General features: G+C 60.6%; 49 protein-coding genes, 1 pseudogene and 1 other annotated feature (1 of these 51 only partly in view). Of the genes and pseudogenes, 29 read left to right on the top strand and 21 right to left on the bottom strand.

Features of this window, described 5'->3' with window-relative positions:
- The 6 genes from AC3WQZ_RS05210 to AC3WQZ_RS05185 form a co-directional block, all read right to left on the bottom strand.
- A protein-coding gene (locus AC3WQZ_RS05210) for an ATP-binding protein (protein ID WP_492300130.1) crosses the window boundary here: on the bottom strand, positions 1-1,113 show its 5' portion. It extends 576 nt beyond the left edge of the window; only the first 1,113 of its 1,689 coding nucleotides appear in the window; its start codon is at positions 1,111-1,113; its stop codon lies off the left edge, out of view.
- A 370-nt stretch (positions 1,114-1,483) separates the two neighbouring features.
- Entirely contained in the window at positions 1,484-2,440 is a 957-nt protein-coding gene (locus AC3WQZ_RS05205) for a DEAD/DEAH box helicase (RefSeq protein WP_454749802.1), read from the bottom strand.
- Between the two features lie 8 nt (positions 2,441-2,448).
- Positions 2,449-3,855, bottom strand: coding sequence for a TOTE conflict system archaeo-eukaryotic primase domain-containing protein (locus AC3WQZ_RS05200; protein ID WP_454749791.1), 1,407 nt, complete (start codon positions 3,853-3,855; stop codon positions 2,449-2,451).
- Positions 3,848-4,411, bottom strand: a complete 564-nt coding sequence (locus AC3WQZ_RS05195; protein WP_454749792.1) for a hypothetical protein — start codon at positions 4,409-4,411, stop codon at positions 3,848-3,850. The genes AC3WQZ_RS05200 and AC3WQZ_RS05195 overlap by 8 nt, the downstream gene beginning before the upstream one ends.
- Positions 4,412-4,671: 260 nt before the next feature.
- Complete coding sequence (locus AC3WQZ_RS05190; protein ID WP_454749793.1) at positions 4,672-6,042, bottom strand: Fic family protein; 1,371 nt, start codon at positions 6,040-6,042, stop codon at positions 4,672-4,674.
- 239 nt (positions 6,043-6,281) lie between these two features.
- Positions 6,282-6,614, bottom strand: coding sequence for a hypothetical protein (locus AC3WQZ_RS05185; RefSeq protein ID WP_454749794.1), 333 nt, complete (start codon positions 6,612-6,614; stop codon positions 6,282-6,284).
- Between the two features lie 1,025 nt (positions 6,615-7,639).
- Here AC3WQZ_RS05185 and AC3WQZ_RS05180 point away from each other — a divergent pair.
- The 3 genes from AC3WQZ_RS05180 to AC3WQZ_RS05170 all read left to right on the top strand — a co-directional run bounded on the left by AC3WQZ_RS05180 (position 7,640) and on the right by AC3WQZ_RS05170 (position 9,534).
- Positions 7,640-8,563 (top strand): DNA-binding protein, encoded by a 924-nt coding sequence (locus AC3WQZ_RS05180; RefSeq protein WP_454749795.1) that lies wholly within the window; start codon positions 7,640-7,642, stop codon positions 8,561-8,563.
- A gap of 385 nt (positions 8,564-8,948) precedes the next feature.
- Positions 8,949-9,215 carry a toxin HicA gene (locus AC3WQZ_RS05175; RefSeq protein WP_454749796.1) on the top strand — a complete coding sequence of 89 codons (267 nt, stop codon included), beginning with the start codon at positions 8,949-8,951 and terminating at the stop codon, positions 9,213-9,215.
- On the top strand, positions 9,205-9,534 hold the full coding sequence (locus tag AC3WQZ_RS05170; RefSeq protein WP_340520194.1) for a type II toxin-antitoxin system HicB family antitoxin: 330 nt from the start codon (positions 9,205-9,207) through the stop codon (positions 9,532-9,534). Before AC3WQZ_RS05175 ends, AC3WQZ_RS05170 begins: the two co-directional genes overlap by 11 nt.
- A 276-nt stretch (positions 9,535-9,810) precedes the next feature.
- Here the strand turns inward: AC3WQZ_RS05170 and AC3WQZ_RS05165 are convergent, their stop codons facing one another.
- Entirely contained in the window at positions 9,811-11,211 is a 1,401-nt protein-coding gene (locus AC3WQZ_RS05165) for an ISNCY family transposase (RefSeq protein ID WP_454749797.1), read from the bottom strand.
- Positions 11,212-11,981: 770 nt separating this feature from the next.
- Here AC3WQZ_RS05165 and AC3WQZ_RS05160 point away from each other — a divergent pair.
- The 5 genes from AC3WQZ_RS05160 (at position 11,982) to AC3WQZ_RS05140 (ending at position 18,506) form a co-directional block, all read left to right on the top strand.
- The gene (locus tag AC3WQZ_RS05160; protein ID WP_158577658.1) at positions 11,982-12,131 is read left to right on the top strand and encodes a hypothetical protein; all 150 of its coding nucleotides are present in this window, start codon (positions 11,982-11,984) and stop codon (positions 12,129-12,131) included.
- A gap of 103 nt (positions 12,132-12,234) precedes the next feature.
- Positions 12,235-13,014, top strand: coding sequence for a DUF3800 domain-containing protein (locus AC3WQZ_RS05155; protein WP_058697666.1), 780 nt, complete (start codon positions 12,235-12,237; stop codon positions 13,012-13,014).
- Between the two features lie 242 nt (positions 13,015-13,256).
- A complete protein-coding gene (gene imuA / locus AC3WQZ_RS05150) occupies positions 13,257-13,961 on the top strand; it encodes a translesion DNA synthesis-associated protein ImuA (protein WP_058697665.1) in 705 nt (234 codons plus the stop codon).
- The gene (locus tag AC3WQZ_RS05145; RefSeq protein WP_058697664.1) at positions 13,888-15,351 is read left to right on the top strand and encodes a Y-family DNA polymerase; all 1,464 of its coding nucleotides are present in this window, start codon (positions 13,888-13,890) and stop codon (positions 15,349-15,351) included. Before imuA ends, AC3WQZ_RS05145 begins: the two co-directional genes overlap by 74 nt.
- A 5-nt stretch (positions 15,352-15,356) precedes the next feature.
- Positions 15,357-18,506, top strand: coding sequence for an error-prone DNA polymerase (locus AC3WQZ_RS05140; protein WP_058697663.1), 3,150 nt, complete (start codon positions 15,357-15,359; stop codon positions 18,504-18,506).
- Positions 18,507-18,526: 20 nt separating this feature from the next.
- On the opposite strand, the gene AC3WQZ_RS05135 is transcribed toward AC3WQZ_RS05140, so the two are convergent.
- Together AC3WQZ_RS05135 and AC3WQZ_RS05130 are read right to left on the bottom strand one after the other, a co-directional pair.
- Positions 18,527-18,979, bottom strand: a complete 453-nt coding sequence (locus AC3WQZ_RS05135; protein WP_058697662.1) for a zinc-finger-containing protein — start codon at positions 18,977-18,979, stop codon at positions 18,527-18,529.
- 63 nt (positions 18,980-19,042) lie between these two features.
- Positions 19,043-19,474: pseudogene (locus AC3WQZ_RS05130) on the bottom strand (SOS response-associated peptidase family protein); the annotation flags it as partial.
- A 385-nt stretch (positions 19,475-19,859) separates the two neighbouring features.
- Here AC3WQZ_RS05130 and AC3WQZ_RS05125 point away from each other — a divergent pair.
- Genes AC3WQZ_RS05125 through AC3WQZ_RS05110 form a run of 4 tightly spaced genes read left to right on the top strand, consistent with a single transcriptional unit; the run spans position 19,860 to position 24,970 of the window.
- A complete protein-coding gene (locus AC3WQZ_RS05125; RefSeq protein ID WP_058697660.1) occupies positions 19,860-21,023 on the top strand; it encodes a tyrosine-type recombinase/integrase in 1,164 nt (387 codons plus the stop codon).
- Positions 21,010-22,686 (top strand): hypothetical protein, encoded by a 1,677-nt coding sequence (locus tag AC3WQZ_RS05120; RefSeq protein WP_058697659.1) that lies wholly within the window; start codon positions 21,010-21,012, stop codon positions 22,684-22,686. Before AC3WQZ_RS05125 ends, AC3WQZ_RS05120 begins: the two co-directional genes overlap by 14 nt.
- Positions 22,683-24,560, top strand: coding sequence for a site-specific integrase (locus AC3WQZ_RS05115; RefSeq protein WP_143010704.1), 1,878 nt, complete (start codon positions 22,683-22,685; stop codon positions 24,558-24,560). The genes AC3WQZ_RS05120 and AC3WQZ_RS05115 overlap by 4 nt, the downstream gene beginning before the upstream one ends.
- Entirely contained in the window at positions 24,557-24,970 is a 414-nt protein-coding gene (locus tag AC3WQZ_RS05110) for a hypothetical protein (RefSeq protein WP_058697657.1), read from the top strand. Before AC3WQZ_RS05115 ends, AC3WQZ_RS05110 begins: the two co-directional genes overlap by 4 nt.
- Before the next feature lie 302 nt (positions 24,971-25,272).
- Here AC3WQZ_RS05110 and panP read toward each other — a convergent pair whose 3' ends face one another.
- Both panP and AC3WQZ_RS05100 read right to left on the bottom strand, forming a co-directional pair.
- On the bottom strand, positions 25,273-26,922 hold the full coding sequence (gene panP / locus AC3WQZ_RS05105; RefSeq protein WP_058697656.1) for a pyridoxal-dependent aspartate 1-decarboxylase PanP: 1,650 nt from the start codon (positions 26,920-26,922) through the stop codon (positions 25,273-25,275).
- A gap of 50 nt (positions 26,923-26,972) precedes the next feature.
- Entirely contained in the window at positions 26,973-27,902 is a 930-nt protein-coding gene (locus AC3WQZ_RS05100) for a LysR family transcriptional regulator (RefSeq protein ID WP_058697655.1), read from the bottom strand.
- A 190-nt stretch (positions 27,903-28,092) separates the two neighbouring features.
- Between AC3WQZ_RS05100 and AC3WQZ_RS05095 the strand changes: the two genes are divergently transcribed.
- The 7 genes from AC3WQZ_RS05095 (at position 28,093) to AC3WQZ_RS05065 (ending at position 35,114) form a co-directional block, all read left to right on the top strand.
- Positions 28,093-29,016, top strand: coding sequence for a dihydrodipicolinate synthase family protein (locus AC3WQZ_RS05095; protein ID WP_058697654.1), 924 nt, complete (start codon positions 28,093-28,095; stop codon positions 29,014-29,016).
- Between the two features lie 279 nt (positions 29,017-29,295).
- Entirely contained in the window at positions 29,296-30,714 is a 1,419-nt protein-coding gene (locus tag AC3WQZ_RS05090; protein WP_233528069.1) for an MFS transporter, read from the top strand.
- A 180-nt stretch (positions 30,715-30,894) separates the two neighbouring features.
- Positions 30,895-31,995 (top strand): porin, encoded by a 1,101-nt coding sequence (locus tag AC3WQZ_RS05085; RefSeq protein WP_058697652.1) that lies wholly within the window; start codon positions 30,895-30,897, stop codon positions 31,993-31,995.
- Positions 31,996-32,125: 130 nt separating this feature from the next.
- Positions 32,126-33,091, top strand: coding sequence for a Bug family tripartite tricarboxylate transporter substrate binding protein (locus AC3WQZ_RS05080; protein ID WP_058697651.1), 966 nt, complete (start codon positions 32,126-32,128; stop codon positions 33,089-33,091).
- Positions 33,092-33,111: 20 nt separating this feature from the next.
- Entirely contained in the window at positions 33,112-33,261 is a 150-nt protein-coding gene (locus AC3WQZ_RS05075; protein ID WP_327077297.1) for a hypothetical protein, read from the top strand.
- Positions 33,262-33,285: 24 nt separating this feature from the next.
- Positions 33,286-33,483, top strand: coding sequence for a hypothetical protein (locus AC3WQZ_RS05070; RefSeq protein ID WP_327077295.1), 198 nt, complete (start codon positions 33,286-33,288; stop codon positions 33,481-33,483).
- Positions 33,484-33,668: 185 nt separating this feature from the next.
- Entirely contained in the window at positions 33,669-35,114 is a 1,446-nt protein-coding gene (locus AC3WQZ_RS05065) for an IS1182 family transposase (protein WP_058697650.1), read from the top strand.
- Between the two features lie 335 nt (positions 35,115-35,449).
- Here AC3WQZ_RS05065 and AC3WQZ_RS05060 read toward each other — a convergent pair whose 3' ends face one another.
- Positions 35,450-35,917 carry a hypothetical protein gene (locus AC3WQZ_RS05060; protein ID WP_234788184.1) on the bottom strand — a complete coding sequence of 156 codons (468 nt, stop codon included), beginning with the start codon at positions 35,915-35,917 and terminating at the stop codon, positions 35,450-35,452.
- Between the two features lie 507 nt (positions 35,918-36,424).
- Between AC3WQZ_RS05060 and ligD the strand changes: the two genes are divergently transcribed.
- From ligD to AC3WQZ_RS05045, 3 genes are read left to right on the top strand one after another with little or no spacing between them, the layout of a single operon-like run.
- The gene (gene ligD / locus AC3WQZ_RS05055) at positions 36,425-38,947 is read left to right on the top strand and encodes a DNA ligase D (protein ID WP_058697649.1); all 2,523 of its coding nucleotides are present in this window, start codon (positions 36,425-36,427) and stop codon (positions 38,945-38,947) included.
- Between the two features lie 31 nt (positions 38,948-38,978).
- Positions 38,979-39,869, top strand: a complete 891-nt coding sequence (ku, locus tag AC3WQZ_RS05050; protein WP_058697648.1) for a non-homologous end joining protein Ku — start codon at positions 38,979-38,981, stop codon at positions 39,867-39,869.
- Entirely contained in the window at positions 39,866-40,681 is an 816-nt protein-coding gene (locus tag AC3WQZ_RS05045) for a tetratricopeptide repeat protein (protein ID WP_058697647.1), read from the top strand. The genes ku and AC3WQZ_RS05045 overlap by 4 nt, the downstream gene beginning before the upstream one ends.
- A gap of 526 nt (positions 40,682-41,207) precedes the next feature.
- Here AC3WQZ_RS05045 and AC3WQZ_RS05040 read toward each other — a convergent pair.
- From AC3WQZ_RS05040 to AC3WQZ_RS05030, 3 genes are all read right to left on the bottom strand, one after another.
- A complete protein-coding gene (locus tag AC3WQZ_RS05040; RefSeq protein ID WP_058697646.1) occupies positions 41,208-41,522 on the bottom strand; it encodes an H-NS histone family protein in 315 nt (104 codons plus the stop codon).
- Positions 41,523-42,051: 529 nt separating this feature from the next.
- A complete protein-coding gene (locus AC3WQZ_RS05035) occupies positions 42,052-42,522 on the bottom strand; it encodes a hypothetical protein (RefSeq protein ID WP_058697645.1) in 471 nt (156 codons plus the stop codon).
- A 299-nt stretch (positions 42,523-42,821) separates the two neighbouring features.
- Positions 42,822-42,992 (bottom strand): hypothetical protein, encoded by a 171-nt coding sequence (locus tag AC3WQZ_RS05030; RefSeq protein WP_158577657.1) that lies wholly within the window; start codon positions 42,990-42,992, stop codon positions 42,822-42,824.
- Positions 42,993-43,193: 201 nt separating this feature from the next.
- Between AC3WQZ_RS05030 and AC3WQZ_RS05025 the strand changes: the two genes are divergently transcribed.
- The 3 genes from AC3WQZ_RS05025 to rpoD all read left to right on the top strand — a co-directional run bounded on the left by AC3WQZ_RS05025 (position 43,194) and on the right by rpoD (position 46,806).
- Positions 43,194-43,394, top strand: coding sequence for a hypothetical protein (locus AC3WQZ_RS05025; protein WP_081050240.1), 201 nt, complete (start codon positions 43,194-43,196; stop codon positions 43,392-43,394).
- A 364-nt stretch (positions 43,395-43,758) separates the two neighbouring features.
- Positions 43,759-44,133, top strand: a complete 375-nt coding sequence (locus AC3WQZ_RS05020) for a hypothetical protein (protein ID WP_058697644.1) — start codon at positions 43,759-43,761, stop codon at positions 44,131-44,133.
- A gap of 642 nt (positions 44,134-44,775) precedes the next feature.
- Positions 44,776-46,806, top strand: coding sequence for an RNA polymerase sigma factor RpoD (rpoD, locus tag AC3WQZ_RS05015; RefSeq protein WP_171514463.1), 2,031 nt, complete (start codon positions 44,776-44,778; stop codon positions 46,804-46,806).
- A gap of 109 nt (positions 46,807-46,915) precedes the next feature.
- Here rpoD and AC3WQZ_RS05010 read toward each other — a convergent pair whose 3' ends face one another.
- The gene (locus AC3WQZ_RS05010; protein ID WP_013954359.1) at positions 46,916-47,119 is read right to left on the bottom strand and encodes a cold-shock protein; all 204 of its coding nucleotides are present in this window, start codon (positions 47,117-47,119) and stop codon (positions 46,916-46,918) included.
- A 73-nt stretch (positions 47,120-47,192) separates the two neighbouring features.
- On the bottom strand, positions 47,193-47,477 hold the full coding sequence (locus AC3WQZ_RS05005; RefSeq protein ID WP_143010703.1) for a hypothetical protein: 285 nt from the start codon (positions 47,475-47,477) through the stop codon (positions 47,193-47,195).
- A 715-nt stretch (positions 47,478-48,192) separates the two neighbouring features.
- Between AC3WQZ_RS05005 and yfcF the strand changes: the two genes are divergently transcribed.
- Entirely contained in the window at positions 48,193-48,825 is a 633-nt protein-coding gene (yfcF, locus tag AC3WQZ_RS05000) for a glutathione transferase (RefSeq protein ID WP_081050239.1), read from the top strand.
- 233 nt (positions 48,826-49,058) lie between these two features.
- On the opposite strand, the gene AC3WQZ_RS04995 is transcribed toward yfcF, so the two are convergent.
- From AC3WQZ_RS04995 to AC3WQZ_RS04985, 3 genes are all read right to left on the bottom strand, one after another.
- Complete coding sequence (locus AC3WQZ_RS04995) at positions 49,059-50,087, bottom strand: ComEC/Rec2 family competence protein (protein ID WP_058697642.1); 1,029 nt, start codon at positions 50,085-50,087, stop codon at positions 49,059-49,061.
- Positions 50,088-50,104: 17 nt separating this feature from the next.
- Positions 50,105-52,690, bottom strand: coding sequence for a hypothetical protein (locus tag AC3WQZ_RS04990; protein WP_058697641.1), 2,586 nt, complete (start codon positions 52,688-52,690; stop codon positions 50,105-50,107).
- Between the two features lie 248 nt (positions 52,691-52,938).
- Entirely contained in the window at positions 52,939-53,304 is a 366-nt protein-coding gene (locus tag AC3WQZ_RS04985) for a hypothetical protein (protein ID WP_058697640.1), read from the bottom strand.
- A 392-nt stretch (positions 53,305-53,696) separates the two neighbouring features.
- Here AC3WQZ_RS04985 and AC3WQZ_RS04980 point away from each other — a divergent pair, with 392 nt between their 5' ends.
- Together AC3WQZ_RS04980 and AC3WQZ_RS04975 are read left to right on the top strand one after the other, a co-directional pair.
- Positions 53,697-53,846, top strand: coding sequence for a hypothetical protein (locus AC3WQZ_RS04980; protein ID WP_158577656.1), 150 nt, complete (start codon positions 53,697-53,699; stop codon positions 53,844-53,846).
- A 253-nt stretch (positions 53,847-54,099) separates the two neighbouring features.
- A protein-coding gene (locus tag AC3WQZ_RS04975) for an IS3 family transposase (protein WP_412459403.1) occupies positions 54,100-55,283 on the top strand; the annotation gives its coding sequence in 2 pieces (ribosomal slippage) (positions 54,100-54,340 and positions 54,340-55,283; 1,185 coding nt in all).
- Positions 54,327-54,443 (top strand) — a sequence feature (AL1L pseudoknot). It overlaps the preceding gene by 117 nt.
- Before the next feature lie 319 nt (positions 55,284-55,602).
- Here AC3WQZ_RS04975 and AC3WQZ_RS04970 read toward each other — a convergent pair.
- Positions 55,603-55,743, bottom strand: a complete 141-nt coding sequence (locus tag AC3WQZ_RS04970) for a hypothetical protein (protein ID WP_158577655.1) — start codon at positions 55,741-55,743, stop codon at positions 55,603-55,605.
- A gap of 142 nt (positions 55,744-55,885) precedes the next feature.
- Between AC3WQZ_RS04970 and AC3WQZ_RS04965 the strand changes: the two genes are divergently transcribed.
- Positions 55,886-57,037, top strand: a complete 1,152-nt coding sequence (locus tag AC3WQZ_RS04965) for a PIN domain-containing protein (RefSeq protein WP_058697637.1) — start codon at positions 55,886-55,888, stop codon at positions 57,035-57,037.
- Positions 57,038-57,671 lie beyond the last annotated feature (634 nt).

Raw genomic sequence — 57,671 nt, 5'->3', positions numbered from 1 at the left:
GTTGTCGGTGATGTAATAGCGGGCGTTGCGGCTCTTGCTCTCCGAGAACACCGGGTGGCGTTTGTCGACCATATGGTAATTCTCGACCAAGCGCTTGACTGTGACCTTCAATGACGCTTCGTCTTCATCCCGGAGCAGTGTGCCGACCAGTTGCCCGTGGCTCGAGCCCGGATGTTCCGAGAGGAAATTTAGGACCGAGAGCAGTCTGCCCTTCACCTCACGGAGGAAGGATGTGTCTGCTTCTTCGGCCAGAGGGCTGCCTTCACGAAGGAACATCCGCTCGAGCAAGGCTTCCTGAAACTGGGCGCCCACCTGAAACAGGCCTTGGTCGTACGCGTCCCGGTAGAACTTGGGAACGCCCTCGAAGAAGCCCCAGAGCGTGAGCCAATGGTGCGGTTCGCGGATATCGTGGGCGCGGTACACCTCGATCAAGTCCTGGAAATCCCAGTGCTGCAGATCGATAGTCGCGGTGAGCCGCCCAAAGAGCGGCGCACCCTTGTCGTCGAGGAGCGCGCTCATTTCCGACTGCAGGGAGCCAAGGACAAACAGCCCGCCCCCTTGCGTATCGCGCAGCCGGTCCACTTGCTCCTGCAGGAATGAGTTGAAGGCGTAGAGCCTCGTCGCCGTGAAATACTGGAATTCGTCCAACACGACGATCAGGCCGCGGCGGCATAGATCGCCAATCACGCGAGCCATCGAGGCGAAGTCAGTGACTTGCGGGGCCAGGGCATTTGCGATCTCGGATTCGCAGTCTTCCAGCGCCCGACGGAACCCAGCCGCCACATCTCGCTCGTCTGAGTCTGGTATCTGCATGTAGACCATCCGGGCAATTAGCGACGGTTCGCTCTTGGATAGCTCGCGCAGCAGGGTTGTCTTGCCAATGCGTCGTCGGCCTTGGATGCGGCAGAAGAACCAGTTTGGACCATGAATGATCCGGTCCAGCGTCTCCAGCGTTGCCATCCGTCCGTAGAATTCCCAGGAGGCCATGCTTTCTACTTTAGTTACATCAATGTATCTTAAATGTTTGTCGCCAGAAAAGCTAGGCAGCAGAAGGCCTGCGGCGGAAAAACTAGCCTCCTTTGTGAACGGGATGGGCTCGTTGATGAGCTCCAAAATCGCGGGTTTTCGTATAAGTTACAAAAAGGTTTCTTATTCTGAAAGATACTCCTTCTGCTCTCCGCTGCCTCCTACGAACCCCAAGTTAGCTGGACTCGCGCAATTCCCCCGAATGACTCCCCGTGCCAGCATACCTGGCCGGAAGAGTAGGGCCTCGATCAGGATGGGCGTTATTCTCGGATGCGGTCCTCGATCGGTGCGGAAATGTCCCCTTCGCTTGGCGTGCGGACGTGCCTTATGCCTTGCTGGACCATCCGATGCGGTGCCGCCTTCTGCAGGCGGCTTTTCCTCGGCCGCGGCGTGGGCGGCAACCTAGGCGTTGCGGGGGGAAATCGGCGCTCGTAGGTACCCAGCTGCAGGGAGACAATCACTCCGTCCCAGCCTCTCCCAGCATCCGATACCCCATTGCCCGGTACCCTCGTTGGCGCTTGTCCCACATCCGCAGTAGTGCCGCGTGGCCAATGTCGACAAAATCGATGATCCGTACGTCAGTCTTATCGGCATGTTCCCGGTGCAGCCGGCCCGCGTACTGTTGCAGGGTTCCCCGCCACGACACAGGCATCGCCAGCACCAGGGTGTCGAGTGGCGGGTGGTCGAACCCTTCGCCAACCAGCTTGCCAATCGCCAGCAAGACGCGAGGCGCGTCGGCTGGCAGGGCGTCGAGCGCCGCGATCAATGCGGCGCGTCGCGGCTTCGACATCCGCCCGTGCAGCACGAATAGGGAGGAAACTTGCCCGTCCAGTGCAGCCTGGATGGCCTCGAGATGTTCGGTGCGCTCTGTCAGCAGCAAAATCTTGCGGCCTTTCTTGAAGGCCTCGAGCACTTCCGCAGCGATGGCGTCGGTGCGGACCTGGTCGTGGACCAGATGCCGGAATACCTCCTGAATGCCAGACTCTGACGGCAGCTCGATTCGCGAAAGGCATGTGTGCGGTACGACCTCCAGCGCGTGAGGTGCGCTGGCCGGCTTCGCCGCCGTGTACCGGATCGGCCCGCACTGCATGAAGATGATCGGCTGCTGGCCATCCCGTCGAATCGGGGTGGCGGTCAGGCCGAGCACGTACTTTGCCTTGGCCCGTTTCAAGATCGCATCGAACGACACTGCGCCGATGTGGTGACATTCATCGACGATGACATGAGCGTAGTGCTCGACCAGTGGGTTGACTTCGCCCTGCCGCGACAGAGATTGCATCACTGCGATGTCAATCTTGCCGGAAGGCTTGAACTTGCCGCCGCCGATGGTGCCCACCACGCCTTTGCCGACGCCCAGAAAGGCTTGCAGGCGCTCTTGCCATTGCTTGAGCAGTTCCGTGCGATGCACCAGCACCAAGGTGTTTACACGTTTACACCGCGACGAGCGATCATGGCGGCCGCGGTCACCGTCTTGCCGAAGGCGGTCGGTGCGCATAGCACGCCAGCATCATGTGGCAACATCCCGGCAATAGCGGCCTCTTGGTCCAGGCGCAGCGTGCCGACAAAGCCAACATCGATGGGCTCACCCGAGTAGCGCTCGTCGCGTAGATCACAGTGGATGTCGTTGTCGCGCAGCAGTTCCAGCGCGGCATTGAGACAGCCGCGCGGCAGGGCGATGTGCTGCGGGTAGTTTTCTGCATTGCCGATCACGCGTGGCTTGTCCCACACTGACATCCGCATCGCTTGCGCCTTGTAGAACTCGGGGTTCTGGAATGCCGCCAGACGAATCAGGCGGTTGGCCAGCGGCTGCGGCAGTTGCGCCTTCTCAAAATAGATCAAATTGGCCAGGGTGACGGTCAGCGACTCCGGCATCTTGCCTGTGAGCTTCTTTGCCCTCGACGCTTCGTGCTTCCATGGCGTGGCTAAGTCCTCATCGCCGATGAAGGTGACATCCAACGGGTGGACGCTACCGGTGGCACGAAAGATGGTTGGCTCGATGTCGTGCGGTACCATTGGCTGGATTGACGCTAGGAACGCCCACTGGTCGGGATAGGGATGGAGATTGGCGTCGACGAACACGCTACAGCCCTGCTCACGCGGTCGCTTCTGCAGTGGCAGCGCGATCAGATTGCCAAAGCCGCCCTTTGGCATCGTGTCCTGGTTGGGAAACAGACGGTCATAGGACGCCAGCTTGAGCTGCCGGCTGCGCGAGCAGGTGTGGCTGATGATGGCTGTGCCCAGGCGACGCGCATCGCGCGCCGGCACCTTGCCCGCGAAGAAGACCCAGGCATGCGCGCCCTGGCCGGATCGGGAAATCTCCAGCGCGACCGGCACTCCCAGTGCCCCGCAGGACTGCACGAAGGCACGGGCATCGTCGCGCCACTCGGCCTCATCGAAATCGGCGGCGAGAAAGTAGCAGGCGTCGTCTTCCAGCAGCGGATAGACGCCCACCGTGTGTTCACCGGCCAAATGGTCGTAGATGACCTGGTCCGAGAGCGGGATCAGCAAGCGGTTGCCGCAGTCGCCGCACTTGATGCGCGGCTTCTCGCAAACGCCGGCGCGCCATTCGTTGGCGCAAGCTGGCGCGTAGCCAGACTTGCCTGTGGACTTGCTCTCCCAACGGATCGGGTAGGCATCCGTGCGGCCGCGAAACAACCGGCGGAACAGCGCCACCTTGTCGACCGTGGAAAAGCGCGACCGTTCCGCATCCTGAACGCCAGGCGCGGCCTCCTTCGGCCGCAAGCGCCATTCGATGCCATGCGCTTCCAGTAACGCGATCAGGCGGGCGTTCTCGGCTCGCAGCGCGGCGAACGCATCACGATCAGCCATCGACGCCATACTCGGCCAGCAATTCGTCCATGTCATCGCCCACCCCGTAGCCGAAATTGTCACTGGTACGACGTACTTGGGCAAGACGGGCCCAGAGTGCCGGCCGCTGTGTATCAGACAAGGTAGCGATCATTTGCAGCGACTGGTCGAACATCCGCACCAAGGCGTCGAAATAGCCATCGTCCTGGTAGCCAACATCAGCGCTGAAGCCGGACGCCCGTTCGCAATAGAACACCATCAGTTCGGCCATCCCTTCCGGCTGGCCATTGGCCTTCTTGTACTCCGAGATCGCCTTTTTCGCCTTGGCTACCGAGGTGTCCTGATTCTTGAACAGATCCGGCCACAGCCAGCGGTCGATGGTCACTTTGTATGGCTTGAGCACATCCTGGCCCAGGGTAAACCGGGCGTGCAGGAAGGCCTGGTTGTCCTTACTCGCCACGTACAGGGCCTGTACCAGCCCGATCAGGCCGGCACGGTCGAAGTCGGCCAGCTTGGTTTTGACATCGCTCCAGGAGGGCGAGGATTTGTGGGCGGCCTTAGGCTTTACGTCCGGCATTGACATGCTCCTTCTGTGGAAGATCCGCGCCCGTGTCGTAGGTAGCAGCGCGGGCGCTTTGGAGTGGCACGTCCGACAATGCAGCTCCAGGCCGCGACTCGCCGCTCCCTGCGTTGTTTGGCTACCGACCAGCCGCAGCGCGGGACTTCGGTTTCGTAGAATCCGCGCGGGCGTCCCTTCTTTTCGGGACAGGCTTCCCCGCTGCGCCCCCTACCGGGAGCGTGCAGAGTGGAGAGCTTGTTCACGTGGCGGCAATGTAATCAGTTGGGAGGCCCAGCCACCTGGGGTGCCTTCCAAGCTGCGAGTTCCGAGGGGCGCAATCCGTAGCGGGCCAGTACGCCCTCGTGTAGCCGTCGGAGCTCTTCTACAATCAGCGCTTGCACGTTGTCACGATCAACCTCTGGCACTTTTGCCATGACGACTTGCCGAATCACGGATAGCGCATCCTGATCGGGGTGCAGCACGACGTCCCGGATCGTTTGTTTGATCACATCACGCCAGGCTAGGCGTAGCGGATCGGGTTCCGCCAGATCCTGCTTGATGGCCAGGTACTCTTGCGTTGAGCGCTCGTAGGCCCAAACGAAGAGATCGCGCAGCAATTCGACGCGGGTCATCTCATACATGCCAAGGATGGCGCGGCTATAAGCTTGCTCCGGCACATCCAGGAACGTCAGCGGACAAAGGTTTGCACGGAACAGCGGCAGATTGGCCGCCAGGCGCGAGGTGCGTTTGTTGACGTCCGCGAATGGCTGCAGGTATGGCAGGTGCACCAGCACGAAGAATGATTGTTCGAAGGGATCGGCAATCTGGTTCACTTTCTCGAGCAGGACATCTAGTGCCTCCTCAATTTGCTGTGGTGCTGACAGGGGGCGGTAAACACTTTGGCCAATGTCCACGGCGTGCTGGCGAATCCGGCCTTCATCGGCGGGGTTGGGCAACAGGTTCTCCGACAAGGCGCTATGCAGGTTCATCAAGGTATAGCGGTCGAAACCGACCGTACCGACGTTCTCCACTAGCAGTTCGATGGCAGTCTTGTGGTTGAGGATCATCTGGGTTTCGATGGCCGCCTTGCCTTGCGCCGCCTTCCCGTGCTCAATCAGCTCACGGGTGTCCAGGCGGGAATAGGTGTTGCCCTCCAAATGACTCGATGCCCATGACAGGTCGATCAGCAGCCGGTTCAGGATGGCCCTGCTGTAGGTGCCCGCGGGGGCATCAGCCTGTGCGGTCTTGCCCATCTTGTGTAACTGACGCCGAAGCGATTCCGACAGGTATCGTGTGACATTGGGCTGATAGGCGTCAAGGAAGTCGCGTTGGTAGCCCACGGGCTTGCGCGCCTCCGGAGGCTGATCGATATACGCCACGATGTCGCGGCTGTCGGCGGAAAGTGGGATGTAACCTGGGAAGCGGTCTCGCTCCGGCGCGGTCGCGGCAACCTCTGTCGTTTTCGCCCCGAAATAACGACGGGCGCGCCCTTCGCCGATTGCCGTGACCTGTCCGCCATCGATCCATTGGCTGATCCAGCGTTGGGCTGTCCGCCGCGCAACGTCGGGATGCTGTGCCAGCAACTCGGCGAGCATCAATCCCGCGGAGGCTTTCCGAATGCTTTCTAACAGGGCGTGGGCAGCGGACATATGGGCCGTGGCGCAGTTCGCTTGAGGGGGTGGCATGATTGTGGCGCAGTTTTTCGAATTGCGCCACAAATTGGCGCGGATGTGGCGCAGTTTGAAGATTTGCTTTAGTGATGCATGGGATACCCGGCGCGGCCAGCGATCGCGAGCGCCTTGTGAGAGGGGCGGCGATCCGCGCCGGCCGCCTCGGACGAGGCGGGTATCGCTGGCAGTTGGGCGGCAGGGCACGCACCGTTGGCATGTTAGACGCACGGTCTGCCATAGCGGTTGCGACGCGCTTGCAGACGCGCTCGCGTGCACGCATAACGTGGGTACCGCGCATCCAACATCTCGGCAATCTGCCGCAGGCTATCCCATTGCGTCGGACTGCACTCGAGCAAACTCCCGTAGGCGCAGTAGCGCAGGATCTCGTGGAGGAGGGCGTGGCGCTTTGGCTCCGGGAAATGCAGATTGCCTTCCTTGGCCCACGCCTTGTAGCCGGCGTGCGTGAGGGCCAATAGTTGGCCAGCTGTGCCATCGAGATTCTCGCTGAGGGCCTTCGCCTCCTGGTGCAGCGCTTTTTCGAATTCGCTCACGCGGCCTCCTGCAGCGGGTGAAGATCCGCCGCGCCGACCCAGCGAGGGCCAATGCTGGTGCGACCGCGGATGATTTCCTCGACCTCCACGTCGGCGGTCGGTCCGGATGGGCACCGGCTTCGATCCAGCCGTAGCGCCGGTAGAGCGGCGTGCCATTGGGGTGATGGCCCATCGGCTCGTTGAACCTCGGCGCAAGACCGTCGAGAAACGCGCCGAGCTGTGAGCGCTGCATGCCACCGATGCCGCCGGTCGTTTCCTGAATGGCCGGCAGCGTGGTGTTGTACTGGCGAGCGAGCGCGGCGCGCATGACACGGCGGTACTCCTTGCCGGCGGCCAGCAATACCTTGCCGACCTGGGCTGGCCAGTTCGCTGATCCCGCGAATGCTGGCAGATCGGCCAACATCGCGTCGGCACGTGGCGCGGTCATGCGCTGGTCGTAGGGATCGATCACCGCGTGCGGATCCATCGTGACGTGCGGAGAGGATCAGGACATTCGGTCTGGCCTCCCGTCGCAGGTGCTCCCGATAGGGATTCGTACATCACGCCTTGGTAGAGGTCAATGGCACGCGCCTGCCGGTCGAGCTTCGTGCCGGAACAGGCAAGCAGCAGCAGCGCCGGAGCGTTGGCGAGGTGGACGCGGCCCGAAGAGGTCGGGAACAGGGAGAGCTGCGTTTGGCGGGAGAGCATTTGCATCGTCGTCGAAAGGGGATGCTTCTACTCTATCGGCGCGGATGTGAAGTCAAGGAGCGACAGCCGCGAACGGGGCGGCACTTTCGCGCTTTCGATTCGCATCCATGCCGGCCGGAAAGAGCACCTCGAGTCGTTGCGGCCATGCGACGAGGTCGCCACCCGTCTCGAGGGAGACCCTTGGCCGCTCGCGACCTTCCACGTTAGGTGGCCGAGCTGCTCGGCGGCGTGTGCTCGGGGCCATACGCCCATCTCCTTCACCATCGTTTCATACTTGTTTTTCGTATCGTATCGTATTATTTTTAGTACGATATCAACGGGAGCGCGAGCAATACGAAATGGCACGTCCGGGCATCACCTACGAGCAAGTGGTCGCGGTTGCCGAGGCGCTGGTCGCCCAACAGCTAAAGCCAACGCTGACCGCGGTGCGGGAGCGATTGGGCAGCGGCAGTATGAACACGATTCATCGGTACTGGTCGACCTGGCAGGAACAGCAGCAGAAGCGGCCACTACGCAAGCTCAGCGAACCGAATTCACGCCTGCTTGCCGCGCTGGGTGCCGAGTTGTCCAAAGTCGCCGAGGAAGCGGCCGCCGAAGCGGAGGCCGCCCTGGCGCAGGCGATGAATGAGCTCGCCGCGATGGCAGCGAACGGCGAAGCGCTTGAAAAAGAGCGAGACGACCTGGCTCAGCAGCTCTTGGAAGTGACGACCGATCGCGATACCGTCGCGGGCAGGGCGAACGAGCAGGCCGACGAAATCGAGCGCCTGCAGCAAGGGGCGGCGCGCCAACAGGAGGAGTTGGCACGGGTACGGCGCGCGCTTGCACAAGCGGAACTGCGCCTGGAAGCAGTGTCTCGCCTGGAGGACGAATTGGCCGCGGTACGGGGTCAATTGGGGAGCGAGCAGGCTTTGCGCGCAGCGGCCGACAAGGCCGCGGCAGTTGCCGAAGCCCAGCGCGCGGCAGAAGAGGCGGCTCGCCAACGGGCTGAAGCGCGTTTGAGTAGCGCCGAGACGCGGGAAGGGCAAGCACGCCAGGAACTGACAGAGGTACACGCCGCGCATCAGTCCACGCAGGACAAGCTCATTGAAGCGGTTAGCCTGGCCGCTGAGGCACAGGCCGAGCTGAGAGCGTTGCGTGCTCACTTGGGGGCCAAGGGCGCGGAGACGGCCGCCGTTGGAAGTCAGCAACCGGACGAAGCGAGCGCGAACGCCGTGGGGGCCGACGAAAGCAAACCGCCGGCGCGATCCCGTAGGCGGCGCTAACCGCGATCGGCATCTCCAGTACGGACTCCTGGGTGGTCGTATAACAGCCTGGGTCCTGCGAGATCTCCCCGGATACTGCGTCGGGCCCATTTTGGCCACCGCGCTGAGCCCGGCCGTGCAACCGCTCTTGCTGCTGCACTAAACGGCAAGCGACTTGCATTACCTGGGTTTCAGCGGCAAGCGCAAGATGCAGAACCTGAAGCCGATGCCGAAGATCCGGGCGTAGCGTGAGCATCGCACTTGAGGTGTTAAACACCAGCCTTTCAACCGTCCCGCGCGGCCGGCGCGCACGGACGGCTCCACTGTGTTTTTGCCGGGTAAGGTGTTCTGAGACATGCGCGCACTTTGATTGCCAGATGGTGGCACTATTGCTACCATCCCCATCATGACAGACACCCGTAGGACCTTGGAACAGATGCGCCGGGAGCCTGCCAATGTGCGGTTTTCGGACCTCATAAAGGTGTGCGAAGCATATTTCGGTACCGCCAGACAATCGGGAAGTAGCCATGCGGTGTTTAAAACACCTTGGCCGGGCGACCCACGTGGGAACGTTCAGAATGACAAGGGAAAAGCCAAGGTGTACCAGGTGTACCAGGTGCGCCAAGTGCTGAAAGCGATTGAGAAGCTGCAGGAGGGAAAAAATGCCAACTGACCACTACACGTACCGAGTAACTTGGTCGACCGAGGACGGGGAGCACGTCGGGCTATGCGCGGAGTTCCCTTCATTGTCTTGGCTCGCATCAACGCCTGAAGAAGCCTTAGCCGGTATCCGGCAGGTCGTTGCCGAAGCCGTTGCCGACATGAAGTCAGGTGGCGAAGAAATCCCCGTCCCGCTGGCGGACAAGCAATATAGCGGCGTCCTATCGCTTCGGATCCCGCCGGAGTTGCATCGTTCCTTGGCGACTCAGGCGGCGGAGCAAGGCGTCAGCCTTAACCGTCTCGTCAGCGCTCGCTTGGCTGTTCTGGCATAGGGAATGCAAATCAAATTTTCCCGGCGAAGGCGGCCTCGGCGTCAAACTGACGCTTGAGGTATAAAATGATGTCTACCGTTCTGTCCAGGCAAAGTTGTAATGTCCGGTCACCAGCAAAGTTGAAATGTCCGGTTGTCCTTTGTCCTTCCAGCTTGTTTGTTCAGTCTTTTGGGGTTCCCGTAGGGCGGTGGTGCTGGCCTGACTCGAGTGAGTTCGGCTCAGGGTGAAGATGTCATGCCAGCGGAGCGGATTTGAATTCCAGTAGCAAGCTGAGTTTCAGTTCTCCGTTCCGTTAAGCGGCCACGGCTGCTGCTGTAAGCGTTGCAGAGCTTCCAACATATCGTTCTGCCCGAGCGACCGCTGCGACTTCTTGCCGGGCGGTCGTCCACGCTTGCGGGGAGCTCCCTCCGTGCCAGGCACAGATAATGACCGCGTGTTGTCGCGTTTCTCCTGAACGTATTGCGCCAACTGCAGCACGTGCCCCAGGCGCTTGTTGTCGACGATCGCGCCCTGATCCACTTCCGAGAGCCGATCGTAGATGGTGTAGGGCAGGGCCGTGCCATTGGCCCGAGGCTCGATCCTGCCATCCGGGTAGTGATAGACATCGATGTAGCGACCGGCCAGCTTCCGATGCTCGGGCGTATCCCTCAGCAGGTAGAGCATCTTGTCGTACTGGATCGTCAGGCTCTTGGACACACAGCGCGGCTCGCGCCACGCGAAGATAAGGTCCAGGTTCTCGTCTGGACGCAGCGGCCGATGGGCGTTGTGGTCATTGCGCGGCGCCTTGGCAAAGCGCGCGTTATAGTCAGCGATGAATTCTGCCATGAAGGCATTGGCTGCCTCCATCGTGTTGATCCCACGCAGGCGCAACTCCTTGACCAGTCTGTCCTGCAAGGTCAGGTGAGTCCGCTCGACACGGCCCTTGGCCTGGCTGCTGTTGGCGCAGATGCCTTCGATGTTCAGCTCGAACAAGGCCCGCGCAAACTGGGTGTGGCCGTCGCCACTGGTTGCTCCTTTCTTGTTGATCCGAAAAACGCTGGCCTTGTCGCTGTAAAACGCCACCGGCTTGCCGTGGCGCTCCAGGTAGGCCCGCGTCGCCGCAAAGTATGTGAACGTGGATTCCGAATGAGTGAAGCGCAGTTCCATGATCTGGCTGGTGGCGTCGTCGACATAGACCAGCAGCGTGCAGGCCGGTGCCCGCTCCTCGAACCAGCGGTGATCGCTGCCGTCGATCTGGATCAGTTCGCCATAGCAGGCGCGCCGGTTACGAGGCTGGTAGACCTTCGGCGGCCGCTGTTTGCGTGGCACCCACAGGCCGGCTACCGTCATCAGTCGGCGGATCGTTTCTTTGGACAACGTTAGCCCATGGCGCTCTCGCAGCTTCTCAGCCGCGAGCGTTGGACCAAAGTCGGCGTAGTGTTCCCGAATCAGGCCGAGGGCCACGGATTCGCGGTCCGCTGGCATGCGATTGTTGCTGGGTCGACCGCGCCGGCGAGAAACCAGCCCGGATGCGCCTTCCTGCCGGTAGCGCTCCAGCAGCCGCCGGAATTGCCGGTCCGTAATCTCGAGTCGTTCGGCGGCCACGCCGGGCCGCAACTGACCATCCACGACCGCCTGGACGATCTTGAGCCTGTCTAACTCACGCATGCTTACTGTAATGACCTCGGTTCCCGCCATCCCCGGACATCCTCCATTGCATTCAACCGGGCAGGCTGAATACCACGAACGGGCGCCTCAGGCGGACATTTCAACTTTGCTAGAACCGGACATTACAACTTTGCCGCCACACGTTCCGTTCGCATAATACTTTTTATGTTAAATCATTCAGTGCGACCGGGCACAGCACGCACATAACAGCGCAGCGTGGACCTCTTCCTGGCTTCTTTCCATAAATGGAGGCCTGCGGTACGCGCTATCAAATGACCAGCAAATAGAAGCGCTTCTTCTAACTTACTGAAATTATTAGCATTTATATCAGAGAGAGGCTCGTAGCTTCGAGGTCGTGAAGTAAGCTATCAAATTAGTTAGCGATTGTGACAGCGCCGGCCGCAAGTTCATCGTGAGGCCGCGACAAAAGGCCTCTAGCCGCTGGCTGTCACTCTAAACGCACGAGCCTGGCGCGCCGACTTCGACGCCGGTCGCCGCGACCTCCGACCAGGCACTCGCCTGGAGGAGTGGCTGCATCGAGGGCAAGGCCGTGCGAGGTTGTGCCATGAGCTGCTGCAGCGAAGACCATACCACCGTGGTGGAAGGGCTGCGGCTGGAGGAACTGCTCAATCGTTCAACTACCGTTGCAAAGACTTTCTGGTCCGAAGGGGAACGTTTCTGCCATAAGAAGTGGCAGCCCAGGAACAGAAGATTGGTCGCCCCTCGAGAAGTCCCAGAAGGGCAAGCCAGTAAAACTCCTGCCACGCATTCTTCCAGATTTATGAGCCCACACAAGGCCGATGGCCGACCCCTTGTTCAGCGTGGACACCAAGGACTTCGACATCGACAAGTGTCGGTTCGCCCTGATCGCCAGCAGCGCGTTGCAGATCGTGATCGGCGTGACGGGGCGCCCACTACAGACGCCTGCCGCCATTTCCGACAACGGATAGGGCACGTCCGTCCGGCCAAGTAGCGTCCATAGCGAGATCATTTTGAAGCCCGGCCCTTTGGTGTGCCTCATAATGGCACCCTCATATAACCAACGCATCACGCATGACCTCCAGCTTTCGCGTCTATATCGACGAGTCGGGCGACGAAGGATTTGTGTTCCTTCCCAACGAGCAAGGTAGTTCGAGGTGGTTCGTCCAGTCCGCCACGGTAGTTCGCACTGTGAACGACCTAGCAATGGTGCAACTCGTCAAGAACGCTAGGGAGCTACTGAGGAAGCCTGCTAAATCGCCCCTGCATTTTCGCAACCTGCGGCATGAGCACCGGGTGCCTCTGGCGCGCATGATTGGGGAGGCGCCACTGCGGCACGTGCATGTGCTGGTCCACAAGCCCTCAATCGCCGACCCGGAGGTTTTTCAGCAGGAGGCGTTTTCCTTATACCGCTACACGATCCGCCTTTTGCTGGAACGCGTGAGCTGGCTGTGCAGGGATACCGCGCGCCCTGGTGAGGGTGATGGTAAGGCCGAACTGATTTTCTCGAACCGATCGGCGATGTCCTATGCCGACCTCCATCATTACCTTGTGCGACTGCAGGGCCGGGAAGACTGCCGCATCCATTGGGACAGCCTCGACCTTGATGGCGTGCGCGCAGTGAATCACGACCAGTTGGCAGGCCTGCAGGTCGCCGACGCCGTGGCGACGAGCGCGTTCTACGCAGTCCACAGAAATCAGTATGGGGAGACGGAAGACCGATACCTGCGCATGCTCGCACGCAACCTGTATCGGCGCAATGGACAGGTGGACGGCTACGGCTTGAAGTTTTGGTGCGGCGACGCAGAAGATGGGGAGCGTCGGCGTGTGATCGCCGCGGTGCGCGACGACTGAGAAAAGACGGTTGCAGGCCCCGGATTCGAGGATCCCACCCAAAACGGGCTGCCGTCTTTCGACGACCTCTACAAGCTCCGCGCTTGCCTGCAACACCCAAATTATACGAGCCCTGATGCGATTTTCGCAACAGGGCTGGTTGGCCGCTGGTGGCAGCGATCGCGCGATGGAACCGCTCATGTGACGGATAATGCAGGTGAATACTGTATAAATATACAGTACACTGGGGGCAGGAGCTCGCCATGCTAACCGTCGCCCCAGAATCCATTCATCCGTCACTTTGGCTTGCCTCGCAGCTTGCTCGGGGCAACGCACGCACCGTTCCAACCGGGTATCCGTCGCTCGACAAGGAGCTTCCGGGCGGCGGCTGGCCGATCGGTTGCCTGACGGAGTTGCTGCAGCGCCAGCCGGGTATCGGCGAGTTGCGCTTGCTACGCCCTGCTCTCGTCGCGCGCTCGAACCGCCCTGTCGCGCTTCTGGCACCGCCGCACGCGCCTCAAGCGTTGGCGCTCGCCAACTGGGGCGTCCCGTCCGCGCAGACTCTCTGGATCGAAACCCGGCACACCGCTGACGCCCTGTGGGCCGCGGAGCAGATCTTGCGCGCCGGGACCTGCGGAGCGCTCGTCTTTTGGCAGTCGCACCTGCGTAACGATGCGCTTCGGCGTCTGCATCTTGCCGCCCAAGCCTCCGATGTCCTTTTCTTCGTGGTTCGTCCGACGGCCTGTGCACGCGATGCCTCGCCGGCGCCGCTGCGCCTGACATTGGAGCCCGCATCGGACGGAATTCGTGTGCAGTTCGTTAAGCGTCGAGGCCCGCAGCAGGAATCGCCGCTCCACATAGCGCTGCAGCCCTCCCCCATTCTGTTGTATCGCCATGCTGCGCCTGTGGATCTGCCTGCGCCTGTCGTCCCTGCCCCTCGAAGTATTCCGACCGAACTGGTCCACTGAGCTAGCGGTTGCTGTCCTGGACAGGGAGCGCGTGCATATGGCGTCGCCGCTGGCCATTGCGGCCGGCGTGAAGCCGGCAATGCGCCGCGGTGGCGTACAGACGATCGCACCGCAGACCATTCTCTTTGACCGCGATGGTTGCGCAGAACTGGCGGCGCTCGAGCGTGTCATGATGGCGATGCTGCAGTTCTCGCCCAATGTCGCTGCGTCCGAGGAGGCGGCGGTGCTTGTCGACATCAGCACCACGCTGCGACTATTCGGCGGCGTCCGCAAGCTGCGGCAACGGATGCTGGCGGCCGTCAGGGCAATGGGGTTCAGTCCTGTCGCGGGATGCGCACCAACCGCCGAAGGCGCTTGGCTACTTGCGCGCTCTGGTGGCGGAACGGCATTAAGTATGCCCACATTGGTGCGAGCGCTGGTCGGCATCCCCGTTGCGATCCTGCCGGCGGCGCGGCCGTTTGATGAGTGGCTGGACGGACTCGGCTGTCGGACGCTAGGAGACCTGCGCCGGCTGCCGCGCGCAGGCCTGCAGCGCCGATGCGGCGCCGCCATCCTTGAGGCGTTGGATCGCGCCCATGGGGAAGCACCTGAAGTCTTCGAATGGGTCGAAGCTCCCCCATCGTTTGACGCCGCGGTGGATCTTCCGGATAGGATGGACAACGCTGAGTCCGCCCTTGCCTACACTCGCGGCTTGCTGGTACAGATGGTCGGCTGGCTAACCGCCCGGCACCTGGCCATCAAGCGGTTTGCGGTCGAACTGCGCCACGAGCGCGGCCCCGCTGCCATCGCACCAACGAAGATTGAGATTGCGCTGGCCGAGCCCAACTGGCATGAAGAGCATTTGGTTCGCCTGCTCAAAGAGCGTCTGACGCGGCTGACTGTCGAGGCGCCGATGATTGCCGTCGCGGTGTCTGCCATCGAGACCGAGCCGGTGGCACCCCCCAGCGATTCATTGTTTCCAGAACCGGGCGGCACGCCGGCGGACCATGCACGCCTGCTTGAGTTGCTGGTGGCACGCCTCGGCGCTGACAATGTCCGCCAACCGTGCTTGCGTGCAGACTACCGCCCGGAAGTCGCCAACAGCTGGCAGTCTGCCACTGACAAGCCGCCCAGCGCAACGTTGCCCGCAGGCCTGCCACGTCCTGTTTGGCTGCTCGGCAAGCCGGTGCCGCTGATTGAACGCGACCACCGTCCCTTCTACGGATCGCCACTGCGTATCGTCTCACCGCCTGAGCGCATCGAGTCGGGCTGGTGGGGCGGCCAGCTGGTGACACGCGACTATTTCGTTGCGGAGGCGAAGGACCACACCTGCTACTGGATCTTTCAGGAACGCATGGGCAGCCGAGAAGGCGATGAGGCTCGGTGGTATCTGCATGGCCTCTTCGGCTGAAAACCATGGACATCAACGCCAAGGCAGGTCTGCCCGCCTACGCGGAACTGCACTGCCGCTCCAACTTCTCCTTCCTCGCCGGCGCCTCACGGCCGGAAGAGCTCGCTGAGCGCGCCGCTCAGTTGGGCTACCACGCGCTCGCCATCACGGACGAGTGCTCGCTAGCGGGCATCGTTCGTGCCCACACAGAGGCCAGGAATGCCGGCCTTCGCCTTGTAATTGGCGCCTGGTTCCGGCTGCAGAACGCCGACGGCTCTCCCGCGCTCTCATTCCTTGCGCTTGCCCGTAACCGCGAAGGTTATGGCAACTTGTGCGAACTGATCACGCTCGCGCGCATGCGCGCCGCCAAGGGTTCCTATGTGCTGACCCCACGCGACTTGGCCGCGCCCGAAGCGCCGTCCGAGCATCTGAAGGGGCTGCCAGATTGCTTGATCGTGTTCACGCCGGACTATGGCGTGGCGGCCGAGAAGCTGGAGGCGCAATCGGCATGGGTGAGCGCGACTTTTGCTGGCAGGGCGTGGATGGGATTGAGCCTGCTCTACAAGCCGATGGACGATATCCACCGCGGCACGGTCGAAGCGGCCGCGGCGCGACATCACCTGCGCATCGTCGCCACTGGCAACGTCACCATGCACGTACGCTCGCGCAAGCCGATGCATGACGTGCTGACTGCCATCCGTGTGCATCGCCCGGTTCCCGAATGTGGGTATGACCTCCTGCCTAACGCCGAGCAGCACCTGCGCTCCCGCTTGCGACTCGCCAACATTTACCCGCACCGCTACCTGACGGAGTCGGTCCACATTGCAAACCTGTGTCAATTTTCGCTGGACGAGCTCCGTTACGAGTATCCCGAAGAAGTGGTGCCGGATGGCGTCACGCCGTCCGACTATCTGCGGGGCGAAGCCTATGTCGGCGCGCACCGTCGCTATCCGGACGGCATCCCCCTTGCCGTCCAGCAGCAACTCGAACATGAATTCGCACTGATCCGCGACATGTCGTATGAACCCTATTTCCTGACGGTCTACGACATCGTGCGGTTCGCCCGCTCCAACGGCATTCTCTGCCAGGGTCGCGGGTCCGCAGCCAATTCCGCCGTCTGCTACTGTCTCGGCATTACCGAAGTTGACCCGGCACGCGGCAACCTGCTGTTCGAGCGGTTCATTTCAAAAGAGCGCGCCGAGCCGCCCGATATCGACGTCGACTTCGAGCATCAGCGCCGCGAGGAGGTGATCCAGTACCTGTATCGCAAGTACGGGAGGGACCGCGCGGCACTGGCTGCCGCGGTGACCACCTACCGGCCTCGCAGCGCGCTGCGCGACACAGGCAAGGCATTAGGTGTGGATCCCGCGATCGTCGACCTGGTCGCGAAATCTCACCATTGGTTCGACAGCAAAGCGGATCTCCTTAAGCGTTTTGGCGAAAGCGGCGTGGATACGGAAGCGGCATTGTCCCAACGCTGGGCACACATGGCCGTGTCGCTGCTTGGCTTCCCGCGGCATCTCTCCCAGCACACAGGAGGTTTTGTGCTCGCGCGTGGCAAGCTTTCCAGGCTGGTGCCAATCGAGAACGCGGCCATGGCCGATCGCAGCGTGATCCAGTGGGACAAGGACGACCTTGACGCCTTGGGGTTGCTCAAGGTTGATGTCCTCGCGCTCGGCATGCTGTCTGCGATCCGGCGAGCCCTGGATCTGGTGACGCAACAACGCGGAGAAGCCTTTGAGCTGCAGGACATTCCAGCGGAAGATCCGAAGACCTACGAGATGATTTCGCGGGCGGATACGGTGGGCGTGTTCCAGATTGAGTCGCGCGCCCAGATGTCGATGCTGCCCCGCTTGAAGCCGCGCACCTTCTATGACCTCGTCATCGAAGTGGCGATCGTTCGGCCGGGCCCGGTTCAGGGTGGCATGGTGCATCCCTACCTGCGTCGCCGGCAGGGCTTGGAGCCGGTCAGCTATCCGAGCCCGGAGATGGAGCAAGCCCTGTCCCGCACGCTGGGTGTACCGATCTTTCAGGAACAGGTGATGCAGGTAGCCATGCTGGCGGCAGGCTTCTCAGCTGGGGAAGCGGATCAACTGCGTCGCGCCATGGCCGCCTGGAAGCGAAAAGGTGGGTTGGAGCGATACCACGAACGCATCGTGACGGGCATGCTCGAGCGCGGCTACGATCTGGAGTTCGCGGAGAGCATCTTCCGGCAGATCCAGGGCTTCGGCGAGTACGGCTTTCCGGAAAGCCATGCAGCAAGCTTCGCACTTCTCGTCTACGCGAGTGCGTGGCTCAAGTGCCACGAGCCTGACGCCTTCCTCTGCGCCATGCTGAATAGCCAGCCGATGGGCTTCTACACGCCATCCCAGCTGGTGCAGGACGCCAAGCGCCATGGCGTCACGGTTCTTCCTGTTGATGTGACAGTGAGTGGCTGGGACGCCAGCCTGGAAAGTCATGAAGGCTCGGTGCTGGCTGTACGCCTGGGCCTCTCGCAGCTGAGGGGCATGCGCCGCGAAGCGGCCGAACGCATCGAAACGGCACGCGCACTCCGGCCCTTCGCCTCCGTCAAGGTTCTTGCTCGCAGAGCGTCGCTAGACCGGCACGATGTCAATGTACTGGCCGCTGGCAATGCGTTGATTGGCCTTACGGGTAGTCGACGCCAGGCGATGTGGCAGGCGGCTGCAGCGGTACCTGACAAGGATCTGCTGCGGCCCGCGGATCTGGACGAGCCAATGCCCGAACTCTCACAGCCAACGGAAGGCGAGGAGATCGTCAGCGACTATCGCTCGCTCGGCCTCACGCTGAACCGCCACCCGCTTGCCCTGCTCCGCCACAAGCTTGCTGCATTGCGCTTTGTGCCCGCCGACGTGCTTGCCACCTACGCGACGCGGCAGATTGCCCGTGGCTGCGGAATCGTGACCGTACGGCAGCGGCCGAGCACGGCGAATGGCGTGGTCTTCTTGTCATTGGAGGACGAGACCGGTACCGTCAGCGTCATCGTCTGGCCGTCCGTGATGGAGAAGTACCGACGCGAGGTATTGACGGCCTCCCTACTCGGTGTCTATGGCCAGTGGCAATGCGAAGGCGAGGTGCGGCACCTGATCGCGCAACGCTTTGTCGACTTGTCGCCCATGCTTGGATCCCTGGACACCGCGAGCAGGAATTTCTGCTAACAGTATCCTCGTTGCCCTCATCAGGAACCCGAAGGCTCTCGCCCACGTGAGGCCTGGAACTCGGCGATGCATTGGATGGCCTGTTCGCACTGCTCAAGCGAAAGGGCATGGATGCTGGGACTGTCGACTGGAATGCGGAGCGATGCAATCAGCCACTTCATTGCCTTGCCCCTCGCCTCAAAGGCATTGACACCGTCGCGCCGCATCTTCGCAGTGACCAACGGATCGAGGGCATCGTGCAGTCGGCTCTTCTTTTCGCGCAATGCCGCGTCGGCCAATCTTCCAAGCGGGGTGTGTTGCTTGCTTCGCGCACGCACGCCGATCCACGCCTGGCACGGGGAGCAGATCCACACAGGCCCGTGGTCCTCCAAATACGGGTATGCCTCTTCTCCCACGCGGGCAAGAACCGCCTTCCCGCCGCAGTAATCGCAGAGGGGCTGAGGAGGAGCAGGTATCGGTCGGCCAACACGCATCAATGACCCTGAGTTGCCAGGAGGTGAGCGATTCTACGACATGGAATCGGGATTCTTCGTTCCCTACGCTGCCAACCGGTGCTCGTAGTAGGGCTGGTTCCGGTCGTCCAGGATTGCATCGAGCGCGGCCAAGTTCTTCGCGTCGGGATTCAACCAGGCTTCCACATGCTCGGGCTTGACTGGCACGATACAACGATCATGCCCTGCGGCCGACACCTCAGCGGGCGGCTCGTCGGTAATGGCAGCGAAGGAATAGAGATCGGCCTCGCCCTCTCCTCCTTTGCTGATCGACCATAGACACGCCACCAACATGTCCTGCTGCGGCTCGGGCCTGAACTCCAAAACCACGCTCTCTTGCTGCTCGCCAGGTGCCAGCTCTCGCTGCTCCATCCGATGCCGTGCGACATTTTCGTAGAAAGCATTGACGATCATGATGCCGTGTCGATAGCCGTATAGCTGTCGCCATGCCTTCTTCAAATTGTCGCGTCTGGCGTTGTTCTGGAACCTTGTATCTGTTAGGAATTTTACTAGTCTTTCCAAGACGAGTAGCCGGTGGGGGCGCGGGGGAGGGAAAAATGGGTCGGAGGGTTGTGGATAACTTCACTCTCGCGCGCTGGCGAAGACTGGAGGCGGTCGTGGTCCTTCGTGCAGTTGCTGAATACGCCAAGCAGGATGGGCAATTTAGACCACGGCAGAGCCATGGCACAACTCGCTGGCACGCGAACGTGGACGGCGTGGACTACGAAATCCTGTGCACGGGACCCCGGTTCCTAGATACACGTGCGAACCGAGGCGGTGGAGGTGCGGTCGATCTGGTAATGCACCTGATGCGGCTCGACTTCAAGCGCGCCGTAGCAGTGTTGAAGGCCAAGCAGCTCTGATGCGTCTTGTCGCATCGACTGAGGATCTTGTTATGGGCGGGCGGCCCTACCCCGGCTTCCCAATCCTCCTATGGGACAGCATGGAGAGCTGCGCGGAAGCCAACGAATTCCTGCGCCACTACCTGCTCCGCGGTGCTATCGGCTCGCGTAATTCTTGGGAACCGACAGGGCGTTCTCTTTACGACTACTTCAGCTTCCTTCAGGCGCACGACCTGCGTTGGGACGACGTAGATCGCGGAGAGAAAAAAACGCTGCTCGCCGCCTATCGAGACTACTGCTTCAAAACTGCGGGTCTCCAACGCAATACTGTACGGAACCGTCTCTTATACGTGTGCGAGTTCTATTCCTTCGCACAGCAGAGGGGCTGGATCAAGCAGCTTCCTTTTGGCTATGAGACGCGACGAACGATGCGTACGGGGGGCTTTCTCGCGCATGCCGATGGAAGTGGCGGAACGAAAGCCGTGCGCGATGTGATGCCGAGGGCTCGCAAGGACCTGCCTCAATATCTCACCCTCACACAAGTCCATGCCCTATTGACTGCAGCCGCTAACCCTCATCATCGCATGATTATTAGGCTTGCCGTGGGCTCTGGCCTGCGCCGGGAGGAACTGGCCTCCTTCCCGCGCGCCTATGTCTTCGATCCAGACCTTGCCGGACGGCCAGAGCGCAACATCCGTGTCCACCTTGATCCTGAGGATGGCCAAGGGATGCAGACCAAAGGCAACAAGCCGCGCTCAATCTACATCGGCCGGCGGCTGATGAAGGACCTGAACCACTACGCAATCCATGAGCGCGGCCTGCGCTCCTCGCTAAGCGGGGCGCCGCAAAAGGCGCTGTTCCTCAATCAGTTCGGCGAGCGGTTTACGGACGATGGAAAAAGTCTGAATCGTATTATCAAGGAGATCGGCAGGAAGGCCGGCGTTCGCGTGTGGGCTCACCTTCTGCGCCATACGTACGCGACTCACACCCTCGTCTCGCTCCAGCGGGTCCGCGACCGAAGCCGAATCGAACCCCTGGTGTTTCTGAAGCAGCAGTTGGGCCACGCCTCAGTGCAGACCACGATGGTGTACCTGCATCTGGTCAATGAATTGGCTGACGAGGCTGTGCTGGCGTACGACGACGAACTCAATGACCTGGCGGATGCGCTGAATGGGCAAGCGTAAGACCTTCTTCAAGACGGATCTGACAATTCCTCAGATAGAGCATGAGCGCGATGCTGAGGGGAGGATCGTCATCACCGCGGCAGCAATGCCTCCGAGCTGCACTGAAGTGAGATTCGGACGGAACACCACCAGGCTCCGGACATTCGAGTTCGCCCCTTGGTACGGCGTCGGCATTGACCCGATCACCTATGCCTGTCAGCGGCAGGTTGAGCGCTTCCTCGGCAAGCAGGACTCAGACGTCCAGGTGACGACTGTCGTGGGCTACTGCAAACTAGGCCTCGCGAGATTTTTGACGCACCTAACCATGCTCGGCACCGCAAACGGCCGACCGATGCGCCTGACCGACATCACCCGCGACACCATAGATAGCTACCTGCTCTTTCTCCGAGACCAAGGCATCGCCACGGACTCGCAGCGAACGGCGTACAGCTATACCAAGTCCGTCTTGCAGGCCTTGGGACGGCGAGGACTGGTCCACGTGATCGAACGCGGCAGTGAAGCCACGTTCCCCAGCAACCCCTTCCCCGGCTCGACACGCGGAGGCAAAGGGGAGCGCCCGCTATCTGCCACCGAGAAGAAGGCCTTCACGCTTGCCGTGAGGACGGCGGTGCAGCCACTGTTTGGAGAGGACGCAGAACCCACGGCAACACTAGCAGCCTATGCCCTGCTGGTCGTAGCCTTGCACACGGGTCGGAACACCACGCCATTGCTAGAGATGCCGATGAACTGCCTGCGCGCGCATCCAAAGGAAGGAATAGAGTTTCTGGTCGTGTTCAAGCGCCGAGGTTACTCCTCCACCAAGGTGGCGCTGCGCGCATCCAATTCCGTGATGCGTGTTGTGGAATCTACGCCGACACTGCGCTCCACGGTAGCTGGGTTGATTCGCCGCGTTCTTGCGCTGACGGCTGGCCTGCGCCGTGAGGCGCCGGAAGACATTCGTGATCGAGTATGGCTGTATCGACGAAGTAGGGACAGTGAAAGTCGCGTCAGCGCACTGACGCACGGCACCCTCGAAGAGGCAATCAAAAAGCTGGTCAGGACGTACGACCTCCGGGGCGATGACGGCGAGCCGATGCGGATCAACGTCAGCCGGCTGCGCAAGACCTTCGTCAACCGCGTGTACGAGATTCTGGACGGCGATGTCGTCGCCACCGCGACCGCGGCTGGGAACTCACTCGTCGTCACCATGCGCAACTACCTGCGACCTAGCGAAGATGCCCGCAAAAACTGGCGCTTCATGGGCCTGGTGCTGGTCGAGGAGCTTTTGACAAACACCCTCGGTGCCACTGAACGAACGCCGGTTGGCCGGTGCTCGGACACCACCGCCGGCGAGTATGCCCCAAAACGAAACGGCGACCTTTGCCAAAGCTTTCTGAACTGTCTTCGCTGCCGCAACTACGTCGTCACCGGCGATGACCTATGGCGGTTGTTCTCGTTTTACTTTCGGATCTTGCGCGAGCGCCCGCGCGTGGATAAGCGCCGCTGGGACCACCACCTTGCCCACATCCCTCGTCTGATCGACCGCGACGTCATCCAAGCCGGCCTTCGCCGCAAGTTGTTCAAGCCTGAGCAGGTGAATGCCGCCCGAGAACGGGCACGACACGATCCTCACCCCCTCTGGGCCAGCCCCACAATCATCAACGAATTGAATTCACTGGCGTGATGTCCCTAGCCAGAAGAGCGCTGGACCAGGAGCCTGTCGGCCAGCCAATCCTTGATCAGGACAACCTCGCCGCCACCATCATCTCGACTTGCACGATCAACGGCAAGGTGGTCATCCTCAGCCGGTACGGCGACCCAAAGTGGCGGCTCGTCGGGCAGCCTACGAACAAGGGAGCGTCGGAACAGTACGTAGACTTCAACGCCATACCCGCGGGCTGGCGGGCCACGATGAAGGCGATCTTGTGGCACTACATGCGCCGCGGACGCGAGGGAAAGAAAAGGCCGTCGCCTCGCGCCGTGACGAAGCTCCTTGTGGACGCCAAGTCATTCCTGCAGCACTTGGTGCGATTGAACATCACTAGGCTGGCCGATGTCACGCCCTTCGCGTGCTCGCTGTTCGTTGACTTCTGCAGACAGCATCGCCAGCGGCAAGGTTCCGCCAGAGCGGGAGAACTGCTGAAAGCCTCCTCGCTTGGACAGCTATACGGCGCTGTCGAGGCGCTCCATGAGTTGAGTCAGTACACGAGGGATGTAATGCCTGACCATCCTTGGGCCGGCACGTCGGCCACCCACTTGGCCGGTCTGACCGGTCAAGGAACGGGGTTTCGGGGAGGCAAGACCCCGCTTATGCCGGACGATGTGTTCACCACTCTCTTTCAGCGCGCCTGGTCATTGGTTGAAGCAGCCGATGATCTTCTTGATGTCCGCGATGAGATCTTGATCCTGCGGCAGGCGGCCGGCGGGAAGACACCGGCCGAGGGTATTTTCGTCCGAAGTCGGGGCTGGGCGGACATGTGGGAGTTCAACAAGGCGGTGATCGAACTGCGCACCGCCTGCTACATCGTCGTGGCGAGCCTTTCCGGGTGCCGCAACCATGAACTCGGCTTTGTCCAAAGGGGAGCCTGCTACGCCACGGAGGCGGCCGCAGACGACAAGGGTGAGCCCCGGACTTACAACTGGATGCGTTCGCAATCCACCAAGACAGGCGAAGGCCGCGCAGAGTGGATGGTTCCTGAGGCGGTTGTGACTGCGCTGAAGGTGATGGAGCGGTGGTCTGCTCCCTATCGGGCCGTGATCGAGGCCGAGATCGAAGCTCTTCGTTCGCAGAACCCCCTGGACCCTGAGCTTGCCGAGGCGCAACTGCATATGAACGCCGTCTTCGTGGCCATGACGCCGAACAGAGGCAACCAGGTGCGCACGATGTCACTAGGGGCGTGGAACAAGGCGTTGAAATCGTTTGCGCAGAATTGCGGCTTGGATTGGGACTTGGCCAGCCATCACTTTCGCCGGAAGTTCGCAAGCTATGCCGCCCGGAGTCAGTTCGGAGACCTGCGGTACTTACGATCACACTTCAAGCATTGGTCGATGGACATGACGCTAGGCTACGCTCTCAACGAGTCACAGGAGATTGCCCTCTACGCCGAGATCCAGACTGAACTCGACGACATCAAGAATGAAGTCGTGGAAGGCTGGCTGCGACCCGGCACCGCCCTAGCCGGTGGATACGGTCGAAATATCGTGTCCTGGCGGGGCGGCCAGGCCGTGACCATTTTCAAAGACCACCGCCAGATGGTTCGGTCGTTGGCGGAAAGTACGTCCATCCGCAGCAACGGGCATGCGTGGTGCACAGCCGACGATAACCGGTGTGTCGGCAATGATCTAGAGCGCACGCGTTGCAGCGGCTGCAATAACGCGGTCATCGGGCCAGAGTACGCTCCGCTCTATCGGGGCCTCCATGATCATCTGCAGGAGGTGCTAGCCTGTGATGACATCGGCGAAGGCGGACGAAATCTGGTCCGCCGAGACATGCAGCGTTGTCGCGATGTGTTGGTGACCCTGAGTCAGGGGGACAATTCGGAGTCTGCCGCGCCATGAGCAAACAACGCAAGCCAGCAGATCAGCGCGAGAAGGATCTACGCCTGGCGATGTTTCGAATCCAGCAAGGTCGTGCTCGCCACACCAAGGCGAAGAAGCTTACCATCAGCGCAGTTGCCGAAGAGGCTGGGGTGACCGGTCCGCTCATCCACAACCACTACCCCAAGATCGCTGAAGCCATTCGACTAGCCCAAGGTCGCGACAGTCGCGCTCAGCGCAACGCAAAGCAACTGGAGCTAAAGGCGGCACGTGACAAAACTCGTGAGCTTCGGCAGGAGATTGCAAACCTCCGCTCGGATGTGAGTCGGCTGGCATCGATCAACGAGGTATTGCTCGCTGAGAATGCCATGCTACGGTCGCGGCTGGGCGATTCCGACGTGGTGCCGATGGTCAAGCGACGTCAAAACTGACGCCCACGGCTTCGCAGGCTGATCATGCCGCTACGAAACCATACCAAGCGCGGAACAGACTCCGATAATTGTTGGTCCGGATACCAATTCACAGACATCGCCGTTTGTGCCGTTGGCGGAAGTCGCTTTCCGGCCATGAAGAGCCGTTCGATTTTTCATACCGAGCGTCCGCTGCCGATCGCGATGCGGCCGCAGAGAGAGCCGTCTATCAGCACAAGCTGAATTGTAGGCTCCGCTGTACCCTCGGCCGTAGGTGTCAGTGAGAGACGGTCGACGACTGGCGCTCGCCAACTGCAAATGCCTCACGCGTCCGGCGCCACCGCCAGTGCCATCAGCGGCGCCATGCATGGGCTGGCCGCCGCCAGCGCGCGCTGTTCGTCGAGGATGTCCTGCAGGATGGCATGCGTCGTATCCGGGTTGGCCAGCACCACGCGGAAAACGGCAATCGGGCGGCCACTCCACTGTGTCGACGTCAACTGCGTGCGCGATACGAATGAGCGGCCGGCATCGCGCTGCATTTCCTGAATGCTGATGGTCAGCGCATCCAGCGCGTCCAGCATCTTCTCGCGCCTGCCGGCCGAAGCGGTTGCCAGCGCGGCACGCACGGTCTCGGGCACATGGCGATAGGTCAGGATGCAAAGCTGCGGGTGGCTGTCGAGCTCGAAATCCGGCTGCTGCACTATCAGGGATGCAAAGTAGCGGGCGTTATCGATGCTACGTTCGATCAACTGCGCCAACCCCTTGCGACCGAGCAGATGAAAGTTCGCATAGAGCATGATCGCCGCCGCGCCGCGCGATCCTTCGAGCGTATGGCGCCCCAGGTCCACCGAGCCCTTGCGCACGATGTAGTTCGCATGCTGGATGATGTCCTGCGTCCACGCCGCGTGCCGGAACAGCACCATGCCGGCGCCCATCGGCACGTAGAACTGCTTGTGCGCATCGATGACGACGGAATCGGCACGCTCGATGCCCGCGAAGCGCCAGCGCTCGCGCTCCGACAGCAGTGTTGCGCCGCCCCATGCGGCATCCACGTGGAAATGGCAGCCGGCCTCCTGAGCAACATCCGCGATCGCGTCGAGCGGATCGACCGCGCCCGTCTCGGTCGTCCCCGCTATGCCGACGATCGCCATCGGCCGGATGTTGCGCTGCTGCAGGTCACGCATGGTATCGCGCAGCAGGTCGATGCGCATGCGACCGTCTGCATCGACCCCGACCGGCACGAGATTGTCGCGCCCGATGCCAAGGACATCGGCTGCCTTTCGCAACGAGTAGTGCCCGCGCTCTGAGACGACGACCGCAAGCCCGTCATGGCCGTAATGGCGCAGCGCAGCCACCAGTCCGGCGCGATGGATGCCGGCGAAGCCATCACGCGCGCCCAGCAAGTTGTTGCGGCTCGCCCATAGCGCGGTGAGGTTGGCAACCGTGCCGCCGGAGCAGATCGCGCCGAGCGCGTGGTCGGCATCGTGCAACCATCTCGCATAGAACGCGGTGTCCTGGGCAAACACCAGCTTGTGCAGCATGCCGATGACCTTGCGCTCAAGCCCAGTCAGCGCGCCGGACGTCTCGAGCTTCACGACGTTCTGGTTCAGCGCTGCCACCACCTTGGCCAGCGAGGGCATGAACGACGGCAGCGACGACGTCATGTGTCCGACGAACGTGGGCGATGCCACGGGCATCACGTGCCGAAACACGTCGTTGAGCAGATGATCGGCATGCGCTTGCGGCGATGTCGGCGTCTCGGGCAGCTCAACCGACGCGAATACAGCCTCGCGTGTAGCGCACGCGCCAACCGGATCAAAATGCTCACCCGCAAAGAAATCCGCCGGATGCTCGGCGATCCATCGCTCGAGCGATTCGAATGCACCCCGATCCGCGTCGAACCAGCGCAAGGGGCAGTCGTCGCCCCCGTCCGTGCTTTGTGAGGTCCCTTCGCGAGAGATGTCCGGCTTCATTTGCATTACCCAATGTTGATCGGTACCAGATCCAGGTGTCGCAGGACCTCTCAAGTTGAGACCTCGAGGCCACGTCCGGTCGACTCCGGTCCCCCGAATTGCGCAATCTCACGGACAAGCTGCATGACGGTGCGGCACGCTAGCGTGAGTTCACCATGGCGCGACATGGCCAACGCAATATGGCGGGTGATCTGCGGATTGATGATCTTCGATGCCTGCAAGCGGCAATCCCGGCCGGCGTTGGAAATCGCATACGGCCCCAGCAGCGCGTACATGCCCCCGTCGGCGACGATATGGGTCTGCAGGCTTAGCGAATCGGCCTCCACTGCGACATTCAGCGCAACACCATGCTCCAGTGCCAATTGATCCAATCGGTCGCGCCAGCTATTGGGTCGGCAGAACATTACCAGGGGAAGGTTGTGCAGCGCGGAAAACTGTACGGTGGGGTTGGCGGTCACGCGGTCTCCCTCGGCGCCCACAAGGTAGGTCACAGTTTCGACTAAGTACACGTCGCCGTGCTTTGGCATCGGACTATGGCGGAACAGAATAGCCAGATCGACGTGTCCAGCTTCCAGCCAGTTCTCCAGTTGCGCGCCTTGCCCCTCGCGAACACTGAGTTGCACCAGGGGGTAGCGCTCCTTCAAGCGGTAATAAAGCGTGCTGACCAGTGGATGCGCCATGGAAGGCAGGATTCCGATGCGAACTGTGCCGATAGGCTTGCCTGAGGTCGAGTGGATGTCGTTGACCAGTTGGTCCGTGCCTGCCACCCACGCCCGGACCTTGGGCGCCACGCGCTCTCCGAATTCGGTAAGCACCACCCCGCGACCCGTGCGCTGGAATAGACGCCCCCCGCACTCCTGCTCAAGTTCATTGAGTTGGCGGCTGATGTGGGGCTGACTCGTGCCATAGGACTGAGCCACCTTGCTCAGACTGCCCAGGTCGGCAGCCGCCAGGAACAGTTTCCATGCGGAGTAGTTCATCGCTTGCCTTGGCTTCCATGCTATACGGAATCAGTATATCTGAAATATCCAGCATGGCACTTCCGGTATGCCATGGCGACTCCTAGACTGCCTCACATGCCCGCCGCCGTTATGGAGACACTAGCAGCGGCAGGCTCTCCGGGCAAAGCATCCGGCACCCGGTGAACCCCATACTCATACAGGAAGTGACATGAAAGATATCGACCTCCGCGGCCTCAATCCTGCCCCGGTTACGCCCTTCACCCGCGACGGCGCGGTGGACTACGCCGCCTGCAAGAAGCTGGGCGCCTGGCTCGGCAGCATCGATGGCGTGAAGAGCCTGACCGTGCTCGGCCACGCTGGCGAAGGCACCTTTCTGACGCAGGCGGAGCAGATGAAGGTCATCGAAACCTTCGTCGAGGCAGTCAATGGCGCCATTCCCATCATCGCCGGCATCACGTTGGAAGGCACCGAGGTGGCCGCCGAGGAAGCCAAGCGCGCGGTCCAGGCGGGCGCGTCCGCCGGCCTGCTCTACCCCTCGCACGGCTGGCTGCGCTTCGGCTACCAGAAGGGCGCACCTCAGGACAAGTACCGCCAGGTGTTTGAGACCAGTGGGCTGCCGCTGATCCTGTTCCAGTACCCCGATGCAACCAAGTGCACCTACGACCTGGAGACCCAGCTTGACATCGCGGCGCAGCCCGGCGTATTCGCGATGAAGAACGGCGTGCGCAACATGCGCCGCTGGGACACCGAGATCCCCGTGATTCGTCGCGAGCGCCCTGATCTGCAGATTCTGAGCTGTCACGACGAGTATCTGCTGCACACCATGTTTGACGTGGACGGTCTGCTGGTGGGCTACGGCAACATCGCGCCGGAACTTCTGGTCGAGCTAATCAAGGCCGGCAAGGCACGGGACTACAAGGCCGCCCGCGCCATCCACGATCGCCTGCTGCCTGTCACGAAGAACGTCTACCACCGCGGCTCGCACATGGAAGGCACTGTGGCGCTGAAGCATGCGCTGGTTGCCCGCGGCATCCTGGAACACGCCACCGTGCGTTCTCCGCTGCTGCCGCTCGCCCCGGGTGCTGACATTGAAATCGCAAACGCGATGCGCGCCGCCGGCATCGTAGGCTGAACGGTGGCCAGGCGCAGCCATCCGGCTGCGCCTGCTAGCCGCGTCAGTGTTTTTCCCATTTTGCTGTAGCCAGCAGGCATGCACAACGGGAGGAATACGAGGCTTCACGCTGACCTGAGCTTCTGGGCTGCCCCCTGTCGCGGACTTCCAGTGGCTCTTGGGGTGCGAAAGACCGTGGCGACGGCAGAAGCGGATGACGCAAAAATAATGATGGCCGGTGCTCGCACACCATGAGCCAGTCAACTTGGAGACAGCATGGACACCACTACGGTCGCACCCATGTACAGCGGCAGGAACGATGCGGCAAGCAGTGCGCCATTTGATCCGCAGCAGCGGGCAGCGCAACTTCTCTTTCGCATCGAGAATGTTCCCTTTAGCAGGTGGCACACCAAAGCCCGCATTGTTATGGGCAGTGCTACCCTGTTCGATGCATTCGACGCACTGTCCTTGGCGTTTGTCATGCCGGTCCTGGTTGGGCTTTGGCACTTATCGCCGGGCGAGATCGGCGTCCTGATCGCTGCCGGGTACCTTGGGCAGGTCATCGGCGCACTATGCTTCGGGTGGCTTGCCGAGCGCCTGGGCCGGGTGCCGAGTGCCACCGTAACCGTGGCCCTGATGTCGGTCATGAGTGTGGCGTGCGCCTTTGCCGGCAACTTTCACATGCTGTTCCTGTGCCGCTTCATCCAGGGCATTGGTGTCGGCGGCGAGGTACCGGTTGCGGCAACCTATATCAATGAACTGTCGCAAGCCCATGGCCGCGGCCGCTTTTTCCTGCTCTATGAACTGATCTTCCCTGTTGGCCTAATGCTGGCGGCCCAGGTAGGTGCCTTCTTGGTTCCTCGCTTTGGCTGGGAGTACATGTTCCTGGTTGGCGGGATACCCGGCTTGGTCGTGGCACTGCTGATCATGCGGCTGCCGGAATCACCACGATGGCTGATCGCCAAAGGCCGGTTCGACGACGCAGAGCGCGTGATCGGCGAAATCGAGGCCAGCACCCCCAAGCGAAACCTCGATCCGCAGCACAACGCCGCAGAGATGGACCGGCGCATCTCGGAACTGTACGGGGGCCTCCATTCGCAGAAAAAGGGCAACTGGAAGGAGCTGTTCTCGCCGTTCTATCGTGGCCGTACGGTGGTGGTATGGCTGCTATGGGCGAGTTCCTATTTCGTTGCAAATGGCATCAACAACTGGTTGCCGAGTCTGTACAAGACGGTCTATCACCTGCCATTGCAGGAGTCGCTGCACATGGCCTCGCTCTCCAACGTGCTCAGCACCTGTGCCGTTCTTGTCTGCGCACTCTCGGTGGACCGCGTGGGTCGTCGTCGCTGGGCCATGGGGTGTTTCGTGGTCAGCGGCATACTGCTCGCCGTCCTCGGAGCGTTCGGCGCCGCCAGCCCCTGGTCGGTCATGCTGCTTGCATCCTCAGCTTATGCCGTGATGGGTTCGGCGACGGTGCTGCTGTACCTGTACACGCCGGAAATCTATCCCACGCGTATCCGTGCGATCGGAACCGGCCTGGCGACGTCATGGCTACGAGCTGCCTCCGCCACCGCACCGACCGTTGTCGGCATGGTACTGACGGGACAGGGTATTGCCACCGTCTTCCTGATGTTTGCGGGCGCCTGCGTGGTCGGCCTTGTCGCGGCCAGCCGAATGACCGAAACCACCAACCGCCCGCTGGAAGAGATTTCACCCTGACTGGCTGACCTGCCAAACGCAGCAGCGCAGACCGCTGCCGTCAGACGCTTCACGGCGATCATCGGACCCAGTATCCCTTGCAGCCGTGCACTCGAAACGTATCGAGCGCACGGTGCTGGGGGGAGACCGCTCGCCTGCCTTCACAAGTTTGTAACGACTCGCCATAACAAGGAGACACCCATGAGGAGTTGCGGGAAATGGTACGCGGGCCTTCTTTGCGCCGCACCGATGTTCGCTTCGGCACAATCAGTGACGCTTTACGGCCTCGGCGACACCGGGGTCGAGTATGTGAACAATATTGGTGCCAGCAAAGACAGTGTCGTGCGGATGCCGAACCTGACTGCCACCGTGCCTTCGCGCTGGGGGATGCGCGGGACTGAAGACCTTGGGGGAGGCCTGAAATCCGTCTTCGTCCTGGAATCCGGCTTTGCCCCGGACTCCGGATCGTCAAATCAGGGGGGACGCTTGTTCGGTCGCCAGGCCTTTGTGGGGCTGAGCAATCAGTGGGGACAACTCTCCTTCGGCCGTCAGTGGACGATGACCTTCTGGTCAACGCTGGACTCTGACGTACTGGGGCCCAACATCTACGGCGCCAACTCGTTGGATAGTTATCGACCCAATGCCCGCGCCGATAATGCCATCGCCTACAAGGGTACATTCGGCGGATTGACTGTCGGCGCGACATACAGCCTCGGGCGCGACACAGTCAATGCTGGCCAGAACCCCGCGGGAACCAACTGCGCCGGAGAGAATCCCGCCGACAGCAAGGCCTGCCGTGAATGGTCAGTGATGCTGCGGTATGACGCAAGCTGGTGGGGCCTGGCAACTGCATACGATTCCTTGCGCGGAGGCGCCGGTGCTGCAGCAGGGCTGGTGAACAGCGGCCTCAAGGACGATCGCCTGCACTTTGGTGGCTACATGGTCCTGTCCAGGACGAAGCTTGGCATCGGTGGCACCTTCCGGAACAATGAGGGCAGCACCACGTCCCATAGCCAGTTGTACTATGCGGGCCTGGCCTACGACATCACGCCCGCCTTCAATCTCGCGGGGCAGATCTACTATCTGGGATTCAACCATAGTGCCAACAAGGCATGGCTCGCGGCCCTGCGCGGTGCCTACGCCTTCTCCAAGCGGACCTCCGCCTATCTTACGACTGGCTTCATTGATAACCGGGGCCAACTGGCCATGTCGGTCAGCAGTGGCAGCGCCGTCGGAACCAGCGCGCCGGCACCGGGCGGCAACCAGTTTGGTGCGATGATTGGCATAAAGCATGTCTTCTGAGTCGGCGCCATACCTGTTTATGGCAAGAGCAAGAGCTCAGGCGAAAGCATCGGATGCAAGAATCCCTTCTCTGGACGCTCGCCAGTCGAGGCAGAGCGGCAAGCATGCAAGTCAATATCAGGAGACGACAATGAGAAGTATTTTGAGAGCGCTAGTGGCCACAAGCTTTGGTCTTGCCGCCACGCTGGCTCTCGGCCAGAGCTACCCCAACAAGCCCGTCAGAATCGTTGTGCCGTACCCCGCTGGTGGAACAGTGGACGCTGTTACGCGGGTTGTTGCGCAACGCCTAAGCGAAAACCTCGGCCAGCAATTTATTGTCGATAACCGGCCCGGAGCCAGCGGAACGCTGGGCAGCAAGTTGGTAGCGACCTCGGCGCCAGACGGTTACACCCTACTTGTGCAGGCATCGACCTTCGTGGCCACGCCGATGCTGATGAGCGCAACGACCTATGACATCGAAAAGGACTTCACGGCGATCACACAACTGGGTAGCGTCCCAATGCTCGTGACGGCGCATCCCAGTGTTCCAGCAAAGGACCTCAAGGAGTTCATGGCCGCCATCCGCAAGGAGCCCGGGAAGTACACCTTTGGAACTTCAGCAGTCGGCTCGGCTAGCCACCTGGCCGAAGAAGCGATCAAGCACGACGGGAAGCTCCAGTTCGAGATCATCCCCTACAAGGGTACGGCTCCGGCGTTGACGGAAGTCATGGGCGGCCACATCAATGCCATGGTGGATGCCTTGCCATCGACGCTGCCCCATGTGAAGAGTGGAAAGCTGAAGCCGCTTGCAGTCACTAGTGCGAAGCGCATTGCCGCGTTGCCGAACGTTCCGACGGTTGCAGAGTCGGGATTGACCGGCTTCGAGATGGTTTCCTGGTACGGCTTGTGGGGACCTGCGAGAATGCCCGCCGAACTGACTCAACGCATTCGGAATGAAGTCGCGAAGGCATTGGCTTCGGAAAAAGCGGTCAAGGTATTGGGCGAGTATGGATTCAGCGCCACGACGTCCCAGCCGGCGGACTTCACCGCATACATTAGGCAGGAGAAGGCCAGATTCAGCACCCTGATCAGGGAGGCAAATATCAAGCTCGACTGAGCGGCATTTGGAGAGCCACGATGAGCACATATACCGCACGCGACCGGGCCAGCACGGTGGAACACATCCATGGTCGCGGTGCCGGCACGCTTGAGTTGGACTACGAGACCGCATGGCAGGACGCGATCGAACTGGAGCAACTCGGCCGTCAATACGGTGTCGACGTGTAGTATCGCGCCGTCGAGCATGTCTCCGTGGCATCCCCCGAAGCATTGGTGCACGGCCTGCGCATGGAGAAGCCCACATTCAGGCAGCGCTACCTCTACTGCAGGTTCGACATGGCCGCGCTGTCTGAGGATACGCTGCGCAATCTGGAGGAGCTTGCCATTGAACACGGCGACTACCTCATGGCCGGTCACCTCTTTACGGAGGAAACGCTGACCTGGGTGTGAGCGGCCGGATTCACATGCCGGTCCTCGGCCGCCGCAGGAATTCCCCTTTGAGCAGGATCGGTGACTGCAATACCACGGTCATTGGACATTGAGCTCGCGTTCGCGGATGACCGAGAGGGGTCGAGGCTGTGTGAAAACGTCTCGATCACCTAGACTGAGTCAACGCATTCAGACTGGGGGATCGGATGAAGCGATTCATAGAGGGAGAAGACCGCAAGCAAGCTACCCTGCTTCCAGAATGCCTCGATGATTTCATCGCCGAGGACAACCCCACCAGGATCATCGACGCGTTTGTTGAAGAACTGGATCTCGAGTCGCTCGGGTTCGAAGGTACCAATCCCTCGACTACAGGTCGCCCTTCATATCATCCTGCTGTCCTGTTAAAGATATACATCTATGGTTACCTCAACCGGGTCCACTCCAGCCGCCGTCTGGAACGCGAATGCCAACGCAATATAGAACTGATGTGGCTTACCGGTCGACTGGCGCCGGACTTCAAGACGATTGCAGACTTTCGGCGGGATAACGGCACGGGCATTCGCAATGTCTGCCGTCGCTTCGTTGTACTGTGCCGAGATCTTAAGTTGTTCTCACAGGCCCTGGTCGCCATCGACGGCAGCAAGTTCAAGGCAGTCAATACTCGGGACCGCAATTTCACCGCTGGCAAGGTCGACAAGCGCCAGCAGCAAATTGAGGAAAGCATCCAGCGGTATCTGAGCGCGCTGGAGACTGCGGATCGCACGCAGCCTGCGGAGGTAGAACTCAAGACAACTCGACTGCGCGAGAAGATTGTGCAACTGCGTCAACAGATGCATAGCCTTGACCAGATAAAGGAAGAGCTCAAGACGCTGCCAGATGGTCAGATCTCGATGACCGATCCTGATGCGCGCTCGATGGCGACAAGTGGCAAGGGCTCTGGAATGGTCGGCTACAACGTACAGATGGCCGTAGATGCCAAGCATCATCTGATCGTTGCTCATGAGGTCACCAATATCGGCAATGATCGGGCGCAACTCAGCTCGATGGCTCGAGCTGCTCGCGATGCGATGGGTAAGACCAGGCTTAAAGCCATAGCTGATCGTGGCTACTTCAGTGCGCAGGAGATCAAAGCATGCGCGGATACGGGCATTGCTGCCATCTTGCCCAAGCCAGCAAGGTCCAGCGCGAAGGTAGGTGGTCGATTCGTTCGGGCGGACTTCATCTACATTGCCCGAGACGATGAATATCAATGTCCCGCCGGAGAACGTGCGATATACCGCTTCACCAGAGAAGAACACGGACTGCAGCTACGCCGCTATTGGAGTAGTGCATGTCCTCAGTGCACGATGCGGTCGCAATGCACGCCGAGTCCGTACCGGCGCATCTCCAGATGGGAGCATGAGGAAGTGCTGGAGGCCGTCCAGCGCCGGCTCGACAAGATGCCGGATGCAATGACGGTTCGCAGGCGAACCGTCGAGCATGTCTTCGGAACCTTCAAACATTGGATGGGCTACACGCACTTCTTGACGCGCACGCTGCCGAATGTAGGAACTGAAATGAGCCTGCATGTTCTGGCGTACAACCTGAAGCGCGTCCTTCGAATTCTCGGGTTCTCGAAAACAATGAAGGCCATGCGCCTGGTGGGTGCGTAAGCACCCATTTGCGCGCAAAAGATGGGGCTGAAGATCGCTCTCAGGGGCCCCATTAGCGCTGTTCCCACCCGTTTCGACGCCGCCGACGACCGGATTGGCCGAAAATTCGATAAGGCAGGCTACGCCCCGGAGGGGGCGCGCATTGGTGCGATTCGAGAGACGTTTCCACACGGCCTCGGTCGATCAGAGACGATCGCCTTCCCAACTCTGCCTGAGAGTAGGAGCAGCCGCTGAGTTGAACTGGCGTCAATCCTTCGAGTACCGCAGCGAAGTTGGCGCGCCGGCCGCACCGCTGGCCATAGGCCCACAAAGGATTCAACCTCAGAACGAAAGGGTTAGGGAAAAGAGTTAGCCGCCCTAAGTGGTTGATTGGAACAAAAATTTTTCCACCTAACTGTTAGCAACGTTCCCAAAGCGTTGTATGTACCGGGTTTCTGTCGCTCCATCGCGGGCGTCCACCCCGGCATCCTGCATTGATAGCGCATCGGGATCACAACTCGCTGGCCATCCTGCACCACCATCACGGGCGCGTAGTGGCCCGGGAAAATACGCGAGTCTCGATCCAGCAAATCAGTTCGCTGCAGGTCTGCTAGATTGCGCTGCGCCCTCGCGATCTTGTCAGTCGCGACGCGTTGATCGTTTTCCGCCTTCTTTGTCGGCTTGCCTGCCAATGCGCGCTCGGCGGCAGTCAGCCGTGTCTTCTGCTGGAACAGCTCCGTCTCCAAGGCTATCGCCTGATCTTTGTCACCCGCCGCAACAAGGTCGGCGACAGCGCGCTCCTTGTCGTTCGTGGCAGACGGCACGCATTGCTTTAGGCAGTTTGGACCAGCCGCCGTCTCTGCGCTTCTCCCAGAAGAGTTCGACAAAATGCTCAAAACTGTCAGAGGCCCCGAATTCCCGAACGTACTTTCGATAGCTGGCGTGAATCTGCGCGGAATAGCACATCGCTGTCACCGTGGCGTTGTGGCTAAAGAAGCCATTCTAGTGGCGGCGGCCTGACCCTGCAGGGGCACGCCCTTAACGGGTGAGCATGCCGGTTGCAAGGCAGGCCTTCCGGGTGGACGTGTAAGACGCTGCCTTCTACAGGGCATTGAGATAGCGGCCTAGACTGCAGAAATATGGCAACCCGAGGAGCCGACATGTCAAACGTTTATGTAGTGCCACGCGGCGACCGACGGAAGGTTGAGGTAGGTGCCGCATAGTTAACTTATGTTGGGACGCAGCGATTGGCTCCGGGACGATGCTGGCATAAAGACAGAGGGGCCAAGCGGATCGTCCACGGAAGGGAGCGATCCGGATGCGAAACGCCTATGGCAACGACACCAGGGATGTCAAAGGTTAGAGCGCGCACCGCGGAGCGGTTGCCCGACCTCGACCGCTATCAGAAGAAGCGCAACTTCAGCGTCACCCCAGAGCCGGCGGGAACACGAAAACGGCGCAAGAATGCCGAACAGTTGCGTTTCGTGATCCAGAAGCATTGGGCGCGGCGGCTGCACTACGATTTCAGGCTCGAACTCGATGGCGTGCTGCTCAGCTGGGCGGTGCCCAAGGGGCCTTGCTACGATCCCAGCGAAAAGCGTATCGCGGTCCATGTGGAGGACCACCCGCTCGACTATATCAACTTCGAGGGTGAAATCCCGGCTAAACAGTATGGCGCCGGCTCGGTGATCGTCTGGGATCGTGGCACGTGGGAGCCAATCGGCGATCCGCGTGAAGGTATGGCCGCAGGCAAGTTGCTCTTTGAACTTTACGGAGAAAAGTTGGCCGGCCGTTGGGAACTGGTACGCATCGCCAAGCCCGGCGACAGCTCAGAGCAGTGGTTCCTCTTCAAGAAGCGAGATGCCTGGGCGCGACCGCTGGCAGAGTTTGACGTGTTGGCAGCTTTCCCGGATAGCGTCATCAAAAAACCGCTGGGTGCGCTGACCCAAGCGTCGACGGGCTCTACTGAAATGGCGTCCGATACCGCCATCGTGAACGCCCCGCTCGTCCCCTTGCCGGCAAAGCTCGGGCCGCAGCTCGCCACCCCGGCACCCGCACTTCCGACTGGTACCGGGTGGGTCATCGAAACAAAGTTCGATGGCTACAGAATCTTGGCCAGAATCGAGGATGCCCGAGTAGCGCTCTTTACTCGTAATGGCCATGACTGGACGCGCAAGCTGGGATCCCTGGCGGCAGAGATCGAGACGCTAGACATCTCGGAAGGCTGGCTGGATGGCGAGATCGTCGTGCTTCGCGATGGCATGCCGGATTTCAATGCCTTGCAGAACGCAATCGATGGGCATCGCAACGACGCAATCGTCTTCTTCGGCTTCGACCTACCCTTCTGGGAAGGCCGGGATTTGCGCAATGTGCCCCTGACCCAGCGGCGCGCGAAGCTGGCGGAGCTTGTCGGAGATCGCTCCGAACGGGTGCGCTTTAGCGAGGCCTTCGATGCTTCCCCAGTGCAGATCTTCCAGGCGGCGTGCCAGCTCGGTCTCGAAGGCTTGATGTTCAAGCGGGCCGACGCCTCCTATGTTTCCGCACGCACCCAGACCTGGCTGAAGGCCAAATGCAAACTGCGCCAGGAGTTTGTGATTGGCGGGTTTTCGGACCGCAGTGGTGCAACAGCCGAGGTAGGCAAGCTATTGCTTGGCGTATATGCGGATGGAGAACTCCGTTACGTCGGCGGCGTTGGAACCGGCTGGGACAGCGCGACGGCAACAGAACTCAGAAGACGCTTGACCACCTTGGAAACTGAGCGAAGTCCCTTTTCGACGGAGGCGCGTTCCAGCCGGCGATGGGGCGGAGGCCGGGAAGGCGTTGTACGTTGGGTGAAACCGACCCTCGTTGCAGAAGTCGAGTTTTCCGAGTGGACCCCTGAAGGCCAGGTACGCCAAGCCTCGTTCAAGGGCCTGCGCGCCGATCATCCGGCTAAGTCGACCCGGCGAGAGGCGATCCAGACTGCCGTGACGCCGCACGGCGTCAGCGCTATCAAGGTCTCCAATCCGGACCGTGTCATCGACAAATCCACAGGCATCACGAAGGTCGAGCTGGTTCGCTACTACGCGAGCGTGGCGGAGCGGATGCTGCCCCACCTCAAGGATCGGCCGCTATCCTTGGTGCGCGCGCCGGAGGGCATCGATGCCCCGACCTTCTTTCAGAAGCACGCGGAAACGGCGATGCCTGGCCTCACCGAGCAGCTCCCGTCCCTTTGGCCCGGCCATGCCGCATTACTCACTGCTGATTCGGCAGACGCAATCGTCGCCGCTGCCCAGATGAATGTGCTTGAGTTTCATACGTGGAATTCGACGGCCCACCACATAGATCGTCCGGATCGAGTCATTTTCGACCTCGATCCTGGCGAAGGGATTGCATGGGAGACGATGATCGAGGCCGCCATGCTGGTGCACACGCTGCTGGATGAGCTGGGGCTGCAGTCCTGGTTGAAAACGAGCGGCGGCAAGGGGCTGCACGTCGTCGTGCCATTGGCGCCGCAGCGTTCCTACGACGAAGTGAAGGCGTTTTCGCGTGCCGCCGTCAAACACTTGGCGGCCACTCTGCCCCAGCGCTTCACCGCCCGCTCTGGGGCGGCTAACCGCAAGGGGCGGATTTTTGTGGATTATCTGCGCAATGGCTTCTCCCAGACCACCGCAGCCGCGTTCTCGGCGCGAGCGCGGCCAGGACTCGGTGTCTCCATGCCGGTGTTCTGGGAGCAGCTTACCAAGCTGAAAAGTGGCGCACAGTGGACTATCCGCGATGCCCGCGAATACCTCAGTTTCCAAGTGGCGGATCCCTGGCAGTCTTACTGGGAGGCACCCCAAAATTTGACCGCAGCCATCGAACGATTAAGCTAAATGCTGGCGCATCTGCGCTGTGGAGTATCCAATGCCTGCACGATCCCTCGCCTCTTTGTCGCTGTCTTTCGGCCTGGTGTCCATCCCCGTCAAACTCTACACCGCCACCGAGACAAGCTCTGCTGTGCGCTTCAACTTACTGAGCAAAGAAGGCGCACGGCTGAAACAACAGTACGTTTCCGAGCAGACCCAAAAGGTTGTCGACCGTGCAGACATGGTGAAGGGCTACGAGTTTGAGAAAGACCGCTTCGTGACGTTCTCCCCCGATGAACTCAAAGCCTTGGAAGAGAGTGCCAGCCACATGGTCGATATCGTTGCGTTCATTCCCGAGCGCAGCGTGGATCCGCTGTATTTCGACAAGGCGTACTTCATCGCTCCAGATAAGCGCGGCGGTAAGCCTTACAGCCTTTTACGCGAAGCCATGTCGAAGACCGGTCGCTGTGCCATTGCGAAGTGGGCCTCGAAAGGCAAATCGCATATCGTGCAGATCCGACCGGTCGAGGGCGGCCTGGTGTTCCAGCAACTGTTGTTCGCGGATGAAGTGCGCAACATCGCCGAACTGCATATCGAGGAAGTGGCAGTCTCAGATGCGGAGCTAAAGCTGGCGATCCAGCTGATCGAGCAAGCCTCGGAAGACCAATACGATCCGGCCCAGTACAAGGACGAGGAGAAAGTCAGGATTCTCGCCGCCATCGACGCAAAGATCGCCGGCAAGCAGATCGTATCGCCCGAACCAGTTGAAGTCACCGCCGGCGGGCAGGTCATCGATCTGATGGATGCACTTCGCGCGAGTCTGTCCAAGAAAGGGCTGCCCGCGACAAAAGCCAAAGCCGCCGAGCCATCAACTCGCAGAGCCGGTAAGCGGGGCACAGCGCCTTCCGAGCCGACACCGATCCGACGCACCACTAAGAAGTCGGCATGAGCCACGGCGAAGGGTTGACCAGGCGCGAGCTGGAGACGCGCCTGGGCGCTTCGCGCCGGCTGATCTCCAGCCTGGTAGCCGCCGGGCTGGTCACGCCTGCACGAGGCCCACGCGGCCAGTACGTCTTCTCCTTTCGGGACGTGGTTCTGATTCGTACCGCCGAATCCCTGCACAGGTCGAGCGTTGCGCCTGCACGGATTCTGCGGGCGCTGCGTCGTCTCGAACGGCTCACACCGAACCGACACCTATCGGCCCTGCGAATCTCCGCAAGCAGCGGCAACGTATCGGCATGGGACCGGCACGGCGCGTGGCTGGTTGAGAGCGGCCAACGGCTGATCGAGTTCGGGCCGGATGAAGCCGATGTGCGAGTCGTTGATTTAACGCGAATGCGTGCCAACGAACCGACCGCCGAGGAATCCTTTGCGCAAGCCTATGCACTTGAACCTGTCGACGCCAATGCGGCTGAAGCGGCCTACCGACGCGCCTTAGAGATCTCGCCAGGAATGCTGAACGCCTACCTGAACCTTGGGTGCATGCTGGCAGACCAACAACGATTCGACGAAGCCATCATGCTCTATGAGGGGGCGTTGTCCGTCCTTCCGAACGCGCCGCAATTGCATTTCAACCTGGGGGTTGCACGCGAGGATGTCGGCGCCCCGCAGTCAGCTCTGGCAGCGTACGAGCGATGCATCGAACTTGCACCGGACGACGCCGATGCCCACTACAACGCAGCGCGTTTGCATCAGGAACTGGGCCACTTCCAGAAGGCGCTGCGACACTTCAACGCATTCCGGAGGCTCGACCGTCCATAAAGCCAAGCCGCGGCATTATTCGGCGACCAACCTGATGCGTCGCCCCAAGAGGGCCGCATAAGGCACGTATCGAAAGAGGCTCAATTGATCACTTCCACGTGCAAAAGTGATGACCGCTCCATTCTAGTAAGACGCGGGAGCCTTCTGCTGAAAAAAGCGCGTTAAATTCGGACTAATTCAGACTTAAGCGTTTCTTGCGACGTCATATCATGCCTGGGTAGTCCTGCTACCGCCCGCTTCGCCGCCCTGGTGACGCGGGCTCTTTTTTGGGTAAAGCGAGCCCGTGCGCAACAGTGGGCAGGCCGATTGCCTGGTGCGGGGCGACTGGGCGATACTGGGCGCGGGAAACTCCACAAGTTTCCCGATTTCTTCATGGACGTTCTGCGGCTCTCTGCTACCGGTCGAGAGCCGTCTTTTTTCGGTCATCGCCCGATTTGACCGCGTGTGTTGCGCGGTCCGCCGCGGGGTGGCCATTCCCATGACGAGTTGCCTGCCCCGACCCGCTCACATTGGCGTTGCAAACAGCTCATTCCTGCTGGATAAGGAAACGCTCGGGCCGCTTGCCCAGCCAAGCCGGCGTCCGGCCACGTCCCGACCAGGTCTTGCCGGTTTTGGGATCCATATACTTCGGCGGCAGCGGCGCTTTCTCGGTGGCAGCGGACGCTGTACCGGCAGGCCGGCCCCGACGACGCCGCGGCGCCACGTCTTCCGGCGACAGCTCATACCGAGTCATCAGCTCGCGAATCTGCTCGATGACGCCAGCGACCTCAGTTGAACGCGCCTCTTCGAGCTGGGCTTCCAACGCTTGCTTCCGCGCCATCAATTCTTGATACGTTGCCATCTTCGCCTCCAATTGTTCAGTCGCTTTTGACTTATACGCATTCTAAAGTCGGCCTGCAAGGTATTCGTTCTCTACCTTCATACGGAACTTAACATTCCATTCACTTTAATGAATATTCGTATGGGCCTGTGACAGCGGTCGGCGGCGAATAAAGTGACACGAAGATATCGCCCTCCCCAGGAATGGCGGCCATTCGCCCCAAAGCCGTAGCTCGCAGAAATAGGTACGCTCGGCGGCGTGAAATCCCATTGGGCGATGTAATGGAGCTCGGCGCAAGCGATCCGCATACAACGAAGGCTTCACGATGAAGTCGCCGCTGCGCATCTGCGGTTGAATGGTGGGCCTCCCGTGAGTCGAACACGGCACCAACGGATGAGTCCGCTGCTCGAACCAGGCATGAGCTAGAGGCCTAATTGGAAGGGGGAAAGCTGTCAGCACAAAGTTTGTCGGGCCTCAGCTTTCCTCAGCAGTGCTCCTACCTTGCGCCAATCGGCTGGTTGCGGATAGGCGTTACCAGCCGATGCAAGGATCACACCGACGCTTCAGGCGAAGCTACAGCTGGAACCACCTTCTTCGCCGAAGCCCGTTTCTTCGTCACGGATTTCACTGCTGCCGCCTTCGGCGCTGCTTTCGCGGCGACCTTGCCCTTGATACCGGGTGCGGCCTTTTTCGCGGCCTCTTTCGTTGCGGCAGCTTTGTTGCTCGTCGCCTTCTTGGCGCCTGCAGCCTTGGCCTTCTTCGCCGCGAGCTTGTCCTTTGCGGCTTGCTTTTCAAAGCGGGCCGCGGCCTTTGCGGCTTCCACGGCCTGGGCAATTTCGCGCTTTGCCGCTTCAATTGCCTTCTTCGTGTCGGCGCGCAACTTCAGCAAGCGCTTCTTCGCTGCCTGAGCCTCACGGGCGAGCACGCTAGCCTTTTTCGTCGGCACTGTCATCTTCTTCGCGGCAGACCTTTTCTTCGTGACTGCCTCTGCAAGAACAGTTCTTTTAGTTGCTGCGACCATGTTGATTACCCGTTAGTTGTGGAGAGCGGAGTATAACCGCAGGGCTGGCGTACCTAATAGCGGTCTGGCTTGTCCTTGTGGGCGCGACGCCTTTGGCAGCCTGGCGCAATTAGCGGCGGCCAAAAAGCGGCATCACGATTGAGCCAATACGGCGCTCTGGCGCAATTGGCGGAAACGACTCATCATTCGCGCCGGCTTCTCACGTCGTTGCCCACCCCTTCCTCTGCTGCTAGCCTGCGCAGCGGACACCGCTACTCTCGATCATTTCGGCGCCGCCTTCCGGCGTTCAGCCGGGGGCATCACGAGGTAGCCAATCGCGCGACGCTCGAGTTGAGCGAGGGGTCACCATGATCAGGCCGTAGTGGCGTGCCTGACCGCTCTTCCACATAGGCTCCGAACAGAGGGTCGGAGATGATCGGCACGCCGCCGATGGTAGGTGCGCGCAACATCGCCTGGTTGCGTTGCTTCATGCTGCTGCGTTGCCGCATTCTTTTGGCTTGATGCCGGCGACAAAGAAGTTTATTGTGGCCGCTCGGTGTACGCTTCCCCGCCCTCCTCGCACCAATCCACCATTGCCCCGGCCACTGTCCACATTGTCGACTGGGGAATCTATCTCGCGGCAGCAGTAGTAGTAGTTCGTTTTTCCAAACCACGACAACGGAGGCCGACATATGCTAAGCCCGCATGAGATCGCCGCGCTACTGCTGCTCGGCGACGAGGAGGAGATCGACGACCTCGAACCTGAGCAATTGGACACCTTGTTGGCTCACAAGCTGGTCACGATGGAACATGGTCATGCCAGCGGCAATGCCTATCCTCGCCTGACAAGTCAGGGGCATTCCATTCTCGAAGCGGTGCGCCGAATTCGGTAGTCAGTCAGCTTTAGCCCAAAAGCAGACGACCGTCGCGGCCGAAGCCGCGAACTGGTTGATAAGCTGTGGCTTCCTGGCGTGTGGCGCCTGTGGCTGGATCCTGGTGCATTGTTCGGTGTCACATTGCCGTGGCAGCGGCTGGCGCGGGCGGCTGCGTGTTGCGCCTATGATCTTTCCCCCGCTTCCCCCGTTCCGCGGCTCCCGTGCCCAGACGCGGACCTCCAGCATATTGCTCGGTTCAACCTGCTCCCATGACGGGACCTGACAAAGACGGCCGCTCCCCGCTTACAATGCTGCTATGCAATATGGATCAGGGCTGAAGAAGCGCGAATAGCCACACGCCCTGTATGTAGTGGAGGAGAAAATGGCGACAGCTCTGGCTGGGACGAAAAGCGAGGCGCTGAAGCTCCTGGAAACAGAGGGAGTAACGGTCGTGGATTTGAACTACGAGTCTGGTTGGCAAGATGCGATTGAGCTTGGCAGGCGGGGTGAAAAGCTCGGTGTACACGTCCAGTATCGCGGCCATGAGAGCATTGCCGTTAGCTCCCCGGCGGCGCTCGTTGGCGGGCTGATTCGCCCGAAGTTGACCTTCCGTCAGCGCAATCTTTACTGCCAATTTGAGCTCAGCAAGCTGCCAACGGGTGAGCTAGAGCGCCTGGAGGCAAAGGCGGCCAGGCTTGGCGATTACATCCTCGCGGGACACCTAACAAGGGATGTCGATGCGGTGTGGTCGGAGTAACGCATCGCCAGGCAGCCTTGGTGAAGCCGAGATCAGATTCAGCTCCCCGAGTCACGCCTTGATGCTCTGCCCCGCCCCAACAGACCCGCATGGGGACGAGCACGGCCAGTGTAGTCGTACCTAGCCACGGGCCTTTCTACCGGAGCAGCTCAAAGATCTCTTTTGCGTGCTCAAGGTGGCGCCTTCTGCTCTGACAGCGTCGATGCCTTCGATTTGATCGCAGCCGGAGGAGGCCTGAGCCTCGGCAGCCTGCGACTAGCGCTGAAATCGCGGGAGGATGCTGAGCTCGCCGAGTGCTTGTGTCCGAAGGTGCACGGTGCCGGTCCGGACGATTTCCGGACGTGCCCTTCGCGAAACAGGTGATGGTATCGCCCGTGAGCACCGATACGGGATATGCGCCTCGTCGAGCGCGGTGGCAACGAGCTCGAGCATGCTGGTGAACTGCGAGAACAGGAGAATCTTTCGACCTTCCTCGACGAGGCAACACTACCCACCGCATATTGCGGCGCACAACGTCGTCCGGTATTATTCAAAATTCCCCCATTCTGCGCACACCGGATTCCGCGAGAGGCATTCTGACCTCGACTGTCCGTGCGTCATTCCACGATTTCGTTCGCACCCCGACAGGCTTGAACAGCCGTCATGTCCGCGACGATCGTCGGCCAACCTGTCGAGGAGAGTGTATTGGCAAATCCAGTTCGCGACGATTCAGCATCCCGCACGATCGCGGTCACGTCAAAGACCGGCCGCCGCTCTCCAAAAGGAAAGATCCAGGCGGTCGCAACACCGCTGGACATCGCGTCCATGGCGCGCCAGGACGAGGAGCGTCAACGCCAGATGCGCGCGCTGATCGCGCTTGGCCGTGAGCGCGGCTATCTCACCCACGCGGACATCAACGATCACCTGCCCGACAACTTTACGCAAACTGCTGCGATGGAGACGATCGTCAGCACATTCAGCGACATGGGGGTGGCCGTGTACGAGCAGGCGCCGGACGCGGAGACGCTCCTGTTAAGCGATGCCGCGCCTGCCGCGGCATCCGACGATCAGGCGGATGAGGAAGCGGAAGCTGCACTGTCGACCGTCGATTCCGAATTCGGCCGCACTACTGATCCGGTCCGGATGTACATGCGAGAAATGGGCGCCAGTGAACTGCTGACTCGCGCCGGCGAAATCGAGATCGCAAAACGCGTCGAAGGCGGCCTGCAGGACATGATTCAGGCGATCGCCGCGTGTCCGTCAGTCGTGTCCACGATTCTTGCCGATGCGGACCGCATCGTTGCCGGCGAACTGCGTATCGACGAACTGGTCGATGGCATCAGCGACGACGTGAACGAAAGCGAAATGGCGCTAGAGTCCGATGACGTTCAAGTGGAAGCAGACGCCTCCGACGATGACCCGGATGGTGATGACGCTGAAACGGACGCCGCGGATCCGGAGAAAGCGAACGCAGCCCGCCTCGAACAACTCACGATCGACAGTCTTGCGATTTTCGCGCGCGTGCGTGTACTGTTCGAGCAGTTGCCGGATGCACCCGTTACTGGGAAAGCCCGTTCCGCAGCCGTTGCGCAATTGCGCTTGGAGATCCAGCGTGAACTGGCTCCGATCCGCTTTACGGCCAAGACTATCGACCGCCTGTGTGCCAGTGTGCACGAACAGGTTACCGAGGTTCGTGCAATCGAGCGCAGCATCCTGGAGATCGCCGTCGACCGTTGCGGCATGCCACGCGAGGCGTTTGTCGAGTCGTTCCCGGGCCACGAGACCGACCTTGAATGGACCAGCCATCTGGCGGCGACTTCGCGGCAGTTTGGCGCAGCGCTCGAGCGACATCTGCCGGCCATTCAGGCCGGCCAGCAGAAACTCATAGACATCGAGGCCGGGGTCTCGCTGCCGCTCCAGCAGCTCAAGCGGATCAACCGCCAGATGAGCGCCGCGGAGTTGAAAATGCGGCAGGCCAAGCGAGAACTGATCGAAGCGAATCTTCGTCTTGTCATTTCAATCGCCAAGAAATACGTGAACCGCGGCATGCAGTTCCTGGATCTAATCCAGGAAGGCAATATCGGCCTGATGAAGGCGGTGGACAAGTTCGAATACCGGCGCGGCTGGAAGTTTTCGACGTACGCCACTTGGTGGGTCCGGCAGGCTGTCACGCGTGCGCTTGCCGATCAGGCGCGAACCATTCGTGTGCCGGTCCACATGATCGAGATGATCAACAAGCTGAATCGGATTTCGCGCGAATTCCTGCAACAGACGGGACAGGAAGCGCATCCCTCCGTCCTCGCCGAGCGCATGGAGATGTCCGAGGAAAAAGTGCGCAGTATCCTCAGGATCGCGAGGCAACCTGTCTCGCTCGAGACCCCTGTGGGCGACGACGCCGACGCGACGCTCGGCGACATGATTGAGGATGTCTCTGCGAGTTCACCGGCTGAGGCCGTGATTCACGCGAACATGCGCGCCGCGATCGATGAGGCACTCGACGGGTTATCGCCGCGCGAGGCCAAGGTCCTGCGGATGCGATTCGGGCTCGATACGATCTCGGACCACACGCTTGAAGAGGTCGGCAAGCAGTTCGACCTGACCCGCGAGCGGATCCGTCAGATTGAGAGCAAGGCGATGCGCAAGCTGATGCATCCCAGTCGTGCTGACAAGTTGAGGCCCTTTCTCGAGCGCTGAGCAAAGGCGAGGAGTACGCGCCCCCTTTCGACGCCCTACTCCAGACCCACAGCGATCACGCATCGGCCCGATCGCTGCCCTGGCAGGACGCGTTTGCTGCGCGGAGAACTTACAGCGGTTTGATGTTCGCTGCCTGTTTCCCCTTGGGGCCTTGCTTGACTTCAAAACTGACCTTCTGGCCCTCCTGAAGTGATTTGAAGCCATTTCCCTGAACCTCGGAGAAGTGCGCGAACAGGTCATCGCCGCCGTCGTCCGGCGTGATGAAACCAAAACCCTTCGCATCGTTAAACCACTTGACGGTACCTGTTGCCATGTTCTGAATGTTCCAAGGAAGACTAGTTGTAGATGACGCCACCGGCCTGCGCCAGACGTGCGGCTATCTTGTATCACAGGTGAGCCGTCGCAGACAATCCAGGTTTTTTCGAACGGGCTCCGACGAGCTGTACCATGACGTTGTGCGCGAAGGTTTGCGTCAACTCGCCGGTCAGCGTGGTTTCGACTTCCCCGGCCACCTGAACGCGACCGGTTGCCGCAGCGTGCGATCGCGCTGCAGCAGAATGCGATGTTCGTACAGCCACCGTTTGAGATCCCGCAGCAAGCCATTGCGATCCTGTTTGCCCGAGATCGCCCTTGAACCAGCGCACCACATAGCGGCGCTGATGCTCCGTCATCGCGCCGAAGCCGAGTGCCCGATACGCGCAGGTCTGTGCTCGACCAGCGTGTCGATGTGACATCATAAGGCGCGTACAGCGTGCCGAGATCGGGCGGCTCAATGCCCAGTTGCTCGCCCGGGTGTTGCCTGAGATTGCGCGGTACGTACCGGCAGGCCTCGGTGCGCCCCGACTGCAGTGAAGCGAATGTTATCGCCGAGGGCATCGAGCGCCGTCCCAGCGCGGATGGTGACTGGGCAGACTACGCGAACACCGGTCTAAGCACCGACGCCCGCGGAGTTACCGATCGCTGTGGGAGCAGATCCACGGCCCCGGCTCATGGATCGCCAACCCGTGAGTGAGCCTGGTGGAGTTCAGGTTTCAGACATGAGCATCAACCCACGCCCTCGCCCAGACGAGGCCTTCCGCGACTGCCCGCTGGAAGCTCGGGTAGAAGCCAATCGGATCGGAGGTCTCCAGCACTTGGGTGCCCTTCTCTACGGCCCCCGAAGCTTCGAACGAGCCGTCCCCCATGGGCTTCGCAAAGCCTCGAATGGTGTATCCCCCGTAGGTCTCTGTTGCCATAGTCCCCCCCGTCCGTTTCGGAGGATCGTAGCATGACGAAACAAACGCCCCATCCCGGCCATAAGCGGTCCCTCCACATTGTCAGCGCGAAGCGGTCACTCGCCGTATATCATCAAGGCTCCGCACGAGCGGACCCGCCAAGGAGATCACGTTGAAGGAAAATAGTCTTCGCCTATATGCCGATGCTCAGTTTGCTAGCCCCTACGCCATGTCGGCTTTTGTGGCTCTTCACGAAAAGCGATTGCCATTTGAACTTTCGACTGTGGATCTCGGCAGTCGTGCAAACTATGACGAGAGCTATACAGCCAAGTCGTTGACCCAGCGCGTACCCACGCTGATGCATGGGGACTTCGCTTTGTCGGAATCGTCAGCAATCACGGAGTTCCTTGACGATGCTTTTCCGGAAACGCCCGTATATCCCCAAGACAGATATCTTCGCGCGAGGGCACGCCAGGTGCAAGCCTGGCTCCGCAGCGATCTGATGCCCATCCGACAGGAACGCTCAACTGAGGTGGTGTTCTACGGGGTGTCCGGACCGGCGCTTACCCCTGCGGCCCATGCAGCGGTGCAGAAGTTGTTTCGTGCGGCCGAGGCTTTGCTCTCTGGAGATGCGCCAAATCTCTTTGGGGCTTGGTGCATCGCCGACACAGATTTGGCGTTAATGCTGAATCGCCTCATCCTGAATGGCGATCCGGTACCAACAAGGTTAATGGACTACGCTGCGCGTCAGTGGGAGAGGCCCTCCGTGCAGCGATGGGTTGGACTGAAACGTCCTCCGCTTTGAATGTGCGAAGCCAGACAAGAGTTGACTTTGCGGCTCCAGTCCAATGCTGCTGGCAACCTGACTCTTGTTTCGGCTCGATGTCCGCTCGTCAGAAAAGCGAACGGCGGAGATGGGTTGCGCCGACCGCCGCCTTCCATTCAGCTGACGCCAGTCGACCCGAAGAGTCAGTCAGTTCCTAGCCGAAGCGGCCGTTCCCCGATTACGATCGAAGGGGGAGACTGGTCCCGTGGGCTTCAGAGTGAAACTTCGACAAACTGCTCGCCGGCCATCGGATAGAGGGGCTTGAAGCTCGGCCACCCTTCCGGTTTGAGGCGCCATCTCGAGGTGTGCGGCACGTCGTAGTTGAAGAAGATCTCTGGGTGCTTGCCTTTGGCAATCAGCCGCGCGATCAGCTCGTTGTCGGGATGCCGGTACTTCTTTCCGCTCGTGCTAATCAAGAATCGCGAGCACCGGAGGGACGTCAGGAGATCCAGGTCAGTATTGGCCTTGCTGCCATGGTGAGACACCTTGAGCAGATCGATCGGCTCTTGCTTCGAGTGATGGACCGCGAGCCCAGCCTTCACCACTTCGGCGAACGCGTCTGCGGCCAACAACATGCGCTTGTCGCCGAACTGCAGTAGTAGAGCAATACTGCTGCCGTTGGGAGTGGAGCTATCGGACCGGGACTTTGACTTGGACAACTGTGAGAAGTCTCCTGGGGGCCAAGGGTCCTTGCGTCCCAGTCGGTCACCGGGGCCTGCGGGCGGCTCCGTCGGCGGCAACTCGGGATTCGCCCATTCCTCCGACAGCTTCTTCAGCGCCAAGGCATCTGGTGACAGCACCCGCACCTGTAGCTTGCCTTCAAGGATGACCTCCTTACACGATTGTTGGATCGTGCCCCTATCCGGAAACGCGTGATTCCAGGGAAGATTCCGGCGCCGGATCAACTTCGACAGAGCGTCGCCTTCACTCGGACCAAGCCTGTCTGCCTGTCGCAGGTGTTGATAGCCGTTGAACCATACGTCCGCGATGTCGAGCCACTCGGGCGGGTCGCTCAGCAGTTCGATCATCCCCTCGATGTGATCGAGGTCATAATGCGTCACCACCAGAGCCTCCAGTCGAAGCCGGCCGTTGACGCATAGCGGCTTCAGTACGGCCAGCAGCGCTTCCCGGGTGCCAGCGGGTCCGCCGTCGACTAGCACATGGCGAGGCCGGTCCGGGTTGCCGTAGCTGACGAGCAGCGCGTCGCCGTGTTCGGCTTGGATGGCTCTGATTCGAAACATGCGCTTCTCCACTCCGCTCATTTGTTGCCGAGCACCGTGTCGGCATCGCCGAATGCCACCAGGGCCAGGCCAAGCGCGATCTCGTCCGCCAGGAATTTGCGCCGCAGCGTGCCCATGATCTCCCCGACCAGAACAGGTGTCGGTGACTTCGCCGCACTGAGAAACCCAATCGCTAGATCCCGTGCCGCCCGATTGGCATGGCGACCTAGCACGTCCGTCATCGCCGCTACGACCATGCGCGCGCCATGCCTCAACAACACCGTCGGCAAGGTGCCCCCCGGCAGGTCTCCGTAGCCGGTGCTGCATCCAATGGTGATTGCCACGGGCGCCCCCATCCCGACATGCATCCGGGATATCCCCGCCAGGTTGAGGCCGACCTCTTCTTCCAAAAAGAGTTGGGTATTCTCCATGTGGACCACGAGCAGCAGCAGCGACGGGGACTGTTCGGCGACGCGGGCCTTCCAATGGGCCCAGGTTGGAAGCCTTTGAACCCCCAAGGACTTTTCGATGTCGGCGAGTCGAACCACCGCGTGTGGAGCGACGTCTTCGTCTTTGAAGTCATCGGCGCGGTCGCTTGCCGCGAAGGCGACGGTAGACAAGTCCTTGATCTCCAGTCGCGTCCGTGCTCCTGGTGCGGCCGGTCTCCACAGAGGCGCGGGAAGTCCAGGCTTCCATGTGTGTCGTTCGACGATCGCGGACACGCCGACAAAGCCCATGGGGCACAGCTGCACGGCGGCCTCCCGAATGGGACATCCCGGAATGGCATGTCCGCTCTTCAGGCATCCGTGGCGTTGTGAGCACAGTTCCGCATCGCTCGACTCCGGCACTGTGCCTTCATAAAGATACTCGATCGGGAAAAAGGCATTGCTCTGCGTCACCAGCTGGACGCGTGTCAGTTGGCCCGGCCAGGTGGGCACGAGCTCGCGGAGGCTGGACAACAGCAGGGAACCCTGATTGGCCAGGTCAAGCAGCATCGGCGCAAGCGGCGTTTCGGGGTCCACCACGGCCTGTTGAAGGATAGCCAACAGCTTTTTGCGGGCCTTCTCGGTGTCCGTATCGGTCAGCGGGGAGAAGATCGCTTCGCCCTCGGCGGTAATCAATGCGACGCTGGGCTGGTTCCCGAGGCTGTCGTTGACCAGCAGGGCCAAGTCGAAGTTCTGCTTCTTGCGATGAACGGGCGTCACGACATTCTCGATGAAGAAGTGGATCGCCTCTCCAGGGGCTGATTGAAGGCGAGCGGTCTGGAGAATGCGCGCGCCGTCGCTCACCACGAGGCGCAGATCGACGGGACCGTTCCTGATCTCGCGAGAAAACGTGACAGCCTCGGAATCCCCCGTCCTTCTCACGGTCAGCGGCCGAGTGACCGGAGCACTTCCGATCTCAAGCAGGTGGACCATCAAAACTTTACTGTCGCCGTCCCACTCGACCTGCTGTTCCGGGAAAGCCGGGCGAAGGCTGTGCAACGGCGTCCTGAGTCGGATATCGACGACGATGTCCACCACGCCATGAAGAGGCCAAGTCTCGAGCTCCCGATGGCCCTGCCGGACACGGGAATCCAGCACCCTCTCCATGGGTGGAACGTGACGCTTGGCGTCGGTGCCCGGCCGTTCGCCATCGATCGTCGGCAAAAATGGCGTGAGCTCGGGGGCATCCAGCAAGACCTCTGGCGACGGGGCTGCTCGCTGCGCATGGGTCAATCCGAGGTAATCGCCGCGCCTCTCCTTGATCAAACTCTGGCGCAGGAATCGGGCGCTACCCACGATAAACGTTTGAGTTGATGCCAAGATTCGGCCGCTGGCATTCGATTGAGCATTGGCTTCCTCAATGGCGTCTCCGAGGGGCAGTCCAAACTCACCCCATGACGTCAGCTGAAGTCGGAGCCATTCGGTGATCTGTCCGTCATCGACGTCGACATGAATCACGCACTGCGCGCTGAACCGGTCCCGCAGACTCTCGATCTGGGCCAGCAGATTTCCCCCCTGCCTGCCATACAAGATCACGACCCGAGCCGCGACCATATCGCCCAGTGCCGCCAACGATTCGGCAACGACGATGTCGGCGACCTTGGCATCAGGACGCCAGACGACGTGGCGAGGCAATACCTCGTCGCTGCGAAGGCGATCGAGCGCGAACCGAGTGCCTGCGATGACGCGCAGCGGCGATTGCTCGGTCGCAGTCAATGGGAAACGGGGTCGAGTGTTCCGTGGCCAGTCCGCGAAGACGCGCTCAGGCCCCACGACCGTCGAGAGCTCAAGGGCGACCGAATTGACGGTTTCGGCATGTCCTGGCCAACTCCATACCGACCTGACCACCTTGATGCACAGCGGCCCGCGACGATTCAGCGACGCGAACGCCCGGGCAATAGAGATGGCGACCAGCGGATCCACCCACTTGTCGGCCTCCATCACGCTCGCGTCGCCGCCCCACTTGGCGAGACCACTCTTTGGCACCGCACGTTCCAGCGCGTCACGCGCGTCGCCAGGGTCGTTCCACCAGGTCCAATCATTGCTTTCGAACAGAATACCGAGCCCCGCCCGCGCGGCGGGGCCAAGGTAGGCGTCCTCTTCGCCCAGCCATTGGATGTCCTTGTCTTTCTTGTCCATTCGGAAGTGCCAGAGATCCCTCCGCCTAAATCATGCGGGGAAGGTGAAGGCCAATTGAGCCAGAGAGCCCCGGCTGTAAGGCAGTCGACCTCGCGCCGTCTGGAAAATTTTCCAGGCCGCCATGAAGGCCATGCAACGTACGCCGTTAAGCCATAGGCTGGGCACCGCGTGAGCTTCTAGTTCGCTTGGGGCAGGACGGATGCGCCTAACGTAGCCCGTTCAAAAGCTCTTGAACGGGCTACGGGGCATCATTGCGATGCTCGCTTGTCGGCGGTGAAGTAGAGATAGAGTAGCCCAACGGGAGCTACGAAAACCGCAAAAACCCAGCAGAACGCCATAGTGATGTACTTGGCAAGGAGCATCAAGAACGCGTTCATGAAGAAGGCGTTGTTACCAAGGATATAGCTGACAACACCTTCGTAGACAAAGCGTGAGTAGGGGTAGAGAAGCGAGCTCACACTTAGGAAGAGCACCATCGCGAGTGACATCCACTCACTCTTGCTATGGCTCCAGGCAAATATGAAGATCGCTGGGAAGATGAGGCCGAACAGGAAGTGGCGAATATAGCTTTGGAGCGAAAGGCCGCCAAACGACTTAACAAGTGCGGGATGCATGTGCTTACAATGATAGTTTGCTTGTACGGCGACAATTGCGCCTAAGCATGTAGTACGGCAAATCTTGCAAGGCTTTCATACCTCTTCGGTAGGGGGTAGTGAGTTCCTGCTCAAGTAATGAGCACCTCGGCACTGCTCACACCGATATTTTGATAATTGAGCGTCGGTGGACCGTACTGCACCGGACGCTCTTTGCACTTCGGCCCGATCCTGCCGCCAGCTTATCCCCAAGCGATGCTGGAGGACATCAAGCTTTTTCGCCAATGAGCAAGCGTGCCCAGGCTTCGCCGGCTCGCGCAGCGCCTAACATCGACAGTCATCGTTTTCGCACAACCGAATTCTGTACGTTCTCGTCGCGCGCTGTCGCCAAGATCCAGGCTGGCGACTGAACGATGCGTTCGGGCAAGCTACAAAATGGCTTCAAACATCGGCCGGAAGAACAATTTCCTGCAGCGATTCTTGAAGCAACTTTGTTACCGTCATCGCTCAATCGGCGTGCCGGCGGAGCAGCAGCAGGAAAAAAATCGTGCAAACTGACATGAATCGTTGGTTTGCATAATTTTGTTCCTGGATTTTGCAGCATTTTGTTCCCGACCCCAATGGGCAGTTTGCCTGGCACGCTGGAGAACGCACGCGGGCGGTAAGCGCGGCAGGCTCCGCTAGCTCGCGCAGCGCCAGCGGTCAGCGATGGGCACCGTTTTCGCACAATGAACCGCCCCGGGTTTTGAGGAGGCTCCAACTCTTGAGAGCAAGCAGAACAAGTATTCCCCCGAAGTCCGCGAGCGAGCCGTTCGCCTGGTGCTGGCACAACGTGGAGAGCATCCGTCGCTGTGGGCGGCGGTCAACGCCATCGCCCCGAAGATTGGCTGCTCGGGCCATACCTTGCTGAAATGGGTTGAGCGTGAGGAGATTGACCGTGGGCAGCGGGATGGCGTCACGACTGTCGAGCGTGAGCGCCTCAGGGAGCTAGAGCGGGAGAACAAAGAGCTGCGCCGTGCCAATGAGATCCTGAAGCTGGCCAGCGCGTTTTTCGCCCAGGCGGAGCTCGACCGCCGGCTCAAGTCCTGAAGACCTTCGTCGATGAACATCGCGATGTCTTCGGGGTCGAGCCGATCTGCAAAGTCTTGCAGATTGCCCCGTCGTGCTACCGGCGCCATGCCGCTCGGCTTCGCGATCCGTCGCGACGCAGCGCCCGGGCGATTCGTGATGAGCGGCTGAGGCCCGAGATCAAGCGGGTCTGGGAGGACAACATGCAGGTCTATGGTGCGGACAAAGTCTGGAAACAGATGAACCGGGAAGGCATGGCAGTGGCGCGCTGCACGGTCGAACGACTGATGAAGCAGCTTGGCCTGGAGGGGGTGTGCCGGGGCAAGAAGAAGCGCACCACGGTGGCCGACGACTCGGTGCCGTGCCCGCTGGATCGCGTCAAGCGCCAGTTCCACGCCACACGGCCCAACCAACTGTGGGTGAGTGATTTCACCTATGTTTCAACCTGGCAGGGCTGGCTATACGTGGCCTTCGTGATCGACGTGTTCGCCCGGTGTATTGTTGGCTGGCGCGTCAGCACTTCGATGACCACGGACTTCGTACTGGATGCCTTGGAACAGGCACTTTACGCGCGTCAGCCCGACAATGATGGGACACTTATCCACCACTCGGACAGGGGGTCGCAATACGTCAGCATTCGCTATACCGAGCGGCTCTCGGAGGCCGGTATTGAACCATCGGTCGGCAGCCGTGGCGACTCCTACGATAATGCGCTGGCTGAAACCATCAATGGCCTGTACAAGGCCGAACTGATCCACAAGCGTGGCCCCTGGAAAACCCGTGAGGCCGTGGAGCTTGCAACCCTGGAATGGGTGGCCTGGTTCAACAACCACCGCCTGATGGAACACCTCGGCTATATCCCGCCGGCCGAAGCTGAGGCAAACTACTACCGGCAACTTAGCGACACCGCTGCCGCGCCGGCATCAACTTAAACCAAACAGCCTCCTCGATACCCGGGGCGGTTCACAATCCAATTCTGTTCGTGGTCGTCTCTCAAGCGGTGGTGGCTTTGACTTTGGTGCAATTTGCGACGGTTCCCGAACTCAATTGCGTTGCGGGTAGGGCCAGATACCATTTCACACCGTAATGAAAGGCATCAGTTGCAGCGGACTAAGCAGAATTCCGGAAGCAAAGCCAAACACAAAATTTAAGAAAAACAGCTACTCACCCTCCAGAGTCCAGTCGTAAATTGCATTGGGATGAAGACTACCCCGCCAGCAGCGTCCGGGAAGCAGTCCTGCAGCACGCCGGTCATCCCTCGACGCGGCCCGCGGTCGGGCTGTAGTTGGCGCACAGGATGTCGATGGTCAGCGCGTAGACGGCTCGCCCGAACCGGGTACAGCTACTTCCTGTCGGGGCCTCACGCTGGTGCACCCAGAAGATGCGGGCCATGTCCGAATCGCATCGCCTCGGTGGATCACAAAGGCAATAGCATGGAACCTACCCCCGACATTACTATCTAGGTGCAGTCGGGCATGAGCGCGGCGCTGCTCCTGTACCATACCAAGACTATATCACTTGAAACTCTGAGAAAGTGCATAAAGAGGAACTCAAAGACTGGCTGGCCCGCGGCCGTGTCGGGGCGATTGCCATCGACACGAACGTGTTCGATGAGGAAGGGCAAAACATCCATGATGGCAACCTCCCGTTGCTTCGGCAAGTCGAGCAGGCCGGCAAGCGGCTGTTGGTTCCGGACGTTATTGCTCGGGAAATGGAAAGTCATCTGCGGGAAAAGTTTGGCCAGGAGAAAGCCTTCGACTCGAAGGTCCTGAAGCATCTAAAGAAATTTGCCGCCGACGAGGTGGTCAGCGCTGTCGCGCGCGCCATCCACGAGCATGATCGGGATGCGAAGAAGGCGCTCGACGCCTTCTTCGCGAATGTGACGGCGACAGTGATTCAAGCTTCCGACTACACGTCGCTTGAGTCGGTGATGGATCGATACTTCGCTTCGGAGCCGCCATTTGAGCCAGGCGGAAAAAAGAAAGCTGAGTTTCCGGACGCAATCGCTCTGCTCAGCCTCGAAGGATGGGCGAATAAGAACGATACGAAAGTGCTTTGCGTTACGAAGGACGGCGACTGGGAGCGCTACAGCAATCAGTCTGATCGCCTACTCATCACACCTGAACTCGAAGATGTTCTCGCAGCTTTGGTCCTTGTACGGGGCGAAAAGTTGCCCGATCGTGTCCGCGCTGCCGCCGCCATCTGGCTTGAGTCGGAAGCCGCCAAAGAGAAAATTGAAGCCAGCATCCAGTTCCACCTTGATGACCACTCTCCCTTCGTCGATGCCGACTCATATTGCGGTTTTAACGACGAGGTCGTCGAACTCTATCCAAAGCGCGGCTCGCTTGCGATTGATGCGGCAAATGTGGCAGTGCTCTCCGCCGACCATAGCGACGCAGTCATTTCGGTATCTGTCGACTTCGTCGCAAAGGGGAGATTTTCCTTCGACTTCTTTGTTCCCGACTCAATCGACAAGGATGACGTACCGGTTGGCCACGCCTATGCGACGAGTGAAACCGAGGTGAGAGCCGATCTTTCGATCGGGCTCTATCTCGAGGATTTCGCGGCAGACGAAACCCAGGTGCTGTCGGCGGACGACGTTACGGAGATCACTGTCAAGATGTCGGGCCTTCACTTCGACGTTGGGACGATCGGTCCGGACTATTCGAACGATGCACCGGACTAGAGTGCCTTGGGTCGGACGCTCAGTAAGACGCATCCGAACCGCAGAGAACGGTCGGCCCGGGGCGCTCGCAGTTCCGCAGCTCCATCCTGCCAAGATTGGTCAGAAAGAGGTGCTCGGCGCCTTCCCCTCCGATATGTCGGTTCGCGGCAGAGGGGCGGTCATTACTGAACCAGCCCGTGGACGGCTGCATCGAGTCGCGAACCGCCACCCAAGCTCCGTAGATCGCCAGGATCGAGGCAGACAGCGGACCAATTTATGTTTTAGTATCTCTGGCGAGGTCGAGTATGAAACGAAGGCGCAAGGACGCACTCCATCGGGTACTGGCGCACGATCGCTTAAGGCTGAAAGTGGCGCGGCGCGATCGGAAAATTTGACAAGGAACAATGCGGAGATTTCCGCTATTCGCCCGCCAGCTGTCAACAGGTGAACGTGTACGACTTGGAGCAGATCCGCGGGCTGCACCCCCGCAGTGCGCAGAGACGTTGATTAGTATTCTAGAAAGGTTCTACGCCTCGATTCTGTTACCGTAGACCCTTCAGACTTTATTGGAGAATAAGATTGAGCAACCCGTCCTTTGCAAAGCGCATCGCCGAGATGAACGCGATGTACAAGCTGCCGGCGCAGCCGAGGCCGG

The sequence above is a fragment of the Cupriavidus sp. FW305-26 genome, from assembly GCF_058787975.1.
The sequence above is the reverse complement of the archived record's forward strand: the minus strand, read 5'-3'. Positions and strand labels throughout refer to the sequence as shown.

What these genes read in the sequence shown, in the direction of transcription:
- AC3WQZ_RS05065 (WP_058697650.1), top strand. Translation starts at nt 33,669, where the DNA reads ATGAAGCGATTCATAGAGGGAGAAGACCGCAAGCAAGCTACCCTGCTT.
- AC3WQZ_RS05025 (WP_081050240.1), top strand. Translation starts at nt 43,194, where the DNA reads ATGCTAAGCCCGCATGAGATCGCCGCGCTACTGCTGCTCGGCGACGAG.
- AC3WQZ_RS05030 (WP_158577657.1), bottom strand. Translation starts at nt 42,992, where the DNA reads ATGAAGCAACGCAACCAGGCGATGTTGCGCGCACCTACCATCGGCGGC.
- AC3WQZ_RS05170 (WP_340520194.1), top strand. Translation starts at nt 9,205, where the DNA reads ATGCCAACTGACCACTACACGTACCGAGTAACTTGGTCGACCGAGGAC.
- AC3WQZ_RS05175 (WP_454749796.1), top strand. Translation starts at nt 8,949, where the DNA reads ATGACAGACACCCGTAGGACCTTGGAACAGATGCGCCGGGAGCCTGCC.
- AC3WQZ_RS05020 (WP_058697644.1), top strand. Translation starts at nt 43,759, where the DNA reads ATGGCGACAGCTCTGGCTGGGACGAAAAGCGAGGCGCTGAAGCTCCTG.
- AC3WQZ_RS05195 (WP_454749792.1), bottom strand. Translation starts at nt 4,411, where the DNA reads ATGCCGGACGTAAAGCCTAAGGCCGCCCACAAATCCTCGCCCTCCTGG.
- imuA (WP_058697665.1), top strand. Translation starts at nt 13,257, where the DNA reads ATGCTAACCGTCGCCCCAGAATCCATTCATCCGTCACTTTGGCTTGCC.
- AC3WQZ_RS04990 (WP_058697641.1), bottom strand. Translation starts at nt 52,690, where the DNA reads ATGGACAAGAAAGACAAGGACATCCAATGGCTGGGCGAAGAGGACGCC.
- AC3WQZ_RS05165 (WP_454749797.1), bottom strand. Translation starts at nt 11,211, where the DNA reads ATGGCGGGAACCGAGGTCATTACAGTAAGCATGCGTGAGTTAGACAGG.
- AC3WQZ_RS05045 (WP_058697647.1), top strand. Translation starts at nt 39,866, where the DNA reads ATGAGCCACGGCGAAGGGTTGACCAGGCGCGAGCTGGAGACGCGCCTG.
- panP (WP_058697656.1), bottom strand. Translation starts at nt 26,922, where the DNA reads ATGAAGCCGGACATCTCTCGCGAAGGGACCTCACAAAGCACGGACGGG.
- ligD (WP_058697649.1), top strand. Translation starts at nt 36,425, where the DNA reads ATGGCAACGACACCAGGGATGTCAAAGGTTAGAGCGCGCACCGCGGAG.
- AC3WQZ_RS05190 (WP_454749793.1), bottom strand. Translation starts at nt 6,042, where the DNA reads ATGTCCGCTGCCCACGCCCTGTTAGAAAGCATTCGGAAAGCCTCCGCG.
- AC3WQZ_RS04980 (WP_158577656.1), top strand. Translation starts at nt 53,697, where the DNA reads ATGCGTTCGGGCAAGCTACAAAATGGCTTCAAACATCGGCCGGAAGAA.
- AC3WQZ_RS05125 (WP_058697660.1), top strand. Translation starts at nt 19,860, where the DNA reads ATGCGTCTTGTCGCATCGACTGAGGATCTTGTTATGGGCGGGCGGCCC.
- AC3WQZ_RS05040 (WP_058697646.1), bottom strand. Translation starts at nt 41,522, where the DNA reads ATGGCAACGTATCAAGAATTGATGGCGCGGAAGCAAGCGTTGGAAGCC.
- AC3WQZ_RS05090 (WP_233528069.1), top strand. Translation starts at nt 29,296, where the DNA reads ATGTACAGCGGCAGGAACGATGCGGCAAGCAGTGCGCCATTTGATCCG.
- AC3WQZ_RS05085 (WP_058697652.1), top strand. Translation starts at nt 30,895, where the DNA reads ATGAGGAGTTGCGGGAAATGGTACGCGGGCCTTCTTTGCGCCGCACCG.
- AC3WQZ_RS05140 (WP_058697663.1), top strand. Translation starts at nt 15,357, where the DNA reads ATGGACATCAACGCCAAGGCAGGTCTGCCCGCCTACGCGGAACTGCAC.
- AC3WQZ_RS05080 (WP_058697651.1), top strand. Translation starts at nt 32,126, where the DNA reads ATGAGAAGTATTTTGAGAGCGCTAGTGGCCACAAGCTTTGGTCTTGCC.
- rpoD (WP_171514463.1), top strand. Translation starts at nt 44,776, where the DNA reads ATGTCCGCGACGATCGTCGGCCAACCTGTCGAGGAGAGTGTATTGGCA.
- AC3WQZ_RS05095 (WP_058697654.1), top strand. Translation starts at nt 28,093, where the DNA reads ATGAAAGATATCGACCTCCGCGGCCTCAATCCTGCCCCGGTTACGCCC.
- AC3WQZ_RS05005 (WP_143010703.1), bottom strand. Translation starts at nt 47,477, where the DNA reads ATGACGGAGCATCAGCGCCGCTATGTGGTGCGCTGGTTCAAGGGCGAT.
- AC3WQZ_RS05180 (WP_454749795.1), top strand. Translation starts at nt 7,640, where the DNA reads ATGGCACGTCCGGGCATCACCTACGAGCAAGTGGTCGCGGTTGCCGAG.
- AC3WQZ_RS05010 (WP_013954359.1), bottom strand. Translation starts at nt 47,119, where the DNA reads ATGGCAACAGGTACCGTCAAGTGGTTTAACGATGCGAAGGGTTTTGGT.
- AC3WQZ_RS05075 (WP_327077297.1), top strand. Translation starts at nt 33,112, where the DNA reads ATGAGCACATATACCGCACGCGACCGGGCCAGCACGGTGGAACACATC.
- ku (WP_058697648.1), top strand. Translation starts at nt 38,979, where the DNA reads ATGCCTGCACGATCCCTCGCCTCTTTGTCGCTGTCTTTCGGCCTGGTG.
- AC3WQZ_RS05110 (WP_058697657.1), top strand. Translation starts at nt 24,557, where the DNA reads ATGAGCAAACAACGCAAGCCAGCAGATCAGCGCGAGAAGGATCTACGC.
- AC3WQZ_RS05035 (WP_058697645.1), bottom strand. Translation starts at nt 42,522, where the DNA reads ATGGTCGCAGCAACTAAAAGAACTGTTCTTGCAGAGGCAGTCACGAAG.
- AC3WQZ_RS05160 (WP_158577658.1), top strand. Translation starts at nt 11,982, where the DNA reads ATGGCCGACCCCTTGTTCAGCGTGGACACCAAGGACTTCGACATCGAC.
- AC3WQZ_RS05135 (WP_058697662.1), bottom strand. Translation starts at nt 18,979, where the DNA reads ATGCGTGTTGGCCGACCGATACCTGCTCCTCCTCAGCCCCTCTGCGAT.
- AC3WQZ_RS05200 (WP_454749791.1), bottom strand. Translation starts at nt 3,855, where the DNA reads ATGGCTGATCGTGATGCGTTCGCCGCGCTGCGAGCCGAGAACGCCCGC.
- AC3WQZ_RS04970 (WP_158577655.1), bottom strand. Translation starts at nt 55,743, where the DNA reads ATGGCCCGCATCTTCTGGGTGCACCAGCGTGAGGCCCCGACAGGAAGT.
- AC3WQZ_RS05120 (WP_058697659.1), top strand. Translation starts at nt 21,010, where the DNA reads ATGGGCAAGCGTAAGACCTTCTTCAAGACGGATCTGACAATTCCTCAG.
- AC3WQZ_RS05100 (WP_058697655.1), bottom strand. Translation starts at nt 27,902, where the DNA reads ATGAACTACTCCGCATGGAAACTGTTCCTGGCGGCTGCCGACCTGGGC.
- AC3WQZ_RS04985 (WP_058697640.1), bottom strand. Translation starts at nt 53,304, where the DNA reads ATGCATCCCGCACTTGTTAAGTCGTTTGGCGGCCTTTCGCTCCAAAGC.
- AC3WQZ_RS05155 (WP_058697666.1), top strand. Translation starts at nt 12,235, where the DNA reads ATGACCTCCAGCTTTCGCGTCTATATCGACGAGTCGGGCGACGAAGGA.
- AC3WQZ_RS04995 (WP_058697642.1), bottom strand. Translation starts at nt 50,087, where the DNA reads ATGTTTCGAATCAGAGCCATCCAAGCCGAACACGGCGACGCGCTGCTC.
- AC3WQZ_RS05145 (WP_058697664.1), top strand. Translation starts at nt 13,888, where the DNA reads ATGCTGCGCCTGTGGATCTGCCTGCGCCTGTCGTCCCTGCCCCTCGAA.